The sequence below is a fragment of the Dactylosporangium salmoneum genome, from assembly GCF_039532525.1.
Lineage (GTDB): Bacteria > Actinomycetota > Actinomycetes > Mycobacteriales > Micromonosporaceae > Dactylosporangium > Dactylosporangium salmoneum.
On record NZ_BAAARV010000040.1, the window covers coordinates 1 to 56,811 of the forward strand.

The following is a 56,811-nucleotide window of genomic DNA, read 5'->3' on the forward strand; positions in this document are numbered from 1 at the left end:
ATCGACGCGGCGAGCATCCTCAAGCCGATGCTGGCCCGTGGTGAGCTGCAGACCATCGGCGCGACGACGAGTGAGGAGTACCGCAAGTATCTGGAGAAGGACGCGGCGTTGGAGCGCCGCTTCCAGCCGATCCAGGTGGGCGAGCCGTCCCTGGCCCACACGATTGAGATCTTGAAGGGGTTGCGGGACCGCTACGAGGCGCATCACCGGGTGACGATCACCGATGCTGCGCTGGTCGCGGCGGCGACGCTCGCCGACCGGTACATTTCTGACCGCTACCTGCCGGACAAGGCGATCGACCTGATCGATGAGGCCGGCGCGCGGATGCGGATCCGCCGTATGACCGCGCCGCCAGACCTGCGCGACTTCGACGAGCGGATCGCTCAGGTGCGCCGGGACAAGGAGTCCGCGATCGACGCGCAGGACTTCGAGCGGGCCGCGCAGCTGCGGGACAAGGAGAAGCAGCTGCTGGGGCAGAAGGCGCAGCGGGAGAAGGAGTGGAAGGCCGGCGACCTCGACGTCGTGTCCGAGGTCGACGACGAGCAGATCGCCGAGGTCCTCGCGAACTGGACCGGCATCCCGGTGTACAAGCTGACCGAGGAGGAGACGGCGCGCCTCCTGCGCATGGAGGACGAGCTGCACAAGCGCCTCGTCGGCCAGGAAGACGCGGTCAAGGCGGTCTCGAAGGCGATCCGGCGCACCCGGGCCGGCCTCAAGGACCCCAAGCGGCCGTCCGGCTCGTTCATCTTCGCCGGCCCGTCCGGCGTGGGCAAGACGGAGCTGTCCAAGGCCCTGGCCGAGTTCCTGTTCGGGTCCGAGGATGCGTTGATCCAGCTGGACATGTCGGAGTTCCACGACCGGTACACGGTGTCGCGGCTGGTTGGGGCGCCTCCGGGGTATGTCGGGTATGACGAGGGTGGTCAGCTGACGGAGAAGGTGCGTCGGCGGCCGTTCTCGGTGGTGCTGTTCGATGAGATCGAGAAGGCCCACCCGGATGTGTTCAACACGTTGTTGCAGATTCTGGAGGATGGTCGGCTGACCGATGGTCAGGGCCGCATCGTGGACTTCAAGAACACGGTGATCATCCTGACCACCAACCTGGGGACGCGTGATGTGGCCAAGGCCGTGTCTCTGGGCTTCCAGGCGTCGGAGGACAACGAGTCGAACTACGAGCGGATGAAGCAGAAGGTCAACGACGAGCTGAAGCAGCACTTCCGCCCGGAGTTCCTCAACCGCATCGACGACACGATCGTCTTCCACCAGCTCATGCAGGACCAGATCCTCGGCATCGTCGACCTGATGATCGCCCGGATCGAGACCCAGCTGCGCAACAAGGACATGGGCCTGGAGCTGACGGACAACGCCAAGAAGTTCCTGGCCAACAAGGGCTACGACCCGGTGCTGGGCGCACGGCCGCTGCGCCGCACGATCCAGCGCGAGATCGAGGACGCCCTGTCCGAGCGCATCCTGTTCAACGAGCTGCGCCCGGGTCAGATCGTCGTCATCGACTGCGAGGGCGACCCCGCCCAGTTCGAGAAGGCCAAACTCGTCTTCAACGGCGCCGACCACGCCGAGGTGGTGCTGGACTCCATGCCCGTCGGCATGTCGGCCGAGGAGAGCGGCGACTGACGTCCGTTCTTCCCAGCACCGAGAGGCCGGTCCCATTCGGACCGGCCTCTCGGGGTGGCGTCAGCGCGCCAGGGACTCCTGATCGGCCAGCACCACCAAATCGGCGGTCTCGGCCGTCAGCCGGATCGTGGACTCCTCGACCTGGACGCGGTAGGCGACCGGTGGACCCGGTGAGCCCCAGACCGCACCGACGACCGTGGCGATCCGGTTCTCGTGCGGACTCGCCAGCATCCGCACCCTGGTGCCGGGCGCGTGACCGTCGTCCGCGACCATCAGCAGCACGTCGAGGATCTGGCGCACCCCTTCAAACGGCGGATCGTCGACATAGGGCTCGCCGTCGGCGCTCTCGCGCGGCGCCCACATGCTGCGGTACAACGCGGAAAGGCGGGTCGCCTCCTGCCGCAGCTGCAGCTGTGGGCTGTTCTCGCTCAGCGCAAGGGCCCGCTCGATGGCGGGCCACAGCGTCGCAGGCTCCCGCTCCAGCAGCGCCCTAGCCTCGCGATCCAGCTCGGCGCAGGCCATGTCGAGCGCCGTCTCCTCGCCCATTTCGGCGATCCACGCGAGGTCGCCCGTCTCGGGAATCAGGCCCGGCGACTCCACGGCGATAGTCACGTACAGCATCGTCAGCAGCTCCTGACGGTACGTGCCGTGATAGAGCGGGCCGACCTTGGACCCGGGCCGGCCACGGGTGGGCGGGAACCGCTCTACCAGGTGCTGGGCCCGGCCGCCGGGCAGGACCGCGGCGCGGCGGGTGTCGGCCAGCCGCTCGTCCATCGAACGCCGTTCCCGCAGTTCGATCAGGCGCTGCCGATGTGCATCGTGACCCGTGGGGTAGATCGTCCGGCCGTACGTCGCGATCATCTCGCCGGGTCGCAGCCCCACCGCCTCCATCTGCCGGGCCGCGACCGAATAGGACACACCGGTCCGGGCGGCCTGGGCGCGGATGGCCCGCTTGCGGGCCTGGTCCTGCCGCGAGGTCCGTCGTGGATGCTGGCCAGCCATGAACGCCACTCTCCGGCGCGATCCCACGCCTCGCACCGAACAGACGGCGTGACGGCACGCCGAACACCGGGACCGACGGCGCTGAGTCGGAGACCCTTGACCCGCATCGGGTGGCCAGGCGTGGGCGGCCATCCATGGGCACGGGCAGGCGCACTGCCCGCACACATGGTATCTCGCACGGTTCGCTCGTGGGCGCCCACGCTAGCCACTGAGCGCCTGCGCGCCACCGGGGGCACCGACTGGCTCGTGCTGAGCCCGCCGCCGGGCCTGAGCCCGGACGCCGAACCGACCGGCCGCTACCTGCTCGCCGAACCGGTCGCCGACGCGCGGCGGTGGGCCCAGCCCCTCGCCCATGCGGACCTGGCCACCGCCGTGCTCGACGAACTGGACCACCCGACGGCCCGGCGCGCACACCTGGCGGTGTACGCGGCCTGACGGCTCCCGAGCCGGCCGGCGTCCGGGCACGCCGTCAGCGCGGCGGACTCGGCAGCGATGGCCGGCTCCAGGTCGGACAGGCCGCCCCCGAGCCGGCCGGCGTCTGGGAACGTCGTCAGCGCGCGGCGGACTCGGCAGCGATGGCCGGCTCCAGGTCGGACAGGCCGCCCCCGAGCCGGCCGGCGTCTGGGAACGTCGTCAGCGCGTGGCGGACTCGGCGGCGATGTCCGGTTCCGGGGCCACGGTCGCGGGCGAGCGGCGGAAGTTCGTCGCCACCAGGACGGTCAGGACCATGCCGGCCGCCGCGACCAGGACCGCGTCACGCAGGCCGGAGCTCGTCGCGGCGCGCAGCCGCGGGCCGGTGAGGCCCCCGGTGCCGGCGTTGGCCACGGCGACGAGGACGGCCAGGCCGACGGCCGAGCCGACCTGCTGGCCGGTGGACACGATGCCGGAGGCGATGCCCTGGTCGAACAGGGCGGTGCCGGTCGTCGCGGCGGCGAACATCGTGGTGAACACGACGCCCTGGGCGACGTTGAGCACCACCATCGACGGCAGCAGCGCCAGATAGGAGCCGCCCGCGCCGATGCCCAGGCCGAGGGCGACGGTGGCGGCGGCGCCCACCGTGAGGCTCACGACGAGGGTCGGACGGTTGCCGAAGCGGTAGGCGAGGCGTCCACCGGCCAGCGAGCCGGCCGCGCCCGCGGCCATCGGCACCACGTAGGCCAGGCCGGTCTGCAGCGCGGAGTAGCCCAGCACCCGCTGGAAGTGCACGGTGAGGAAGTACAGCAGCGTGCCGAACGTCGCCATGAACAGCAGCGTGAGGCTCACCCCGGTGCTGAGGTTGCGGTTGCGGAACAGCCGCAGCGGCATGAGCGGCGCGGCCGTGCGGGCCTCCACGGCGATGAAGACGGCCAGCAGGGCGACGCCGCCGGCCGCGGCGGCCAGCAGGGCCGGGGACGTCCAGCCGAGCACCGGGCCCTGCACGAGGGAGAAGACGACGAGGGTGACGCCGCCGGTGGCGGTGACGGCGCCGAGCACGTCGAAGCGGCCGGGGGCGCGCGGGCCGTCGGCCGGCAGCAGCAGCCGGGCGCCGGCGATGGCCAGGGCGGCGAGCGGGACGTTGACGTAGAAGACCGCCGACCAGCCGAACGCCTCGGTGAGCACGCCGCCGAGGAGCGAGCCGAGCACCATGCCGCCGGCGCCGGCGGCGGCCCAGACCGAGAAGGCGCGGTTGCGGTCGCGGCCCTCGTCGAAGGAGGTGACCACGAGCGCGAGGGTCGCCGGGAACAGCAGCGCGCCGCCGAGACCCTGCGCGGCCCGGGCGGCAACGAGCAGGCCGGCCGCGCCGGCCAGGCCGCCGGCGAGCGAGGCGACGGCGTAGAGCACCAGGCCGGCCACGAAGACCCGCCGCCGGCCCAGCAGGTCGGCCGCGCGCCCGCCGAGCAGCAGGAAGCCGCCGAACGCGACCGCGTAGGCGCTGACCACCCACTGCAGGTTCTGGGCGGAGAAGCCGAGGTCGGCGCCGATGCGCGGCAGCGCGACGTAGACGATGTTGTAGTCGATCGAGGTGATCAGCTGGGCGAGGCCGAGCAGGGCGAGCACGAGCCCGCCCCGTGGGCGTCGACCGGTGCCGGGTGCCGTCATGGGGCCCGCCTTCCGGGAGTTCAGTGTCCGCTGCCGGACGGGTTGTCGATGATGTACCGCCACCGCCCGTCGGCCCCCCGCCGCGCCACGTCGGTGGCGGTGCCGGCGACCCGGACCGGCGCGCCGCCGGGCCCGCCGGGGCCGTCGAGGTCGGTGACGTGGTCGGTGACGAGCAGCGCCACGCCGCCCGCCTGGTAGATGTGACGGACGCGGATCTCCATGTGCCGGACCCGGCCCATGAACCCGCCGATGGACTCGCGCAGCGCCGCCCCGGTGACCGTCTCGCCGGGCGCCACCGCGAGCACCGCGCCGGGTTCGAACAGCCGGGCCGCGGCCTCGGCGTCCCCGTCGTTGTAGGCCTCGGCCACGAGCCGGACCAGCTCGGCCGGATCGGCCGCGCCGCCCGTGCTGCTTCGGAAGGGGCGGGTGAGCACCTCGACGGCGTGCCCGTCGACGCTGTCGAAGTAGAAGCCGCGGCCGCTGCCCCAGCCGTTGATCTGGCCGGCGCCGTGGTGCAGGGGGCCGGCCCAGAAGGGCCGGCCCTGCTGCCGCAGCCTCGCGAGCACCGCGTCGAAGTCGGCGTCGGCCACCGCGAACGCGTAGTGCTGGGTGGTCACCTCGCCGGTCACCTGGACGAACTCCAGCAGTGCGCCGTCGTCCAGGCGCACCGCCGGGAACGGCCCGGACCACGACGGCTCGGGCAGCCCCAGCGTGCCGGCGAGGTCCCGCGCGGCCAGGCGGGCATCGCGGGCGTGCACGAAGGTGTGGTCGAGCCGCACGGTCACGGCGCCGCTGCCGGGGCGCCGCCGAGCAGTTCGGCGCGCCACTGGGCGTACTGCAGACCACCCGGCCCCGCCCAGAAGTCCCGCACCTCGGGCGGCAGCCCGCCGACGAACTTCTCCCGCTCGTGCGGCGTGGCGTCCTGCAGCCCGATGCCGAGGAACACCAGCGCCTTCTCCGGCGGGATGGAGGCGTGCCCGCGCCGCTCGAACTCGGCCCACTCCTCGGCGGTGATGTGCTCGCGGATGAGCGGCAGTACGTGCTGCTCCTCGTCGGCAAGGTGGGCGTCGGTGACGACGGACAGCCGGGCCGCCACCGCCGCCAGCCGGTCACGGTCGGCCCGTGACGCGCTCTCCCGCCACACCGGTGCGAGCGCGCCGGCCTCCTCCAGCAGGGCGTGCAGCTCGTCGTGCTGCTGTTGCATGCGGAGTACCGCGGCGGCGTCCGGCTCGGCCCGGCTCAGCAGCGGTGGCCACAGCAGCTCGTCCTCGCCCACGTGGTGCTCGTGCAGGGAGGCGGCCATGTCGGTCAGGTGCTCGGCGACCACCGCCGCCCGGGCGCGGTCACCGGGCTCGACGGCGGCGATGAGGTCCACGAGGAGGCGCAGCTCCCGGCGGTACACCTGATGCACCCACGCCATGCCCCAGGGGTCCAGCGGCTCCGTCATGGCAACCCCCTCACGCCGCCGGGGTGACGACGAGCTTGCCCAGCGTGTGCCGGCGCTCGAGCTCGGCGTAGGCCTCGGCCACCCGCTCGAGCGGGAACGCCCGGACCGGCACCTCGAGGCGCCCGCCGGCGACCAGACCGGCCAGCTCGGCCAGGACCTCGGGGCTGGACGCGTCGTTGCTGCCGCTGGCCTTCACCCCGTGCTGGGCGACGGCGGCGAAGTCGATCAGCGTGTTGACCCGGTCCGGCTGGACGCCCAGCCGCAGCGCCAGATCGACGTAGCCGGCGCCGAACGCGTCGACGAACGCGTCGACCTTGTCGCCGGCGGCCGCGCGGACGCGCTCCTCGACCCCCTCGCCGTAGGCGACCGGCACGACGCCGCGGCCGCGCAGCCACTCGTGGTGGTCCTCCCCGGCCAGGCCGATGACCGTGGCGCCGGCGATGCGGGCCAGCTGCACCGCGATCGAGCCGACCCCGCCGGCGGCATTGGCCACCACGACCGTGTCACCCTCGCCCGCCGCGACCGCGCGGATCGCGGCCCAGGCGGCGGCGCCGGCGGTGTAGAGCGCCCCGGCGACCTCCCACGGCACGCCGTCCGGGCGGGCGGTGAGGTTGGCCGCCGGCACCACGGCGTAGTCGGCCTGGGTGCCGCGCTCGTCGGTCCAGCCGATGACCTCGTCGCCGGGCGCGAACGCGGTGACGCCCGGGCCGGCCGCCTCGACGACGCCGGCGACGTCACGCCCCTGCTGGGAGGGGAAGCTGGTGGGGTACACCTGGTCGAGGAAACCCCCGCGGATGCCGCTCTCCACCGGGTTGAGCCCGGCCGCCCGGACCCGCACGAGGACGGTCCCCTCACCCGGGGCGGGTCGCTCGGCCTCCACCACCTGCAGGACCTCGGGCCCACCGAACTGCTCGAAACGCACGACGCGTGGCATGTTCACTCCTGAAAGCTCGCGCGGAAAAATCCGGACAAGACGACCGTCGCACCCCGGCCGTGCGGTGAGAATCGGACCGTTCTGCCTAGGACTGGCGACCCTGGCCTACGCGGGTGAGGAACCTGACGGAAGGCCCGGCCTGCGGTTGCGCCGGCCCCGTCGCCCGGCGAGGCTGCGGGTATGCGCGCCGCCTACCTCGAGCAGCTGGGACCGCCCGACGTCATCCGCTTCGGGGAGGTCGCCGATCCGGTGCCGGGCCCCGCCGACGTGCTGGTCGACGTGCTGGCCAGCACGGTCAACCCGGTGGACACGTTCGTGCGCTCGGGCGTGTTCCGCACCCCGCTGCCGATGCCGTTCGTGGTCGGCCGGGACCTCGTCGGCACCGTCGCGGCGGCCGGCCCGGGCGCGACCGGCTTCGCCCCCGGCGACCTCGTGTGGTGCAACAGCCTCGGCCACGCCGGGCGGCAGGGGGCGGCGGCGCAGCGGGCCGTGGTCGCCGCCGACCGGCTCTACCGGCTGCCGGCCGAGGTGGCACCGGAGGTCGCGGTCACCATGGTCCATCCGGCCGCCACCGCCTTCCTGGGACTGTTCACGCACGGCCGGCTGCGCGCCGGCGAGACGGTCGTCGTGGCCGGCGCCGGGGGGAACGTCGGCTCGGCCCTGGTGGTGCTCGCCGCCGAGGCCGGGGCCCGGGTGGTCGCCACGGCCTCGGCGGCCGACGCCGGGTACTGCGCGGGCCTGGGCGCCGCCGAGGTCCTCGACTACCGCGCGCCGGACCTGGCCGGCCGGCTGGCCCGGGCGTGCCCCGACGGCATCGGCCTCTACCTGGACACCTCCGGCCGCAACGACCTGGAGACCGTGGTGGAGCTGCTCGCCTTCCGGGGCCGGGTGGTGCTGCTGGCCGGCGCCGCGTCCCGGCCGGTGCTGCCCGCGGCCGCGCTGTACATGCACGACCGGACCGTCACCGGTTTCGTCATCTCGCACGCGAGCACCGCGGAGCTGGCCGAGGCGGCGGTCACGATCAACCGCTTGCTCGCGGCGGGCCGGCTGCGCCCCCGCGCGACCCTGGAGCTGCCACTGGCGCAAACGGCCGAGGCGCACCGGATGATCGAGCGGGGCGAGCTGCACGGCCGGCGCGCGGTGCTGCGGCCGTGAGCCGGGCTCACCCGGCCTCGCCGGACAGCGCATCGCGGAGCCGGAAGAGCCGCAGCGCCAGGTGTACGTCCAATGCCTGGACGGGCCGCTGCCAGTCCGGGCCGAGCAGTTCCTTCACCCGCTCGAGCCGGCGGGCCACGGTGTTCGGGTGCACGTGCAGCCGTTCGGCCGCGTTCGTCGGGCTGCCGTTCGCCGCGAAGTAGGCGTCCAGGGTCCGCACCAGGTCGGTGGGGCGGCGCCGGTCGTGGTCGAGGACCGGGCCGAGCACGCTGTCGACGAACTCGTCGACGCCGTGCCTGCCGGACAGCAGTACGCCGAGGAAGCCCAGTTCCCGCTCGGAGGCCCCGCGGCCGGTGAGCTCCAGCGCGGTCAGGGCCTCCAGGCAGCGCATCGCCTCGCGGTGCCCGCCGGCGACCGCGGTGACCCCGCAGACCGGCCCGGCCGCGCCGACGGTGACCGGCGCGCCGAGCCGGGCCGAGAGCTGCTCGGTGGCGCTGCGGGCGGCCGCACCCGGGTCGGTGCCGGGCGTGACGACGACGAGATGGCCGTCGCGCACTCCGCTGAGCCCGCCGGCCCGCCACGCGTGGGCGGCCCACGTCGCCCTGCGGGGTCCGCCGTTCGCCTCGAGCCTCGCCACCAGCACCACGTGCGGGCGGTCCAGGTCGACGCGCAGCCGGCGAGCGGCCCGTTCCAGCCGGCGCCGGGAGCGGGGCGGCATGCTCAGCAGGTCGTCGAGCAGGTCGTCGCGGGCGTGCTCCTCGGCCGCGGCCCCGGCGTGCTGGCGCAGCACGACCGCGGCGGCCTGCGCGACGAGGGGCAGCAGCTGCCGCTCGTCGGCGCCGAGCCCCCGCCCGGCCCGCACCAGCAGCGTGCCGAGGGGCCGGCCGCCGGCCGCCACGGGCACCGCGACCTCCGCGGCGCCCTCCGTGGCCACCGCCTCGGCGTCCGCCTCGGGCCCGCACCCGGCGCCCACGGTGCGGCCGTCGAGGTCGAGCAGCGCGACCGCGGCGCCAAGTCGGCGCCCGGCCTCGTCGGCGAAGTCCTGTGGATCGGCCGCGCTGACGGCCAGTTCGATCAGGTCCTGGTGGGCCGCCCCGAGCGCCTGGGCGCGCCCGAGTCGGGCGGCGGTGCGGGCGGTGGTGTTCTCCAGGCCGGACAGCCGCGCGGCCGTGCGCTCCAGCAGCCGCGCCTTCTCGATCGCCGCACCGGCCAGCTCGGCCAGCGACCCGAGCAGCGCGCACTCGGCGGCGGTGAACGCGCGGGCGCGGCGGTCGGCGATGTACAGCACGCCGTACGGCCGGCGCCCGAACCGGCCGGTGCCATGCCCGAGCCGGACCGCGATCACGGCGCGCAGCTCCTCGGCGGCCGGCAGCCCGGTGCCCGCCGCCGCATCGGCCGGGTCCGTGGCGTCGGCGGTCCAGCACGGGCCGGGGGCGCACAGGGCGCGGGCGGCCAGGCCCTCGTCGCGGGGCAGGCGCCGGCCCGGGGCCAGGCCGGAGGCCATGCCGTCGACGGCGCGGACCGTCAGCTCGCCGCGCTCGTCGTCGAGGACCGCGACGAAGGCGAGGGCCAGGCCGAGCAGGCGGCGGGCGTGGCGGGCGGCAACGGGTAACAGAGCCGCCACGTCGCCGCCGATGGCGAGGTCGCGGGCGGCGTCGACGAGTACGGCGAGCCCTCGGCTGTCGTCGTGGCCGAGCGGCCCGCCAGGTAGGGCGAGCGGCGGTCGCACAGGTACCTCCGATGGGAGTGCGGTGGTGGTGGCCCGGGGCGCGTCGTCGCGCCCGCCGGGCGCACGGGAAGCCACCGTGGGCAGGCGTATGGATGCACGTCACTGCATCCGCCATCGTGAGCTAACACCAGGTTCTGTAGCCACTCAAGTACGGTGAGTGTTACATCTCCTTATCGCCACAGGCCGCCGACCTGGGGCGGGCCGTGTTTCGTCACTGAGTAGGACCAACGATCCTTGGCTACCGGCGCCCGCGGCGGGCCATGATGGCGACATGAACCGACGCGAGCTCGCCGACTTCCTCCGCCGCTGCCGCGAGCGGCTGCAGCCGCACGACGTGGGGCTGACCGCGGGGGCCCGGCGGCGCACGCCCGGCCTGCGGCGCGAGGAGGTGGCGCAGCTCGCCGGCATGTCCGCCGACTACTACATGCGCCTGGAGCAGGCCCGCAGCCCGCAGCCGTCCACGCAGCTGCTGGCGCCGCTGGCCCGGGCCCTGCGGCTCAACGACGACGAGCGCGACCACCTGTACCTGCTGGCCGGGCACCGGCCGCCGACCGGGCGGCAGGCCGGCGAGCACGTGCGGCCCGGGCTGCTGTTCCTGCTCGACCGGCTCACCGACGCGCCGGCGCAGATCCTCAACGACATCGGCGACCTGCTGGCCCAGAACGCCCTCGCGGAGTCGCTCTTCGGCGGGGTGTGCTCGACCCAGCCGCAGAACCGCAACATCGTGTGGCGGTGGTTCACCGACCCCGGAGTGCGCGCGGCGTACCCGGCGGAGGACCGCGACCACTACAGCCGCCTGCACGTGGCCGACCTGCGCGCCGCGGTGGCCCGCCGCAGCGGCGACCCGGCCGCCCTCGACCTGGTGCGCCGGCTGCGCGCGGCCAGCCCCGAGTTCGCCGAGCTGTGGGAGCGCCACGAGGTCGGCGTGCGGCGCAACGGCAACATCCGGGTGATCCACCCGACGGTCGGGCTCATCGACCTGACGTGCGAGCAGCTGCTGTCGCCCAGCGAGGACCAGCACCTGCTGCTGTTCACGCCGGCGCCGGGCAGCCGCAACGCGGAGCAGCTGCAGCTGCTGCGCGTGGTCGGGCGCGAGCTGTTCCCGGGCCTGGCCGAGCAGGACGACACCCGCACGCGCTGACCGCCGCGCCCGGCCGCGGGCAACGGCACCGTGTGGGCAAAAACATACTTCTCCGATCGGAGTAGCAGATGACAGCCATCCCCCTGGTGGACCTCGAGCCCTGGTTCAGCGGCGACGCCGCCGATCGGGCCGCCTTGGCCGCCGAGATCGACCGGGCCCTGCAGGTGTCGGGCTTCCTGCTCGTGACCGGCCACGGCGTGCCGAGGGACCTGCGCGACCGCACCCGCGCCGCCGCCCGCCGCTTCTTCGCACTGACCGAGCCGCAGAAGCGCCCGTACGCGGTGCCGGTCGGCGGCCGCGGCTGGATCCCGCCCGGGGCCGAGGCCAACGGCTACCTCGAGGGCGTGGAGTCGCCGCCGGATCTCAAGGAGTCGTACTCCGTCGGCTCCTCGGTCGAGGCCGCCGACCCCGGCGCCGACCTCGGCTGGCACCCCGCCAACGTCTGGCCGGCCGCCGTGCCGGAGCTGGAGGCGAGCGCTCGGGAGTACATGGACCGCATCCGCGCGCTGTCCGACGACCTGCTGACCATCTTCGCCGCCGCGCTCGACCTGCCGGCGGATCACTTCACCCGGCACACGCGCTTCCCGAAGTACACCTTGAACATCAACCGCTATCCCCCGCTGTCCGAGGTCGGCGCGCCCGGCGACGGGCAGTTCCGCATCGGGCCGCACACCGACTTCGGCACGGTCACGGTCCTGGACCGCGAGCCCGGCGTCGGCGGGCTGCAGGTGTACACGCCGGAGGGCGAGTGGGAGGACGCGCCCTACGACCCGGCCGCGTTCACGGTGAACATCGGCGACCTGATGGCCCGCTGGACCGGGGACCGGTGGCGCTCGACCCGGCACCGGGTGCTGCCGCCGCAGGCCAGCGCGCCCGACGAGGACCTGGTGTCGCTGGTCTTCTTCTACGTCAGCGACCGCGACGCCCGCATCGCCTCCGTCGCGCCGCCGATCGGGCGGCGGGAGTACCCGGAGATCGCCGCGTCGCAGTACCTCTTCGAGAAGCTCCAGGCGATCAGCGTCGGCTGACCGGACGGAAGGAGGGCACCGCGTGGGCGGCGCCGCAGCACCGTATCTCGCCGTCGCGCTCGACGGCACCGGCTGGCACCCCGCCGCGTGGCGCCTGCCGGACGCCCGGCCCCGCGAACTGCTCGGCGCGGGCTACTGGATCGGCCTGGTCCGCGAGGCCGAGGCCGGTGGGCTCGACTTCGTCACCATCGAGGACTCGATGGGGCTGCAGACGTCGCGGTACGAAGGCCCGGACGGACGCGTCGACCAGGTCCGCGGCCGGCTCGACGCCGTGCTCGTCGCGGCCAGGGTCGCCCCGGCGACCCGCCGCATCGGCCTGGTGCCGACGGCGACGGTGACGCACACCGAGCCGTTGCACGTCGCGCGGTCCCTGGCCACCCTCGACCACCTCGCCGGGGGCCGCGGCGGCTGGCGGCCGCAGGCGTCGAACCGGGCCGACGAGGCGAAGCACTTCGGTCACCGGACCCTGCCGGTCTTCACCATCGCCCAGTTCGACGACCCGGACGTGGCGCCGGTCTTCGCCGCGCTGTTCGACGAGGCCGCCGAGTTCGTCGCGGCGGTACGCCACCATTGGCGGGCCGGCCCGCTGCCGCCGGTGCAGGACCAGCCACCCGTCATGGTCCTCGCCCACGCCACCGTCCCCTACCGGCTGGCCGCCCGCGCCGCCGACGTCGTGTGGGTGACCGCCTTCGACGCGGCCCGGGTCCGCGAGATCGTCGGCGAGGTGCGCGCCGAGCAGCGCGCGGCCGGCCGCGCGGGCGAGCCGCTGCACATCTACGGCGACCTCGTGGTGTTCCTCGACGCCGACCCGGCGGCGGCCAAGGCCCGCAAGGACCGCCTCGACGAGCTGGCCGGGGAGGTCTTCGCCACCGACACGCTCGTCTTCGCCGGCTCCCCGGCCGAGCTGGCCGATCTCATGGCCGACTGGCAGGAGGCCGGCGTGACCGGCTTCCGGCTACGGCCCGGGGCGCTGCCGCACGACCTGACCGCGGTGACCCGGCTGCTCACCGCGGAGCTGCGCCGCCGCGGCGCGCTGCGCGAGCCGGCCGGGCCGGACGGAAGCCTCCGCGTCCGGCTCGGCCTCGCCGCGGGAGCACCGCGATGAGCGCCCCGCTCGGCATCCGGCTGCCGTGGAGCACCGGCGCCGCCGCCTGGCTCGAGGACGCCCGGGCCGCCGAGGAGGCCGGCTTCGCCTTCGTCGCGGTCACCGGGGACCCCGACCCCTTCACCCTGCTCGCCGCGGCGGCCGGCGCCACCCGGCGCATCCGGCTGGTGGCCGCCGTGCCGAGCGATGTCGCCGAGCCGTACGAGCTGGCGCGCCGCCTGGCCAGCCTCGACCACCTCAGCGGGGGCCGGGCCGGCTGGCTGCTCTCAGGAGCCGGCACCGCCCGGGCCCGCAGCCTCGTCGCGGCGACCGGCACCCTGCTCGAGTCGTGGCGCGGCGACGAGATCGTCGCGTCGGGCGGCACGTTCGTCTCCCGGCCCGACCCCGGCCGGTTCCAGTACCGCGACCCGCAGTTCGACATCGCCGGCCTGTTCAGCACCCCACCCGGCCCGCAGCGCCACCCGGTGCTGCTCGGCCGGCTGCACGCCGTCGCGGTGACGGCCGCCGACGACCCGGCCGGCATCGCCGCCCGGCTCGGCGGGCCGGGCGACGGCGTCCTGCTCGACCCGGACGGCCCCGTCGCCGCGCAGGTGGCGCTGGGCGTGCCCGCGCTCCTGCCCTGACCCCGACTGGACGGAACCCGATGACCCCGACCCCCGACCGGGCCGACCGGCCCGCTCGCCTGCCGTCGCTGACCGGCTTACGGTTCCCGGCGGCGCTGCTCGTCTTCGTCTACCACGGCTCCCTGCAGCTGCCCAGCACGTCGCTGTTCACCGACCAGACCTTCGCCGCGCACTACGCGACCGCCGCGTCGCAGCTCGGCGCGCTCGGCGTCACGTTCTTCTTCGTCCTCAGCGGCTTCGTGCTGACCTGGTCGGCCCGCGAGCACGACAGCCCGGCCGCGTTCTGGCGCCGGCGGCTGGTGAAGATCTACCCGAACTACGTGGTCGCGTGGGTGCTGGCCATGCTGGTCTTCGCCGCCGCGTACACGCCGGCCGGGCAGGCGGTGCTCAACCTGTTCATGCTGCAGGTCTGGGTGCCGGACTTCTACGTCAACCTCGGCGTCAACCCGCCGAGCTGGTCGCTGGGCACGGAAGCGTTCTTCTACGCCACCTTCCCGCTGCTGCTGCCGCTGGTCAACCGGATCAGCGCCGAGCGGCTCAAGTACTGGATCGCCGGCACCGTCGCCGCGGTGATCGCCACCCCGCTGATCGCCTACGCCGCGTTCCCGGACACCCCGGCGGTGCCGGGCGGCTGGGACGCGTCGCAGTCGCAGTACTGGTTCGCCTATTTCCTGCCGCCGGTGCGCCTGCTCGACTTCGCCCTCGGCATCCTCGTGGCCCGGGCCGTGCTCCTCGGCCGCTGGCGCGACATCGGGCTGGGCTGGTCGGCGCTGCTGCTGGCGGTCTCGGTGCCGCTGGCCTCGTTCGTGCCGTACCTCTACGGCCAGCGCGCCGTCACCATCGTGCCGATCGCGCTGCTCGTCGCCGCGGCCGCGACCGCCGACGTGAAGGGCCGCTTCACGCCGTTTCGCAGCCGGCCGGCCCGCTGGCTCGGCGAGGCCTCCTTCGCCTTCTACCTGCTGCACTTCGTCGTCATCACCGGCGGCCGCACACTGCTGGGCCGCACGTTCTCCACCCCGGCCGCGATCGGGCTGCTCGCCGCGGAGCTGGCCGTGTCGCTCGCCGCCGCGGCCGCCCTCTACGCCTGGTTCGAACGGCCGATCACCCGCCGGTTCTCCGCGTCCCGGCGGCCCGCCGCGACCGTCCCCGCCCAGCGCCGGCCCGCCGAGGCGGCGCTGTCCGTCGAGCACTGAGGAGCACACGATGCCGCAACCCGTCCTGGTCTTCGGCGGCGGCGGCCGGGTCGGCCGCCATGTCGTCGAGGAGCTGCTCACCGCCGGCGTCCCGGTCCGCGCGACCGGCCGCGACCCCGACCGGCTCGACCTGCCCGCCGGAGTCGAGCGGGTCCGCGCCGACCTGACCGACCCGGCGACCCTGCCCGCCGCGCTGCGCGGCGTGCGCAAGGTCTTCCTCTACGCGGTACCGGACGGGGTGGACGCGTTCGTCGCCGCCGCGCAGGAGGCCGGCGTCGAGCACGTCGTGCTGCTGTCCTCCGACACGGTGCTCGACCGGATCCCGGCCCGCAAGGCGATCGCCGAGATGCACCGCGTGGTCGAGCGGGCGCTGGAGGACTCGGGCCTGGCCACCACGTTCCTGCGCCCGGACAACTTCGCCAGCAACGTGCTGCTGTGGGGGTGGGCCGACTCGATCCGCGCCGAGGGCGTGGTGCGCTTCCCGTACCCCGAGTCGCACAGCGACGCGATCCACGAGCGCGACATCGCGGCCGTCGCCGCCGTGGCGCTCACGCGGCCCGGCCACGAGGGCGAGCGGTACCTCATCACCGGCCCCGGATCGGTGACCCAGCGCCGCCAGGCGGAGCTCATCGCGGAGGCGACCGGGCGGCCCGTGCGGGTCGAGGAGCTCACCCCGGAGCAGGGGCGGGCCGCGCTGGCCCGGATCGTGCCCGAGTGGGTGATCGAGGCGACCATCGGCTACTGGGCGGCGACGGACGGGGTGCCGTACCAGGTGACGGACGTCGTCGAACGGGTCACCGGCCGCCCGGCGCTGAGCTTCGCCGCCTGGGCCCGCGACCACGCCGCCGACTTCCGCTGACCGACCGTCCCGCCGAGGCCGGGCCCGGGAACGGGCCCGGCCCTCCGGCATGTCCGGAGTCCGCCCTAAATACGACCTGACGAATATGAGTTCGAGGCTTTGACCGGGGCTTTCAGGGCCATTGACGATGATGACATGGCCGAACCCGTGAACCCGCCTCCGCTGCTGCAGTCGCGCGCCGAGATCCACGTCGACGCGACCCCGGCCGAGGTGTACGCCGTCATCAGTGACCTGCCGCGCAGCGGCGAATGGAGCGCCGAGTGCGTCGGCGGGCGCTGGATCGCCGGGACCCCCGCCACCGTCGGCGCGGTGTTCCAGGGCGACAACTTGCGCCGCGACGACGTCGTGGCCTGGGCGCCGGTGGTGCGCGGCCGGTGGAGCACCGAGGCCGAGGTCGTGGCCGCCGACCCCGGCCGCTCGTTCCGCTGGGCCATGCGCGACAGCGCCGGCAACGCCCAGGACAGCGTGTGGGCCTTCGACATCGAGCCCGACGGCGACGGCGCCCGGCTCGTCCACCACTTCCGCATGGGCCGCCCGACCGAGGGCATCCGCAAGATCGTTTCAGGGTTGGACGACGGCCGGCGCGCCCGGTTCTTCGCCGAGTGGGGCGAGAAGGTGCGCGGCGACCTCGCCGAGACCCTGCAGCGGATCAAGCCGGTCATCGAGAAGGACGCGTAGGGAGCCACGCCATGCTGCTGCAACGCATCGGCAACCGCGGCATCGGGCTCGGCACCCTGCTCGACCGCGCCGCCGCCCGCCACCCGGGCAACACCGTGGTCCTCGACCACACCCTCGCCATCGCCCCGCAGCTCGGCCGGCGCACCACCGTCGCGCGTCTCGCCGAGGCCGTCGCCGACGCCGCGTCGCGCCTGTGGGCGGCCGGGGTGCGCGCCGGCGACCGGGTCGTGGTGCACAAGTCCGACGGCTTCGACATCACCCTGCTCGCCATCGCCGTCGCCCGCATCGGCGCGGTACCGGTGCTGCTCTCCCCGAAGCTCGACGGCCCGAGCGTCGCCGCGCTCCTGCGCCGGGTGGACCGGCCCTACCTGCTCACCGATGCCGTCAAGCTCGAGCGCGACCTGCCCGGCGAGGTGTTCGAGCTGTCCGCCCGGGTGCTGCTGGCCGACGGCGCGCACCCCGGCGCCACCGCGCTGCGCGACCTCACCGGCGCGACCCCGGTGCCGCCGGTGCCCGCCGACCCCGGGGCACCGGCGCTGATCACCCATACGTCCGGCACGACCGGCACGCCGAAGCTGGCCGTCCACACCGGACGGACGCTGCAGGCCCGCTACCGGCCCCAGGCCGCCGTGGCCGCGCTGGTGCGCAAGCGGCGCCCGGTCGCCATCCACGTCTCGTTCGTCCACTCTCGACTGTTCACCGCGCTGGCCATCACGCTGCTGCGCGGCTTCCCGCTCGTGGTGCTGGCCGACGACGACCCGCGGCGGGTCGCGGAGCTCTTCGCCGAGGTCCGGCCGGGCGTGCTGGAGGCGCACCCGAACACGTTCCTGCGCTGGGAGGAGCTCGCCACCGACCCGCGCCGGCCGCTGGCCTCCGTGCGGTACTTCAGCAGCACCTTCGACGCGATCCACCCGCGCACCGTGCACCGTATGCTGCACGCCTCGGCCCACCGCTTCCCCGTCTTCGGCCAGCTCTACGGCCAGAGCGAGGTCGGCCCGATCGTGGCCCGGGCCTTCACCCGCCGCCGCTCGCCGCACACCGACGGGCGCTGTGTCGGCCGGCCCTTCCCGGGCATGACCGGCGTGCGGGTGGTCGGCCGCGACGGGCGGCGGGCGAGCGCGGACTCCCCCGGCTTCATCGAGGTCCGCACCGACGGCCGGGTCCTGACGTACCTCGGCGAGCAGACCCGCTACGACGGCCAGCGCACCGGCCGATGGTGGCGGATGGGCGACCTCGGCTACCGCACCCGGTGGGGCTGCCTGCACCTGCTCGACCGCGAGGTCGACGAGATCCCCGGCTTCGGCAGCACCCTGGCCGCCGAGGACCATCTCTTCACCCGCCTCGACGAGCTGGCCGAGGTCATCATCGTGCCCGGCGCCGAGGGCGCACCGGTGCCGGTGGTGTGCACCAAGCACGACGCGCCGCTGGACCCAGCCGCCTGGCGGGCCGCCGTCGCCGGCCTGCCACCGCTGGCCGACCCGGTGCAGTGGCGCCTGGCCGACCTGCCGCAGACGGCCACCACGAAGATCAAGCGCCTGGAGCTGGCCCGGCTGCTGGCGGCCCGGCCGTGACCGCCGAGGTCCTGGTCGCCGGGGGCGGCATCGGGGGCCTTGCCCTCGCCCTCGGCGCCGCCGCCAACGGCCACCGCGTCACCGTGCTGGAGCGCAGCGCCGAGTTCGCCGAGCTCGGCGCCGGCATCCAGCTGGCCCCCAACGGGCTGCACGCCCTGGACCGCCTCGGGCTCGGCGCGGCCACCCGGGCCATCGCCACCCCGATCGACGAGCTGCGCTTCATGGACGGCGTCACCGGGGAGCACGTGACGAGCATGCCGCTCGGGGCGCAGTACCAGGCGCGGTTCGGGCAGCCGTACGTCGTGGTGCACCGCGGCGAGCTCTACCGGCTGCTGCTGGACGCCTGCCGCGCCGCGCCGGGCGTCGAGCTGCGCCCCTCGAGCGCGGTCACCGGCTACGAGCAGGACCGGACCGGCGTCACCGCGCGGCTGGCCGGCGGCGGGCGAATCGCCGGCGCGCTGCTCGTCGGCGCCGACGGCATCCACTCCGCGGTGCGGGGGCAACTGGTCGGCGACGGGCCGCCGCGCATCAGCGGCATCACGGTGTACCGCGCCATCATCCCCATGGCCGAGGTGCCCGCCCCGCTGCGCGCCCGCGCGGTCACCTGGTGGGCCGGGCCCAAGTGCCACTTCGTGCACTACCCGATCGCCGGCGGCCGCTACCTCAACCTCGCCGCGAGCCGCGACGACGGGGCCACCGAGGCGTTCACCGGCCGGCCAGCCGCGCTCGAGGCGGTGCGCCGCGAGTTCGCCCCGCTGCCCGCCGCCGGGCACCTGCTGGAGCTCGGCCGCGACTGGCACGCCTGGGTGCTCGTGGACCGCGCGCCGGTCGACGCGTGGTGCGACGGGCGGGTGACGCTGCTCGGCGACGCCGCCCACCCGATGCTGCACTACGCGGCGCAGGGCGCCTGCCAGGCCTTCGAGGACGCCGTCGTGCTCGCCGGGCTGCTCGGCGACGGGGCGGACGGGCTGCTGCGGTACCAGGAGCTGCGCCGCGAGCGCACGGCGGCGATCCAGCACACCGCGCGGGACAGCATCCGCCTGTGGCACCCCGCCGGCGCGGCCGCGACCGCCCGCAACGCGGCCCTCGCCGCGATGTCGGCCACCGACCTGCACGACGCGGTGGCCTGGATGCACGCCGAGCGGATCGAGGCGACCCGATGACCAGGAGCCTGGAAATCTGCCTCGTCGGCGCCGGGCCGCGCGGCCTGTGCGTCCTGGAGCGCCTGTGCGCGCAGGAGCGGCACGCCCCCTCCCACGACGCGATCACCGTGCACCTGGTCGACCCGGGTGAACCGGGGCCGGGCGCGGTGTGGCGCACCGACCAGTCCCGGCTGCTGCTGACGAACACCGTGGCCGCCCAGATCACCGTCTACACCGACGACAGCGTGGCCATCGCGGGCCCGGTGGAGCCCGGCCCGAGCCTGCACGCCTGGGCCCGGGACCAGGCCGACGCCGAGGCCCGGCGGCTCGGCCCCGACGACTACCCGAGCCGCTCCCTGTACGGCCGGTACCTTGCCGACTGCTTCGCCCGGATCGCCGCCGCGGCACCCGGGCACGTCACGGTCCGGGTGTACCGCTCCCGCGCGGTCGCCATCGCCGACACCAGCGGCGTGCCCGGCGGCCCGCAGGGGGCACGCCTGGCCGACGGCACCCGCCTGCACCACCTCGACGCCGTCGTGCTCGCCCAGGGACACGTGCCGGCCGCGCTCCCGCCGGCCCAGGCGCGCACGGCGAGCCTCGCGCGGGTGCACGGGCTGACGTACCTGCCCCAGGCCAACCCGGCCGACATCGACCTGTCGGCGCTCCCGGCCGGAGCCGCGGTGCTCGTGCGCGGCCTCGGCCTGAACTTCTTCGACTACGTCGCGCTGCTCACCGAGGGCCGCGGCGGGCGGTTCGAGCGCGAGGGCGGCGCCCTGCGCTACCTGCCCAGCGGCCGCGAGCCGACCCTCTACGCCACCTCCCGGCGCGGGGTGCCGTCGCACGCGCGCGGCGAGAACCAGAAAGGCGCCTCCGGCCGGCACGTCCCGCGCGTGCTCACGCCGGCCGTCGTCGAGGACCTGCGGCGGCGCCGCGGCGGGCTGCGCTTCGCCCGCGACCTGTGGCCCCTCATCGCCGCCGAGGTCGAGACGGTGTACTACACCACGCTGCTGGGCGTCCAGGACCCCGACGCGTTCGTGGCCCGCTACCTCGACGATCCGCGGCGGCTGCTGGACGAGCACGGCGTCGACCCGGCCGCCCGATGGGACTGGGAGCGGCTGGCCCGCCCCGCCGGGAGGCGCCGCTTCGCCGGACGCGCCGAGTTCACCGCCTGGGTGCTGGAGCACCTGCGCGAGGACGTGCGGCAGGCCCGGCAGGGCAACGTCGGCGGCCCGCTCAAGGCGGCGCTGGACGCGCTGCGCGACCTGCGCAACGAGGTCCGCCTCGTCGTCGACCACGGCGGCCTGGACGGCGCCTCCTACCGCGACGAGCTCGCCGCCTGGTACACGCCGTTCAACGCCTTCCTGTCCATCGGCCCGCCGGCCCGGCGCATCGAGGAGCTCGTCGCCCTGGTCGAGGCCGGCGTGGTGGTGCTGACCGGCCCGGGCACCCAGATCCTGCTCGACTCCGCCGGCCCGGCGTTCGTGGCCGTCTCCTCCGCGGTGCCGGCCGCGCCGGTGCGGGCCACCGCCCTCGTGGAGGCCCGGCTGCACGACGTCGACCTGCGCCGTACGGGTGACCCGCTGCTGCGGCACATGCTCGACACGGACCAGTGCCGCCCGTACCGGATCCCGTGCGCCGGCGGCGGCCACTACGAGACCGGCGGCCTGGACGTGACCGAGCGGCCGTACCGGGTCGTGGACGCCCACGGCCAGGCCCACCCGCGCCGGTTCGCCTACGGCGTGCCGACCGAGTCGGTCCACTGGGTCACCGCCGCGGGCGTGCGCCCGGGCGTCGACTCGGTCACCATCGGCGACGCCGACGCGATCGCCGCCGCCGTGCGGGCACTGGGCCCTGCCCCGCTGCCCCGGCCCGCGCCGTCGTTCCTGGGGGTGGTCGTGTGAGCCGGCTGCTGAGCCTCGCCCCGCCGCCACGGCCCGTGCCGTCGTTGCTGGGGGTGGTCGTGCTCACGACGTCGCCGGAGCTTGCGGGGGCGGCGTCGTGAGCGGGCTGCTGAGTCCCGTCAGCGCGGGCACACCGGTCGAGGACCTTGTGCGGGACGAGGCGTGGCTGCAGGCGATGCTGGACGCCGAGGCGGCGCTGGCCCGCGCCCAGGCCCGCCTCGGCACGGTCCCGGCGCAGGCGGCCGCGGTCATCACCCGCGCCGCCCAGGCCCCGCTGTTCGACCCGCGGGCCCTGGCGCTGGCCGCCCGGCGCACCGCCAACCCGGTCGTCGGCCTGGTCGCCGCGCTCACCGCCCGGGTGGCCGAGGTCGACCGGCCCGCCGCCGAGTACGTCCACCGCGGCTCCACCAGCCAGGACATCCTCGACACGGCGGCGATGCTGGTCACCGCCAGGGCGGTGCGGGCCACCCGTACCGCCCTGGCCGCCACCGCGGACGCGCTGTTCGCGCACGCCGCCGAGCACCGCGACACGCCGATCGCCGGCCGGACCCTGGCCCTGCAGGCGGTGCCGACCACCTTCGGCCTGAAGGCGGCCGGCTGGCGCGCCCTGGTGCTCGACGCCGACGAGCGCCTGCGCCGCCTGCTCGACGGCGGCCTGCCGGTGTCGTTGGGCGGCGCCGCCGGCACCCTCGCCGGATACCTGGCCTACGCGGACGGGGCCCCGGCGTCCTATGTGGACGACCTGGCCGCGGCGTTCGCCGACGAGACCGGCCTGGCCCGCCCCGGGCTGCCCTGGCACGCCCTGCGCACCCCGATCGCCGACGCCGGCGCGGCCCTGGCGTTCACCACGGGCGCCCTGGGCAAGTTCGCCGTGGACGTGCTGACCCTGTCCCGCACCGAGATCGGCGAGGTGGCCGAGGCCGCCGGCGGCAGCTCCTCGGCCATGCCGCAGAAGCGCAACCCGGTCCTGGCCACCCTGGTCCGCACCGCCGCCCTGCAGGTCCCGCCGCTGGCCACGGCCCTGAGCCAGGCCCTGCTCAGCGAGGACGAGCGGGCCGCGGGCGGCTGGCACGCCGAGTGGCTGCTGCTGCGGGAGGCGCTGCGGCTCACCGGCGGCGCGGCCCACACCGCCGCCCAGCTCGCCGCCGGCCTGCGGCCACAGCCCCGGCGGATGCTGGACAACCTGGCCCGCACCGGCGGCCACGTGGTCGCCGAACGCCTCGCCGCGGTCCTCGCCCCGTTGCTGGGCAAGGCCGAGGCGCGGCGGGTGCTCGACGAGGCGACGGCGGCCGGGCGCCCGCTCGCCGACGCGCTGGCCGAGCACCCGCGGGTCAAGGACCTGCTGACGCCCGACGAGCTGGCCCGCCTGTGCGACCCGGCCGCCTACCTGGGCGCCGCCCCGCACCTGGTCGACGCGGCCCTGCGCCGCCGGCCGATCCTGTAATCATATCTGTTCAGTACACTTTCGACGACGGCGTTGACACGGCTCGCGGGAGGCTGTGCACTGGTGACATGGCCACCTCGCTGCGACTGTGGGGGCGCCACCACATCGACCTCGGCCGGGTGTGGTCGGCGTCCTGTCCCGCCTGAGGGAATCCTTCACCGGACAGTTCGCCCGCCCCCGATCGCGAGGAAGCCATGTCGAGCCAGCACGCCCGCAAGCGTCACTCCACTGTGGACCGGCGGCGGTACGACGCGCCGTTCGTCGTCGTCGCCGTCCGCGGCCCGGCCGGGACGGCCGACGCGCTCGCGCCACCGGTGACCTACCGGATCCGGCCCCGCGGGCCGCACTGAACGGCGGGGGCGATGCGGGCAGGACAGGGCCCGCATCGCCCCGCGCCCTGACGCGCGCAGCTTCGCCGGTGCCCCGACGGCGGGCTACACCGCCGGTCCGGCCGGGACGTCGCCGCGCAGCGTGATCCTGACGCGCGCAGCTTCGCCAGTGCCCCGACGGCGGGCTACACCACCGGACCGGCCGGGACGTCGCCGCGCAGCGTGATCCTGACGCGCGCAGCTTCGCCAGTGCCCCGACGGCGGGCTACACCACCGGACCGGCCGGGACGTCGCCGCGCAGCGTGATGCGGTGCATCACGCGGTGGGCGGTGCCGTAGTCGCGGTTGGCGTAGTGGGCGGTGCTGCGGTTGTCCCACATCGCCACGTCGCCGGGGCGCCAGCGGTGGCGCACGATGTGCTCCGGCTTCGTCAGGTGCGCGTACAGCAGGTCGAGGATGCCGCGGCTCTCCGCCTCCGACACGCCGACGACGTGTGACGTGAAGCCCGGGTTGACGAACAGGCCGCGGCGGCCGGTTTCCGGGTGGACGCGCACGACCGGGTGCTCGACCGGGTCCAAGCGCGTGACGACCTCGCCCTCCCAGACGCTGCCGCGGCCGCCGCGGCGCTGGGCCAGGTAGTAGCCGAACTCGCGGTTGCCGTCGTGCACCGCGCTCAGCTGGTCGGCCAGCCGCCGCACGGGCGCGGAGAGCGAGTCGTAGGCCAGCTGACTGTCGGCCCAGTTGGTGTCGCCGCCGGACGGGGGCAGCGTCACGGCGCGCAGGATCGAGCCCAGCGGCGGGCGCTTCATGAACGTCACGTCGGTGTGCCACACGTCCGCGAAGCCGTTGTCGGCGCTGTCCAGCGCGTAGATCTCCGGATGGGCCTCGTCGACGCCGCCGACGACCGGGTGCGAAGCGGTGAGCTCGCCGAGGCGGCGGCCCAGCAGGACCTGGCCGTCGTCGTCGAGCTGCTGGTCGCGGAAGAACAGCACCTTGTGCTCCACCAGCGCGGCGCGGATGTCCACGATGGTCTGGTCGGCGGCGCGGTCCAGGTCGACGCCGAACACCTCGGCGCCGAAGGAAGGCCCGAGCGGATCGAGTTTCATACCAGGCTCCTGACTCTCTCGGATTCGTCGGCGGCGGCGCGCACCGCGTGGCCGATCTCGGCCCGGTAGGCGGCGTAGCCGGGCAGCCCGCGCAGCTCGTCGGGCTCGATGCCGGTCCGGGGCAGGTCGATGTCCCGGTCGAGCGCGATGCGGCCGGGCCGGCTCGTCAGCACGACGACCCGGCTGCCCAGGTACACCGCCTCGTCGACGCTGTGCGTCACGAACACGCACGTGCGCCCGCTCTCGGCGCTCACCCGCCGCAGGTCCTCCTGGAGCCGCTCGCGGGTGAGCGCGTCCAGGGCCGCGAACGGCTCGTCGAGCAGCAGGAGCGGGTTCGGTACGGCAAGGGCGCGCGCGATCGCCACCCGCTGCTGCTGCCCGCCGGAGATCTCCCAGGTCCGGCGCCCGGCGACGTCGTGCAGCCCGACCCGGTCCAGCAGCTGCTCGACCCGCGCGGGCCGCTGCTCGCGCGGGACGCCGGCGTAGCGCAGGGCCAGGTCCACGTTGCCGCCGACGGTCTTCCACGGCAGCAGCCGCGGCGCCTGGAACACCAGCCCCGCACCGCGCCCGGGCACCGGCTCGGCACCGGCGACGCGAACCCGTCCGGCGCTCGGGCGCTCGAAGCCGGCGATCAACCGCAGCAGGGTGCTCTTGCCGCATCCGGAGGCTCCCACCAGTACCAGGAAGGCACCCTCGGCGACGGAAAGGTCCAGCGGGCCGAGGGCGCTCACCGCGGCGTAGCGGTGCTCCACCCCGTCGACCTGGACGGCCGGCGCGCCGGGCTCAGCCGGCGAGGACACCGGGCAATCCCTTGGTGTAGATCGCCTTCTCGATGGTGGCGGCGTCGGGCACCGCGTCGATCTTGTTCTGGGCCTTCAGGAACTGGGCGGCGGCAAGGAGGTTCCTGGCCAGGTCGCCGGTCTTGCCCTCGGTGCCGAGCCACTCGCTGCTGGACAGGTCGGCCGGCTTGAGGAACACGCCCTGGCTGAGCTGGTGCTTGGCGTCGGCGGCGGAGATGTTGAGCTCCTTGCCGACGGCGTCCGCGGCGGCGTCGGGCTGCCCGGCGATGATGTCGAGGGCCTTCGCCTCGGCCTTGCGCCAGGCGTCGACCGCGTCGGGATGGGCGGTGGCGAACGCGGTGGAGACCACGCCGAGGTCGAGCGTCGGCTTGCCCGCCGTGGCAAGCTCGCGGCTGGAGATGAGGACCTTGCCGGTCTTCTTCAGCTCGTCCAGCGACGGCAGCCAGGTGTAGGCGGCGTCGAGGTCGCCACGGGTCCAGGCGGCCTGGATGTCCTGCGGTTCGAGGTCGACGAGGGTCAGCTCGGACTCCTTCACGCCGGCCTTGTCCAGCGCGGCGAGGAGGCTGTAGTGCGCGGTCGAGGCGAACGGCGTGGCGACCTTGTGCCCGCGCAGGTCCGCGACGCTGTTGATGTTCGTGCCGTTGCGGGCGACCAGCGCCTCGTTGTCGCCGGCCACGTCGAGCACGAACGCGACCTGGTACGGGATGTTCAACGGCGCCGACAGCCCGCGCGCGACCGGGCTGGAGCCGATCGCCGCGATGTCGACGCTGCCGGCGACGAACGCGGTGTTGATGCTGGCGCCCGAGTCGAACTTCGTCCAGGTGATCTTGTAGTCGGGGAGCGCCTGCTCGAGGAGCCGCTGATGCTTGACGATCAGGTCGCCGCTGGGGAACGCCTGGTAGGCGATCCGGATCGTCTTCTGCGCGGTATCGGGGGATCCGCTCGCCGCGCCGTTGCCGCAGGCGGCGAGCAGCGCGGCGGAGGCGGTGAGAGCGGCGAGGAGTTTGAGGCGCACGGAGGTTCCTTCGGGTTAGTACTTGCCGCGCCACGGGATGAGGCGCTGTTCGATGACCCGGAGCACGGCGTCGATGGCGAGCCCGGAAAGGCCGATGGCGAAGAGGCCGAGCACGACGACATCGGTCTGCGAGTAGCGCTGCGCGTCGCGGACCATCCCGCCGATGCCGGGGACGCCGTTGATGGTCTCGGCGGCGACGACCGAGGAGTACGCGATGCCGACGGCGAGCCGGATCCCGGTGAAGATCTCGGGCAGGGCGCTGGGCAGCACGACGTCGCGAATCGCCGCCCAGCGGGAGGCGCCCAGCGCGCGGACCGCCTCGACGAGCGCCGTCGGCGCCGCGGAGACCGCCGACGCGGTGGCCACGGCGACGGGCGGCAGGGCGGCGATGGACAGCAGCCACAGCTTCGGCGTCTCGTCGATGCCGAACCAGATGATGAAGAGGCTGAAGTACGCCAGCGGCGGCAACGCCCGCACGAACGTCACCACCGGCTCCGTCACCACCCGGACCCAGCCGACGGCGCCCATCAGGACCCCGACCAGCAGGCCGCCGGTCACGCCGATCGCCGAGCCGATGAGGATGCGGCGCAGGCTCACGCCGAGGTGCTCGATGAGCAGGTGCCCGCTGTAGCCGCGCACGCCGTCGTGCGTCGTCGAGGTCTGCACGAGGCGGTGCCAGACCGCGCCGGGCGAGGGGATGAACGCCGGGTTGTGCATGACGGTCGCGGTGACCTGCCACAGCACGCCGAGCGCCAGCAGCGCGACCAGGCGGAGCCCCCACCTGCGACCCCACTCGCCCCGCCCGGCATTGCCCGGTCGCGCCGGCCGGACCGCGCTCTCGGCAACCACGTTCATCCCCTCACGACCCACCGAACTAGTCGCTGAATCCTATGGGATAAGTAGGTTTATCGGAAGGCCCGGCACCACACCGGACGTTGCGAACGACCCTTAGCGGGGACGGCCGAGGCCGGCGTCGCGGGCGCGGACGATGGCCTGGCTGCGCTGGGTCAGGTGCAGCTTGGTCAGGATCGCCGAGATGTTGTTGGCGATGGTCTTGGGTGACAGGTGCAGCCGCTGGCCGATCTCGGCGTTGGACAGCCCCGCCGCGAGCAGGTCGAGGATGTCGCGTTCGCGGGCGGTCAGCTCCGGGAACAGGTCGCCGTTGGTGGGCGGCGTGGCGAACCAGCTCCGCAGACGTGCGGCCAGCGCCGCCCCGAAGACCGGCTGGCCGGCCGCCGCCGCCCGGATCGCGGCGAGGATGTCGGCGCCGTCAGCGCCTTTGATCAGGTACCCGAGCGCCCCGGCCTGGACGGCGGCGAACACCGTGGCGTCGTCGTCGAACATCGTGAGCACGAGGACCGCCGCGGCCGGCACCTGGACATTGATCTGGGCGGTGGCGTCGATGCCGTGCAACTCGGGGAGCTGCAGGTCCATGATGATCACGTCGGGTTGCTGCTCGACGGACAGACGGACGGCGTGGCGGCCATCGCCGGCCTCGCCGGCGACCTCCATGTCGTCGGCGGTGTCGATGACCGACCGCAGCCCTTGCCGCACCAGCGGGTGGTCGTCGGCGATCAGCACACGGATCATGGCGTCTCCTGGAGCGGGAAGCTTGCGGTGACGGCGCCGCCGCCGGCGGCGGCGGGTCCGGCGTGGCAGGTGCCGCCGAGCTCGGCGGCGCGTTCCCGCATCGCGGTGATCCCGACTCCGGGCGGCCAGGGCCGGCCGGTGGGAGCACCGTCGTCGGTGACACGCAGCAGCAGCTGGTTGCCCGCGACGTGCAGGTGGACCCGGCAATGGTCGGCGCCGCTGTGCCGGACCACGTTGGTGATCGCTTCGATGGCGGTGCGGTAGGCGGCCACCTCCACCGCCGCCGGCAAGTGCGGCAGGTCGGCGATGTCGACGTCGATGCGCGGACGTGCGTCCGGGGCGAGCCGGGTGGCCTGCGATCGCAGCGCCCCGGCCAGGCCGAGGTCGTCCAGCACCGGGGGGCGCAGCCCGTGGACCACCTTGCGCAGGTCGCGCAAGGCCTGGGTGGTGGCCTGTCTGGCGTCGCGGATGTGGCGGCCGGCGCTGTCGGTGTCGGTGCTCAGCCGCGCGTGGGCGGCGTCGAGATTCAGCCCGATCGCGGTCAGGACCGGACCGAGCCCGTCGTGCAGCTCGCGGCGCAGCCGCCGGCGTTCCTCTTCCCTGGCGGCGACGATGTGCTGCCGCGAGGCCAGCAGCTCGCCGGTCAGTATCCGGGTGTGCAACGCCAGGCCCAGCTGGCCGGCGATGTCGGCGAGCAGCGCGTCGTCGCGGACGTCGAAGCCGTCCTCACCGCGGCGCGCGGAGGCGACCAGGTAGCCCTCCACTTGCCCGTCGTAGGTCAGCGGCCACCGCCGCATCGGCTCGACCGCCGCGCCGAAGGTGGCGATGGCGGTGCCGTCGGTCCGCTGGATGGCGACGTGCGGCAGCCGCAGCGCGGTGGCGGTGGCGTGACCGAACGAGGCCAGAGCGTCGCCGCCGGGCACCGTGTTCAGCCGCCGGCCGAGATCGCGCAGGGTCCGGTGCGGGTCCTGCCGGCCGCCGTAGAACAGCCGGTCGACCAGCCGCTGAGCGCGATCGCGCAGCGGTACGAACGAGACCGCGACGAGTGCGGCGGCGACCGGCACCCCGACCTGCCGGGACACGGCCATGACGGCCAGGGCCGACAGGCCGGCGAAGGCCAGGATCATCGCGACGGCCGTGGCCCCGTACACCAGGGAACGGCGCACGACGGTGTCGATCGCCCACAACCGGTAGCGCATCACCGGCATCACCAGCGTCAGCACGAACACGACCGCGTCCACGCTGTTGGTCACCGCCGGCAGGCGGCCGGTCACCGCGAGGGGGAACAGCAGCAGGGCTACCACCACGCCCGCGGCCCGCCACTTGAGCTGCTGCCGGAGTGTTCCCGATGCCCTCACGCACCGGACGACGACACCGATCCCGGCGACGAGCCCGAGCAGCACCACCACCGGCGCGAGCACCTGCAGCGCATCGGCGACCGCGCCGATCGCCGTCCCACCGGTCAGTGGATGCGTCAACCCACCCGCGTCGCCGGCGACGTCACGCAGGGTCGACCCGCTCAGCAGCCCGCCCAGGATCACCAGGACGGTCCCCGCGATGATCGTCTTTTCCAGGAGCCCCTCCCACCTGGTCGCGGGGCGGCCACCCGGGAACCGGATGTTGATCAGACCCTGGGCGGCGATCGGGGCGAACCCGAACGCGGTCGTCGTCAGCGCCCACCGCGCCGCGCTGCCGTTGCCGCCGTCGACGACCGCCGCGAAGGCCGGCGGCACCAGCACCGCCTGGACGGCCACGAGCAGCGCCGCGCCCGACAGCAGCCACCCGAACGGCAGGTCGGGGCGCCGGTCGACCAGCAGCGCACCGGCAACCCCATAGGCGACCATCGTGACGAGGGGCTCCAGCCAGACCGCGGGCACATGGTCGGGGTTCGGCAGCGGCCGGCCGGCGACCGGCCAGAAGATCAGGAACGCGACGCCGAGCAGGACAGCGACCAGGATGGCGGCGGCCCATCGGCTGCCGTCCCGGGGCGGCTGCATCGGTGACGTCTCGATACGACCAGTATCCGGCCGGCCCCAGAGGTGATCAACGGCCGCGTTTCCCGGCCTGGCGGGAACCGTTTCCCGCCCGGCCGGGAATGCGTCGCCGGAGGGCGGGACCGGCGGTGGTGTGTCCAGGAAGGCCACCCCTGGGCCGGTGATCGGCCCCCGGCCGAGGCTGAACCCACCAACGCGAGCCTACTCAGGGAGGTCGTCATGAGGACGATCCGCTACACCGCCGCCATCGCGACGATCATCATGTCGCTGCTCAACCTTCCCGTCGGCCTTGACCCCTCCGCCGCCCAACTACCCGCCGTCGTCGCGTGGCTGGTCAGCGTGCTGGGCCTCGTCGGCATCGTGGCCGCGATCGGGCTGCTCCGGTCCGCCCCGTGGGCCACCCCGGCGGTAATCACCGTCGGCGGGCTCAATCTCATCGGCGCGATCGTCGCCATGGCCAACAGCAGTGACGGCGCCGTCATCGGCCTCGTGCTCAGCATCGCCGGCACCGCCCTGTCGATCACCTACGCCGTCCGCCGTCCCAGAACCGCACAGGCCGCCTGACCCGGCCGCGTGCTGAACGGAGACTCGTCATGCACACCGACACCCAACCGGCCGGCACCACCGCCGCTGCCGGCAAGCCGCCCAAAGACGTCCGCGGCTTCTGGCGCGTCCTGCTCGCGGTCATCGCGCCGCTGCCGATGCTCGCCCAGGGGCTGTACTACATCCTGTGGCCCAGCGACAGCAACGCCACCTTTCCGCAGAGCGTGCAGGACACCACCGACCACCTCGGCCTGATCGGGGCCTTGCAGTGGATCGAGACCCCGTTTCTGGTCGGGCTGATCCCGGCCACCTTCGCCGTCGCGTGGGTGGCCCGCCGCGGCGCGCCCCGGCTGGCCACGATCGGCGCGCTGCTCGCGCTCGTCGGCGACCTGGCCGGATTCCCGCTGATCCCCAACGGAGACCGGCTGGCCTACCTGACCGCCGAGCAACACCTTGACGTGCCGGCGATGACCGCGCTGTCCGACGCGCAGGAGAACTACCTGCTGGGCCAGCTCGCCGGGCTGCTGTTCATCATCGGCATCACCGTCGGGTTGCTGCTGCTCGGCCTGGCCCTGTGGCGCAGCAAGGCGGCACCCGCGTGGATGGGCTGGGCGTTGGCGATCGGTGGCTTCACCCACCCGTTCGTGTCCGGCCTCGTCCCCGGCTACATCGCCCAAGGTCTCGGCCTCTGGGTCGCCGCCGCCGGATTCGCCGGCGCCTCCTACGCGCTGCTGCGCATGCGCGACGACGAGTTCGATCTGCCGCCGCAAACCCGGACCATCGCCTGAGGTGGCCTTGAGATCCCGGCCGGGTTCAGGGCTCGGACGAGCCACTCGGCCTGGCCGGGCCCCTTGCGGCCGGCACGAGGGACCACCAGGCCGCGGGATCGACCTCGACCTTGGGACGGATCGCACCGTGCGCAAGCGCCGCGTGCACCCCCACGACGCCGTTGACGATCTGGGTGACCCGCAGGTCGACCGTCTGGCTGCAGAGGTTCAGCGCTTCCTTGCGCTCGAAGCCGAACAGGTCCTGCACCAGCGCGGTCATGTCGCTCAGCGCGTCGTACACGGCCTCGTCGACGCTCTGCGCGAAGCCGAACGTGATCCACTCGTGCGCGGGCAGGTCGTCGCGCGCGACGGCGAGTTCGTCGGCGAGCACAACGGGGAGTTCCTACCGCAGAACCCCATCCAGCTCGACTCCTGGACCTGACGTGATCGGTGGCCACCCCGGCGTGCACCCGCACACGCCGACGTGGCCACCGAACGGCCTTCCCGGTTCTCCGTCAGCGCTGGACGCGGGCCCCGGCGCCGCGCATCAGCGCCTCCACCTCGGCAAGGCTGGCCATCGAGGTGTCGCCGGGAGTGGTCATCGCCAGCGCGCCGTGCGCGGCGCCGTACTCCACGGCCGTCGGCAGGTCGCCGTCGCGTTCCAGCAGGCCGTAGATCAGGCCCGACGCGAAGCTGTCACCGCCGCCGACCCGGTCGAGGATCTCCAGTCCGGGGCGGTGGGTCGCCTCGGCGAACGCGCCGCCGGCCCACGCCACGGCGCCCCAGTCGTTCACCGTCGCGCTGCGCACGCCTCGCAGGGTGGTCGCGACGACCTTGAAGTTGGGGTACTCCTGGACCACCGCCTCGATCATCGACTTGAAGTTGCCCGCGTCGAGCGATCCGCTGTGGATGTCGGTGTCCGGCACCGCGAAGCCGAGGCACGCGGTGAAGTCCTCCTCGTTGCCGATCATCACGTCGACGAGGCCCGCGAGACGGCGGTTCACCTCCCGCGCACGGTCCTGGCCGCCGACGGCCTTCCACAGGCTGGGCCGGTAGTTGAGGTCGTAGGACACGATCGTGCCGTGCCGGCGGGCGGCCGTCATCGCGGCCTCCACCGTCCGCGCCGCCGTCTCCGACAGGGCCGCGTAGATGCCGCCGGTGTGCAGCCACCGCACGCCCAGCGTGCCGAAGAGATGGTCCCAGTCGACGTCGTCCGGCTCGAGCCGGCTGGCCGCGGTGTGCCCGCGATCCGACGTGCCGACGGCACCGCGCACGCCGAAGCCGCGCTCGGTGAAGTTCAGCCCGTTGCGCACGCTGCGGCCGATTCCGTCGAAGGGCATCCAGCTGATGAGGCTCGTGTCGACGCCGCCCTGCAGGATGAGGTCCTCGAGCAACCGGCCGACCTCGTTGTCGGCGAACGCGGTGACGATCGCGGTCCGCAGCCCGAAGCAGCGCCGCAGGCCACGGGCGACGTTGTATTCGCCGCCACCCTCCCAGACACGGAACTGGCGGGCGGTGCGGACGCGGCCCTCGCCGGGGTCGAGCCGCAGCATGACCTCGCCGAGCGAGACCAGGTCGAACCGGCAGTCGTCCTTCGACCGCGGGGTCAGGCCGCTCATGCCGCACCCCCTGCCACCGCGAGCGCCTCCGCCGCGCGGGTGGTGATCTCGTCCCAGCGCTCGGCGGCGATGAGGTCGGCCGGGGCGATCGCGGTCGCGCCGACCGCGAGCACGGCCGGCAGGGCCAGGTACTCCGGCATGACGGCGGTGGTGACGCCGCCGGTCGGGATGAACCGCACATCGCGGTACGGCCCCGACAGCGCCTTGATCGTCTTCGCCCCGCCGAGCTGCTGCGCCGGGAAGAACTTGACGATGCCGAGGCCGGCGTCGACGGCCATCTGGATCTCGGTGGCGGTGGCGACGCCGGGGAACACTGGCACACCGGCGTCCTGGCAGGCGCGGACCACGGCCGGCGCGAAGCCGGGTGTCACGACGAACCGGGCACCGGCCGCGATCGCCGCATCCGCCTGCGCGGCGGTCAGCACCGTGCCGGCGCCGACGACGAGGTCGTCCCTGACCGCGAGCGACCTGATGGCGTCGAGCCCGGCATCGGTCCGCAGCGTCACCTCGGCGACGGCGAGGCCACCCTTGACCAGGGAAGTACCGAGCGCATCCGCGTGCCGGGCGTCTTCGATGACCACGACCGGCAGCACCCTGCCGATCCGGAGTTGTTCACCCATATGAACGGTAATCACGTACATGACCATACTGGAGGCGCCAAGCGGTTCGCTACAGTTGCGCCGTGCCCACTGCGCAAGAGGACTTCCAGCCCGTCAAGTCGGCCGGACGCACGCTCGACCTGCTCGAGCTGCTCGCCGACCAGCCCCGAGCCTGGACACTGGTCGACCTCGCCCGCGCGCTCGACATCCCGAAGAGCAGCCTGCACGGCCTCCTGCGCACGCTGACCAGCCGCGGCTGGGTGCGCACCGACGACACCGGCACCCGCTTCCGCCTCGGCATGCGCGCGCTCCAGGTCGGCGCCGCCTTCCTCGACGGGGACGACACCGTCGGCCTGCTCGGCGGCGTCCTGGACGAACTGGCGCGACGGTTCGGCGAGGCCGTCCACCTCGGGCGCCTCGACGGCGACCAGGTCGTGTACCTCGCCAAGCGCGAGTCGACCCACCGCCTGCGCCTCTACAGCGCGATCGGCCGCCGCCTGCCGGCCCACGCCACCGCGCTGGGCAAGGCGCTGCTCGCCGAGCACCCGGACCAGGCGGCCGACCGGATGCTGACCTGGCCCCTCCAGCGGCTCACCCCGCACACCGTCACGGACCGCCGCGCCTTCCACGCTGACCTGGCCGCCGTGCGAGCGGCCGGATACGCCGTGGACCGGGAGGAGAACGCCGAGGGCATCATGTGCTTCGCGATGGCCGTGCCGCTGGCGACGCCGGCGGTCGACGCGGTGAGCGTCTCCGTGCCGGTGACCCGGCTCCGGCCGGACATCGAGACGTCGATCGTCGCGGCGCTGCGGGAAACGGTCGGCGGCCTCGGCCAGGCCCGCAGCATGCTGACCGCCTGACGGCGGTCACCGTCACGATGCGTCGACCGGGCGGTGTACGGCACCGTCGCGCATGACGAAGTCGACCCCGCCGGTGGCGTCGATGTCGTCGAACGGGTTGCCGGCCAGGGCGACCAGGTCCGCGGTGGCGCCGGGCTCGATCCGGCCGAGGTCGGACCGCCGCAGCAGGTCGGCGGCGGTGCTGGTCGCGGCGCGCAACGCCCGCAGCGGGGTGATGCCGGAGTGCACCATCGCGGCGAACTCTTTCCAGTTCTGGTCGTGCGGGAACATGCCGGCGTCGGTGCCGAACGCGATGCGCACCTCGCTGGCGGCCACGTTGCGGGCGCTGTCGCGGAGCCGGTCGGCGTAGCGGCGGAACTTCTCGCGCTCGGCGGGGTCCTTGCCGAGCCAGTAGTCCTCGTCGTCGAGGTGGTCCAGCGCGTCGAGGACCATGTACTGGGTGGGCACGAGGAACACCCCGCGCCGCTGCATCAGCGACAGGGTCTCGGCCGAGGCGAGGTTGCCGTGCTCGATGGAGCGCGCACCGGCCCGCACGGCGCGGGCGATGCCGTCGTCGCCGTAGGCGTGCGGGGTACACGGGACGCCCAGATCGGCGGCGGCGGCCACCAGGGCGTCCATCTCCTGCTGGGTGTAGGTGGCCTGCCCGGGGTCGTCGGCGGGCGTGCCGAACCCGCCGGTGGCACCGAACTTGATCCAGTCCGCGCCGGCCCGGATCTCCTCGCGCACTGCGCGGGTGACGGCGCTGGGGCCGTCGGCGAGCACGCCGATCTCGCGGCCGTACTCGGGCGCGAGCAGCGTGGAGATGTCGCCGTGGGCGCCGCGGGCCGAGATCAGGTGCGGGGCCACGAGCATGCGCGGCCCGGTGATCAGGCCGTCGGCGATCGCGTCGCGCAGGTAGACCGTGAGCGGTTCGGCCGCGAAGGTGGCCAGGTCCCGCACGGTGGTGAACCCACGGTCCAGCAGATCCCGCAGCACCGGCAGGGCCCGCAGGGCCAGCACCGTTGCCGGGCCCGCCACGAACGCGGTGAGCAGGGCGGACGGCTCCACCGTGGTGTGGATGTGGCAGTCGATGAACCCTGGCAGCAGCATGCGGTCGCCGAGGTCGATCACCCGCATGCCGTCGCGCCCGACCCGGTCGCCGACCGCGGCGATGCGCCCGCCGCGCACCGCGACCTCGGTGTGGGCGCACGGCGCGTCGGCCAGCCCGTCCCAGCTCCGCTCGGCGACGAGGACCGTACCGGTCGAGGTGTCCCCGGTCATTGGGCCCCTCCCGTGCTTCCCGCGCTTCCCCAGCACTTCCCGGTTCCTCGCTGGGTATGCGGGCCGTGTGACGTTCGAACCGCCCGTGCTGCTCGCCCTGGATCTGGCCGGCACCTTCGCCTTCGGGCTCAACGGCGCGCTGACGGCGGTCCGCGCGGCGCGGCTCGACGTGGTCGGCGTCGTCGCGCTCGGCATGATCACCGCGCTGGGCGGTGGCATCATCCGCGACGTCCTCATCGGCGCCGTACCACCCGCCACCCTGCGCGACTGGCGCTTCTTCACCCTCGCCGCCGCCGGTGGGCTGATCGCCTTCGCGCTCAGCAGGAGGCTGCACCGGCTGGAGACACCCATCTTGGTGCTCGACGCGATCGGGTTGAGCGTGTTCGCGGTCATCGGCGCGAGCAAGGCACTGGCCTTCGGGCTCGGCACCGGCCCCGCGATCCTGCTGGGCATGATCACCGGGGTCGGCGGGGGCACGATCCGTGACACCCTCGTCCGGCGGATCCCGTCGGTGCTGCACAGCGACCTGTACGCCATTCCCGCCCTCGTCGGAGCCGCGATCACCGTCGCCGCCGTCCGGGTGGGCATCTACGGCGTGCCGGCCGCGCTGGCAGCGGCGGCGGTCTGCTTCCTGATCCGCATGCTCGGCGTGCGGTACGACCTCAACGCGCCCCGGCCACCCGGCGCCTCCGGTGACCGGGGCTCACCCGGCGACGACACCTAGGCCGGCCGGCGCACGGGAAGGTGGCACAACGCCTGCCCGACATGCGCGACCGGTCCCACGGTGTCATCGCGCGAGCAGGGACCGCAGCAACCCGATGACCTCCTCCGGCGCCTCCTCGGCCATGAAGTGCCCGGCGGTCGTCGTGCGGTGCTCCAGGTCGGCGGCCCAGGGACGCCACAAGGCGGCGGCGTCGTAGCCGAGGGCGGCTCCCCAGTCCTGCTGCACGACGCTGACCGGCATGCCGATCCGGTGCCCGGCGGCCCGGTCGGCCCGGTCGTGCTCGGCGTCGATGCCGGCCGAGGCGCGGAAGTCGGCGACGATGGACGGCACCGCCTCCCGGGAGGCACGCAGATACTCGGTCCGCACGTCTGCGGGGATGGCCTGCGGGTCACGGGCCCAGACATCGAGGAAGTGGCCGAAGAAGGCGTCGGCGCTCGCGCTGATCAGCTGCTCGGGCAGTCCGGGCGGCTGGGCCATGAGGTACAGATGGAACGCGACCGCGGCCGTGGACCCGTGCAGGATGTCCCACATGTCGAGGGTCGGCAGCACGTCGAGCACGGCCAGATGGGTGATCGTGCCGGGATGGTCGAGTCCGGCGCGGATGGCGACGAGCGCACCGCGATCGTGGCCGGCCAGGGCGAAGCGCTCGTGGCCGAGTCCGGCGGCGAGGGCCACGATGTCGGCGGCCATGGTGCGCTTCGAGTACGTGTCGGCGTCGCGCTCCGCGGGCTTGTCGCTCGCCCCGTAGCCGCGCAGGTCCGGGCAGATCACGGTGTGGTCGACGCTCAGCTCGGCGGCGACGTGCCGCCACATCAGGTGGGTCTGGGGGAAGCCGTGCAGCAGCACCAGCGGGCTGCCGGTGCCGCCCACCGCCACGTTCAGCGCCACGCCGTCAGCGACGGCGACGCGCCGATAGTCGAAACCGGGAATGACAGAGCCCACGATTCGTCCCTTTCTCGTCGGTGAACCAGCCCAGCGTGCCGGTCGCCGATGAGCAACCGATGAGCGCGATACGTTGGTCGGATGCGGGTCGTGTTCGGTGTGCTCGGGCCCGTCGTGGCGTGGGACGACGCCGGCACCCCGATCGACGTGAAGGGGCCGAGGCATCGCGCGGTGCTCGCGCGGCTGGTCGTCGCGCGCGGCCAGGTCGTTCCGGTCGGCCGCCTCGTCGACGACCTGTGGCGGGAACCTCCTCCCGGCGCGGTGAGCGCGGTCCGCACGTTCGTGGCGGCGCTGCGGCGCGCGCTCGAACCGCAGCGCCCGGCGCGTGAACCCGCCCGGCTGCTGGTCACCGCGGGCCCCGGCTACGCGCTTCGGGCCGCGCCGGACACCGTTGACGCCTGGCGGTTCGACACCGCGGTCACCGCCGCGTCCGGCGCGCCGCCACCCAGGGCGGCCGAGCTTCTCGACGCCGCCCTGAGCTGGTGGCGAGGCCCCGCGTACGCCGGCTTCGAGGACGAGCCGTGGGCCGGCGCCGAGCGGTCCCGGCTCGAACAGCTCCGACTGAACGCGCTGGAGCAGCACGCCGAGGCGCGGCTGGCGCTGGGGCGCGCCGCCGACGTGGTGCCGGATCTCGACGCCCACGTGGCCGAGCACCCTTGGCGGGAAGAGGCGTGGCGGCTGCTGGCGCTGGCGCTGTACCGCACGGGACGTCAAGGGGACGCGCTCGCGGTACTGCGCCGGGCTCGCGGCCTGCTGCTCGATCAGCTCGGGCTCGATCCGAGCCCGCGGCTGGGTCGCCTGGAGGTCGACATCCTCCAGCAGTCCGATCGGATCGGCGGGGGCGCCGGCTCGCCGGGGCCGGAACAAATCTGGGCCGACGCCGCGGCGGCATACGACCGCGCCGTGGCGGCCGGCTCCCGGGCCCGGCTGGAGTCGACGGTCGGCCTGCTGCGAAGCCTCGCGGTGACCGGGCCGAGCGGGCTGGAGGCGGCACGCTCCCAGCGACTCGCGGCCATCGCCGCGGCCGAGCAGCTGGGCGACGCCGAGCTCACCGCCCGGGTGATCGGCGGCTACGACGTCCCGGCCATCTGGACCCGCTCGGACGATCCGGCGCAGGCCGCGCAGGTCGTGGCGGCGGCCGAGCGGGCCCAGGCCGCCCTGCTCCCCGGCGCGTCGGCCGCCACCCGGGCTCGCCTGCTGGCCACGATCGCGGTGGAGTCGCGTGGCAGCCGTGCCGCGCGCGGGCTCGAGGCTGCCCGGGAAGCGGAACGGATCGCCCGCCGCCTGGGCGACCCGGCCCTGCTGGCCTTCGCCCTCAACGGCGTGTTCATGCAGACCTTCCACCGCGCCGGCCTCGCTCCCGACCGCGACGAGATCGGTGCCGAACTCATCACCCTCTGCGCCCGCAACGGCCTGGTGACATTCGAGATCCTCGGTCACCTCATCCGGCTGCAGGCCCGCAGCGCCCTTGCCGACTTCGCCGCCGCCGACGAACACGCCGCCGCCGCGGACCGGCTCGCCGAGCGGCACGAAACCCCGCTGGTCGGCGTGTTCACGCGGTGGTACCGAGCGCTGCGCCTGGCCGCGACCGGGTCCTCGGCGCAGGCCGCGGAGGCCGCCTACCGGGACGCGGCGGCACGGCTTGCCGGCGCCGGCATGCCCGGGGTCGACCGGGGGCTTCTCCCGCTGGCGCTGCTGTGCCTGCGGGTGTGGCACGGCGAGCCGGCCCACTTCGACGACGACACCGACTGGGGGCCGTACGAGCCGTGGGCGCGCCCGCTGGTCCTGCTCGCCCGCGACCGCCCGGCCGACGCCGCCGCGGCCCTGCGCCGCACCCCGCAGCCGCCCCGCGACCTGCTGTTCGAGGCGCTGTGGTGCCTCACCGCCCAGGCCGCGGTCGCGCTGGGCGACCGCACGATGATGGAACGGGCCCGGACCGAACTGACGCCCGCGGCCGACGAGCTGGCCGGGGCCGGCAGCGGCATGCTCACTGCCGGACCCGTTGCGGATCATCTCGGCCACCTGGCAGCGGCTCTCGACGAATAGCCTCGAAGCGGTGGAAGACGGCGGTCAACGCGGCCAGGGCCGCGGCGAAGGCGGGCAGCCACAGGAGCCGGGCGAGGGGCCACGTGCCGTCCGGCGGGTCGAGCAGGCCCCGCGGACGGCCGGCGGGCAGGGCGGCGAACGTCACCAGCAGCAGCGCCGTCTGGTGCCACAGGAACACCGTCATCGCGGCCAGGTTGAGCAGCGCCACCGGGGCCCACGCCGCCGGGCGGCGCAGCACCCCGGCCAGCCACGGACGCACCAGCAGGTACAACCCCAGCTGGGCGGATGCCAGCGCCATCGCGAACAGGGAGGGCGGGTCGAGGTTGGAGAACCGGTCGCCCGGCACGCCGACCGCCGACGCCGGGTAGCCGAACCAGAGCACCAGCGCGGCCCCGCCGGTCACACCGGCGGCGAGCAGTGGCAGGCCGGCCCCACGGGGCAGGCGCCCCTGCGCGAGGGCCATGCCCAGCAGGTACGGCACCGACCAACCCACCGGCACCATGACGAGGACCCACCACGCCGGTACATCGGACCCGCGCAGCGCATCGGTGAGCGCCACGAGCGCCAGGGGCGGTGCCGCGGCCCACGGACCGGCCCGCGCGACGAGCGGGCGCAGCACCGGCGTCAGCGCCGACAGCGCCAGGTACGCGAGCAGGAACCACAGCGGGTGCGTCACGAGCGACCCGACGACGTGCCGCGTGGATTGCGGCGCGCCGACGGCCGCGAGCACGGCGAAGGCGGAGACCCACACCGCGGCGAAGGCGAGCACCGGGCGGAGCAGCCGGCGGGCGCGCGTGCGCCCGCGGCTGCGCATCGCCGCGTACCCGGCGGCGAAGAAGAACGGGCCGAGGGTCTGCAGCAGCCAGCTGGCCGGCGCGAGGTACGGCGCCGAGGACAGCGGACTCTCGCCGTGCAGCCGCGACGGGTCGGACGGGTCGCTGACCACGGCCGAGACCAGCCAGTGCCCGGCGACGACCCCGGCGGTCGACACCGCCCGCAGCGCGTCGACGGTGCGGTCGCGGCCGGCCGGCGTGCGCCGCTCGACGCGCGCCGCGAGCCCGGCGGTCACGGCCGGACCTCCGGCCGGTCGTCGCCGAACACGGCGATCCGGGTGAGGCTCTCCTGGGCGTCGGTGCCGAGCGCGAGGTAGTGGTCGTGGTCGGCGACGCCGTCGGCGGCGAAGCGGCGCGCGCCGAACGCCGGGTCCGCGGGTTGCCGGCCGTGCCCGAGCCCGGACAGCCGCACGCCGGGCACGAACCGCATGACGTCGTGCGGGGACAGCGCCGCCCACACGCGGGCGGTGGTGCCGAGCTCCGCCGCGGTGGCGACGCCCATGCCGGGACTGCCGAACGCGGCGATGTCGGTGACCGCCGCGGGCAGCCGGCGGGCGGCCAGGCCGATGACGGTGGAGCCGTAGCTGTACCCCAGCAGCGCCATCGTCGCGTCCGGGCGGACGGCGGCCAGCCCGGCCACGAGGCGGACCAGCGCCTCGGCCCCGGCCCGCGCCAGGTCCTCCCGCGCCGCCGGGAGGTCGATGCCGTCGGGCGCGTCGTACCCGAGCCACACCACGACGGCGAAGCCGTTCGCGGCAGTCCCGTACCGCCGGGCCTCCTCCAGGATGCCGAGGCCCTGCAGCGCCGGCGAGCGCAGCGCCCGGCCGCCGACGCCCCGCCAGAAGTTCCCGGCCCGGTTGCCGGCGCCGGGGACCAGCACGGCGATCCGCCGCGCGGCCGTCAGGTCGCCGAAGACCTGCGCGACGCGGCCCTGCCCGCGCGGGTCGAACAGCAGGAAGTCGCCTTCCCGCCCGGCATACGGCTCGCCCGCCGCCCGCATCGCCTGGCGGTTCGCCTCGTACCGCAGGCCGACCGGCGCCCCGTCGAGATTCCCGACGACGCCCGGATACGCGGCGGCCAGTTCCCGCCGGCCGTCCGGCCCGAGCCCGTCGAGGAACCACCGGACGTCCGCCGGATCGGCGGTCATCGGGTCGGGCAGGTGCCGGGCGTCGGCCCGCCACGCCTCGATCCCCGGCGGCGGCACGACCTCCGCAGCGCCGGGCGCCGCCAGCACCGTCCCGGCCGCCGGGGCGAGCGCCACCGCGACGGCCGCCAGCCCGCTCAGCAACCGGCGGGGCATGTCATCTCCCTCGTCATGCCATCACGGTCCCGGAGCCGGGCGCCGCGGACATCCGGCCGGCGACCACAACCGCGCGGGCGGCATTAGCCCACGGGCGTAGTTCCACGGACCGACGAAACCGCCCCTGACCGGCGGCTACCATCGGCGCCATGGCACCCCGTCCCGCCACCCCGAGGCGACGCCCCGTGCTGGCGTGGACGGGGTTCGTGCTCTCGCCGCTGCTGTTCGCCGCCTGGGTCTTCGCCGGCGACCCGCTGCACATGCCGTTCTACGTCATGCCGGTGGTTGCCATGGCGCTGCTCGCCGGCGTGCTGTGGCGACGGCCGTTCGCGGCGCTGGCGATGCTGCTGGTGTTTGTGGCGCTGTTCGAGCTCGTCGTGGGGACCCAGTTGCGCGCGACGAACATCCACGCCGACATGCGGCTCATCCAGATGGTGGCGGTCGACATCGCCGTCGCCTTCGTCGCGGCCACGAGCCGCCGGTGGGTCTCGGTCGTCACGGCCGCCGGGGTACTGGTGGTGCAGGCCGGCGGGGTCGTCGCGTTCCAGATCCGGCCGGCGGACATGCAGGGCTGGGCGTTGCAGTACGTCCTCGCCATGCTTGCCGCGTGGTTCATCGGCAACAGCGTCCGGCAGCGCCGCGAGTTCGCGCAGGCCCGGATCGCCGAGTCCGCGCGGGCCGCGGTACAGCAGGAGCGGCTGCGGATCGCGCGGGAGTTGCACGACATGGTCGCGCACAGCATCGGCGTCATCGCGATGCAGGCCGGCATGGGGCGGCGGGTCATCGACAAGCGGCCGGACGAGGCGCGCCAAGCCCTCGCCGTCATCGAGGACACCGGCCGGGAGACGCTCGCGTCGCTGCGGCGCATGCTCGGCACGCTGCGGCGGGCCGAGCCGGAGCCGGGCGCCGCCTCACTCGACCCGGCGCCGGGCCTCGCCGACCTCGACCGGCTGGCGGCACGCTCCCGCGACGCGGGACTGCACGTGGAGGTCCGCGGCGGCGTGGACGAGCGGCCGTTGCCGCCGGACGTCGACCTCTCGGCGTACCGCATCATCCAGGAGGCCGTCACGAACGTGGCGCGGCACGCGGGCACCCCCCGCTGCGACGTCCTCGTCGAGCGACACCCCGAAGCACTCGTGATCGAGGTCGTCGACGACGGCCGCGGCGGCGAGCCGGCCGGCGGCGGCTACGGCATCCCCGGCATGCGCGAGCGCGTCGCGCTGCTCGGCGGCGACTTCGCGGCCGGCCCGCGGCCGGAGGGCGGCTTCCGGGTGACGGCCCGCATCCCGATCCCGGCGGACGCGCCATGACGACCGCGCCGGCGGTGCGGGTGCTGCTCGTCGACGACCAGCCGCTGATCCGCAGCGCGCTGCGGGTGCTCATCGCCGACGCCGACGACCTGGAGGTCGTGGGCGAGGCGGGCTCCGGCGGGGACGCGGTGCGGCTGGCCGGCGAGACCCGGCCCGACGTGGTCGTCATGGACATCCGGATGCCCGGCATGGACGGCATCGAGGCGACCCGGCGGATCACCGCCGCCCCGGACCCGCCGCGGGTGCTCGTCCTGACGACGTTCGACGACGACGAGTACGTCCACGGGGCGCTGCGGGCCGGGGCGAGCGGCTTCGTCGTGAAGGACATGGCGCTCGACGACATCCTCGCCGCCATCCGGGTCGTCGCCGACGGCGACGCGCTCATCGCGCCGCGGGTCACCCGGCTGCTCATCGAGCGGTTCCTCGCGCCGGTGGAGCCCGCGGCGCGGGCGCGCCGGCCGCTGCCGGCCGTCACCGACCGCGAGCGCGAGGTCCTCACGCTGATCGGCCGCGGCAGGTCGAACGGCGAGATCGCCGCCGACCTGCACATCACGGTCGCGACCGTGAAGGCCCACGTCGCCCGCCTGCTGACCAAGCTCGACGCCCGCGACCGCGTCCAGCTGGTCATCATCGCCTACGAGTCGGGCCTCGTCGGGTAAGACGCGATGCCGCGGGCGACCTCAGTTCACCACCGTAGATAGATCGACTTGGACACGGTGTAGAAATCCAGCTGGCGACCAGGCCGTACCGGCTGGCGTTGACGCACGCTATGGCCTCCTCGAGGCCCGAGACCTCCACGACCGCGACCACCGGGCCGAAGCGTGTGACGCGGCCGCCGGGCGAGGTGCCCGGCGGCCGCGCCGCGTGGGTCAGCGGGCGGACCACACCTGGTTGCCGCCGTGGTTGCAGGTCCAGATCTCCAGCGGCGTGCCGTTGGCCGTGCCGTTCGCGGTCGCGTCGAGGCACTTGCCCGAGCCGACCCCGACCACGGTGCCGTCGGCGTTGACGTTCCACTGCTGGTTCGTCTGGCCGTTGCAGTCCCAGATCTGCACCTTGGCCCCGTCGGCGGTGCTCGCGCCGGCGACGTCGAGGCATTTTGTCCCGCCGTACAGCAGCAGCTGCTTCGACGAGCTCGGCGTGAACAGCTGGTTGGCCCCGCCGTTGCAGTCCCACAGCGCCAGCTGGGTGCCGCTGGTCTGCGACAGCCCGGGCACGTCCGCGCAGCGGCCCGACTGCTGTCCTTGCAGTGCGAAGGTCTCGCGGGTACCGCAGGTCGTCATCCCCGCCGCGTACGGGCACACGGCGGAGGCGAAACCGCCGCGGGTGGCGACGGGGACGCTGAGCGTGTCGGCGCTCGTGACGACCCGGGTCTCGCGCACCAGCCCGCCGCCGGAGGAGTCGCGGACCGTCTCGAGGAACCACTGCCCGCCGCCGAGGAACGACAGCGGCGCCGTGAACGTCTTCGCGGACAGCGCCGAGATGCCGCCGACGAACCAGCGGCCGCCGGCCCGCCGCGCGAAGTACGCCTCCTGGCCGGGCCGGCCGCCGAGCAGCCGGGACTCGTCCCAGGCGGTCGGCAGCTGGTCGAGGATGCGCAGCGCCTCGGGGTGGGCGCCGTAGCTCTCCGGGTTGTCGGCCAGGTGCTGCCAGCCGGACTCGAAGACGACCGAGGTGCCGAGCTCGTGGCCGTCGGTGGTGTCCCGGTTGGCGAGGCTGAACACCACCGGCGTGAAGTCCATGCTGGCGATGGCGTTGCGGGTGAACGGCAGGATCGTGTTGAAGTCGGCCCGCAGGTACTGTTCGGCCCCGAACACCGCCTCGGCCGTCATCACGTGCGGCCACGTGCGCTGCAGCCCGCGCGGGGTGGCGGCGCCGTGGAAGTTCACCATCAGCTTGAGCTCGGCGGTGCGGGCCAGGATGGCGTCGTACCACTGCAGCGTCGGCTGGGTGTCCTCGTAGATGAAGTCGACCTTGACCCCGGCCACGCCCCAGCCCTTGATGAGCGGCAGCCAGTTCTCCCGCTGCTGCGCGGTCTTGAGGTCGGCGGAGTTGAACCAGAGGATCACCCCGACGCCCTTGGCCTTGGCGTAGGCGACGACGTCGGGCACCCAGCTCGAGGACCAGCCCTCGTCGATGAGGACGTAGCCCCAGCCGTTGCGGGCGGCGAAGTCGATGTACTGCCGCTGCCGGTTCTGGTCGGACGGGCTCGAATGTTCGGTCAGCCACGACCAGGCGACGGTGGCCGGCTTCACCCAGGACGTGTCGGCCACCTTCGACGGCGCCGCGAGGTCGTCGACGATCGTCGACGTGGTCACGCTCGCGAGGTCGCCGACGGCCGCGGTCCGCCACGGCGTGCTCAGCGGCAACGTGGTGGTGACGCCGCCGGCCAGGGCGACGCTGTACGTCCCGGAGCCCGCCGGATGCGTCAGGTACGCGGCCGCGTAGCGACCGTCGAGGTTGGTCTCGGCGACGAGCGCGAACCGGCCGCCGACCTCGAACAGTGCCGGCACCCGGTAGTTGTTGCCGGTCGGCGCGCCGCCAGCGGTGGACTGGAACCAGCGGCCCTGGTCCTCGGCCTGCGGCGGCACCAGCCACGCGTTCGACGCGGCCGGCACGGTCCACGACGACGCCTCGCGGCTGACCGTCACCGAGCCGCTGCCCGGCAGCACGTACCGGTAGGCGGCGCCGGTGTCGGAGGCGCGGACCACCACGTCGAGGCGGGCGCCGCCGGCGCCGGTGAACGACAGCGTCGTCTCCGTGTAGGCGGAGTTGTGGCCGCGCTGCTTGCCGGTCGTCATGGTGTACGACTCGGTGACCGTCCGGTCGGTGCGGGCGGTGAACGTCAGGTTCCGGGTCAGGTCCGCGGCGGTGGTGACGACGCCGATCGGCGAGGGCGACAGCACCGTCTGCCCCGCGTTGGACACCGCGAACGTCAGGCTTCCGTTGTCGAGGCTGACCTGCGCGGCCGTCGGCGAGTTCGCCGAGGGCCCGGCGACCGTCCACGTGGTGGCGGCCGACGCGGCCCGCGCGGTGGCCAGCACGACGGCGGCGGGCAGCAGCAGCGCCGCCGCGGCCAGCGATACACCTCTTCTCATGACCGCGCCCACTTCTGGTTGTCGCCGCCGTTGCAGGTCCAGATCTCCAGCAGCGTGCCGTTGGCCGTGCCGTTCGCGGTCGCGTCGAGGCACTTGCCCGAGCCGACCCCGACCACCGTGCCGTCGGCGTTGACGTTCCACTGCTGGTTCGTCCCGCCGTTGCAGTCCCAGATCTGCACCTTCGCCCCGTCGGCGGTGCTCGCGCCGGCGACGTCGAGGCACTTGGTGCCGTACACCTGCAGCTGCTTGGACGCGGTCTGCGTGAACGTCTGGTTGGCCCCGCCGTTGCAGTCCCACAGCGCGAGCTGCGTGCCGTTGGTCTGGGACAGGGCGGGCACGTCGGCGCAGCGGCCCGAGCCGATGCCGCGCAGGACGCTGAGCACCGGGCCCGAGTTGGCGGTGACGCTCAGGTTGTCGAACTGGTCGGTCTGGTAGCCCACGACGCCGACGCCGGCCTGGCCGCTGCCGTAGGTGAAGTCGTTCGCCGTGCCGACGACCGTGGCGTCGACGGTCGCGGTGATCTGGCCGCCGGAGAAGCCGAGCTTCAGGTTGTGCCACGTGTTGAGGCCGAGCGCGGCGCGGGTGCCGGACGCCAGGGTCGTGTCGGTGTTCGTGTTGCTGTGCCGGACGATCGACCACGCGCCGGTGTCGGACACCCGCAGCTGGTACGCCGCCTGCCGGTTCTGCGGCCGGTTCTGCACGTTGGCCCGGCCCAGCAGCGTGACGGTGCCGGCCTGCTGCATGTTCACGTCCAGGCTGACGGTGTAGTTCGTCCACGACGGATCGCCGATGAGGGTGAACGCGTCCGAGTCGTCCTGCCAGTTGATGGGCCGCTGCGGGGCGACCTGCTGCAGGCAGGTGCCGGACCGGCCGGCGGCGCAGGCGCGGGTCTCGAACGAGCCCTGCATGTCCTCGGTGTACTTCGGCTGCTTGCGCTGGGCGTAGCCGTCGAAGTTGTCGGAGTACGGCAGCGCGAGCCCGTTCCCGGCGGGGCTCGCCGCGTTGCCCTTGGCCTGCCCGCTGGTCGTGGACAGGGTGTAGATGCGGTTGGGCTGCAGGGTCAGGCTGTAGGCGCCGCCGGACGGGTTGACGTCGGCCTGCCGCACGAACCAGTCGTTCGGGTTCGACGAGCCCATGTCGGTCGCCCAGACGTGCACGGTGCCGGTGCTCAGCCCGCCGGAGACGGTGACGTTGATCGTCTGCGTCGCGGTGGTGCCGCTGGTCTCGTACACCGTGGTGTAGTCGGTGTTGTTCGGCGACTTGAGCGACACGTAGCTGCCGTTGGCGCGGTTGCCGCCCAGGTAGCCGCTGGCGGAGGAGTTCAGGTACTTCCAGCCCGGCTGGGTGAACTGCGCGTAGTGCGCGTTCGCCCACAGGTTCTTGCCGACCCGGTACGCGCCCGACCACGGCGAGCCCGCGTCCATCAGCCCGACCGTCGAGTAGGGCAGGTTCGGCGTGATCGCGGCGATCAGCGGCCAGTTCATGTAGCCGGAGATCTCCGCGTCGAGGTAGCCGCGGTTGACCGTGCGGATGTAGGGCACCACCCCGGCCATGTCGTCCTGCGACCCGAACTCCGACGCCCACAACGGCTTGCCGCTGGATCGGGCGTTGGATGTGGTACTGCACGAGTCCGCCTGCGACAGGTAGCCGCACACGTAGTGGTTGCCCAGCACCCCGACGGCGTTCTTCAGCGCCGGGTCCGCGCCGAACTCGTCGGCCATGCCCCAGCCGCTGTCGTCACCGACGATCTGCACCGAGGAGAACCCGGCGTTGTTCAGGCCCGTCCGCAGGTTCTTGTACCAGCCGCTGTCGTGGCCGCGCTCGTTCCAGCCGCCGATGTAGTTCACGTTGATGCCGTGGCCCTTGGCGCAGTTCAGCCACGCGACGTCGTAGTCGATCATGTCCTGCGACCAGAAGTTGCCGCCGCCGATCCAGCCGGGCGCGGCCCACGGCAGCGCGACGATGCGGATGTTCGGGTTGCGCGCGAGGGCCTGCTCGCCGAGCCAGAACTCGTAGCCGACGTTGCAGTTGATGTCCCCGCGCACGTGCTCGTGGCTGGGCTCGGACCCGTCGGTGGAGTTGGCGTCGCCGCCGATCTCCAGCTTCAGCAGCTGCACCGCGGCGCCGTAGTTCGGCTTGAACAGGTAGTCGAGGATCTGGGAGCGCTGCGGCTCCGGGTAGTCGACGAGCAGGCGGGAGTTGCCACCGCCGCCGCTGATCGCGCCGACGCCGTCGAACGTGCGCCCGACGATGCCGCCGTTGACGTTGATCGTGGTGGTGGCCGCGGCGGCCGGCGCGGCGCTCACCGCGACGACGCCCGTGGCCAGCAGGCCCGTCGCCGCGAGGGCGACGAGTCCGCGACGTGCTCGGTGCATGGAGGTCTCCTTGACTGTTTGGCGGAACAGGTGGGAGCAGACGCGAACGCGTGAGGGCCGCGCTCGGCAACAGCACGGGCCAAGGACGACTACGCGGGGCGTTTTCAGCATGCGTTCATGATCGAATATGTGTGATAACAATGCCGTTGTCACGGCAGCCTGGTGGGCGTGTGCGGTGCTACCCGCCCCGGGACGCACCGGATGTGACAGCCATGCGTCGGGATCCTGCGGGGCGGCGTTGCCTAATGTCAATATCTGATTGAACAGTTCGGCGTAATCTGCCAGGACCACACGCCGTTCAACGCTCGAAGGTGATCGATCACTCCACTGGCGTCCGGCCCGACGGCCCGGCGAGGGCGACCGGCGGGACGTGTTTGCACAGCACAGCACCACCGAAGGTCCACCGGCGGGCCGAGCGTCAGCTACACCGCAACCGCTTCGTGATATTGCTGGGGATTGACAATCTTGATAATCAGCGCTTTCGTTGCGTTGAGTTTCGTTGGGTGATGTTGATTTTCCATTCCCCTCGGAGGTATCCATGACGCATCCGCTCAGCCGCCGTTCCGCGCTCAAGGGCCTGTTCGGGGCCGCCGCCGCGGGCACCCTGCTCGCGGCGTGCGGCGACGACGCGACGAGCCAGCCCGGGACCGGTGGCGACAACGGCACCGGGCCGGTGACGTTCGGCTCCAACTACTCCGACGCCGCGCCGAAGACCGCGTTCGCCGCCCTGATGCAGCAGGCGACCGGCAGCACGACCGTCCCCGTCACCGTGAACACGACCGACCACAACACGTTCCAGAACAACATCAGCAACTACCTGCAGGGCACGCCGGACTCCCTGGCCACCTGGTTCGCCGGCTACCGGCTGCAGTTCTTCGCCGCCCAGGGCCTGCTGACCCCGATCGACGACGTCTGGGAGAAGATCGGCGGCAACTTCAACGACGCCGCCAAGAACCTCTCGAAGGGCCTCGACGGCCACTACTACCTGGTCCCGCTGTACAACTACCCGTGGGTCGTCTTCTACAACAAGAGCGTCTTCGCGGCCAAGGGCTACCAGGTGCCCACGACCTGGGACGCGTTCACCGCGCTGGCGAAGAAGATGCAGACCGACGGCCTCGTCCCGCTCGCGTTCGCCGACAAGGACGGCTGGCCGGCCCTCGGGACGTTCGACATTCTCAACCTGCGGATCAACGGGTACGAGTACCACATCAAGCTCATGAAGCACGAGGTGCCGTGGACCGACGCCGGCGTGAAGGCCGTCTTCGACCAGTGGCGCGAGCTCGCGCAGTACCAGCAGAAGGGCGCCAACGGCCGCACCTGGCAGGACGCCGCCAAGGCGCTGGAGAACAAGCAGGCCGGGATGATGTTCCAGGGCTCCAACCAGGTCGCCGCCAACTACGACGCCGCCAACCTCGGCGACCTCGACTTCTTCGTGTTCCCCGCCGTCAACCCCACCTACGGCACCGACTACATGGACGCCCCGACCGACGGGTTCATCCTGCCCAAGAAGGGCAAGAACGCCGCGTCGGCGAAGAAGATCCTGCAGTACATCGGGACCGCCGACGCCGAGTCGAAGTTCCTCGAGACCGACCACTGGGACGTGGGCCTGGCCAACGGGCTCGTCGCGCCGACGTACAACGACATCCAGAAGAAGTCGGTGGCCGAGATCGCCAAGTGCAAGAACGTCTCACAGTTCATGGACCGCGACACGGTGCCCGACATGGCCAGCACGATGATCAAGCTCATCCAGCAGTTCATCGACAGCCCGACCCCGGACACCATCGCCACCATCCAGAAGAGCGCCGAAGACCAGGCCAAGACGATCTTCAGCTGATGACCCTGACGACGCCCCGCACGACCGCACCGGCGCCGGCGCACACGCCCCGGCGTCGGAGGCGCCTGCGCTCCCTGACCCGCCGCGACGCCGCCGTCGCGGCGGCGATGCTCGGCGTGCCGCTCCTGCTCGACGCCGCGTTCATCTGGTTCCCCGCCCTGGCCTCGGTGCTGCTGTCGTTCACCAAGTGGACCGGCGTCGGGCCGGTGAAGCTGCAGCCCTGCTCCGACTTCCCGTCCGCGCCCGGCATTGCACAGCCGGGCTGCCTCATCGGGACGAAGAACTACGCGCAGGCGTTCACCAACTACCCCGACTTCTGGCCCGCCGTGCGCCACAACGCCATCTGGCTCGGCGTGTTCATCGTGTTCGCCACGCCGCTGGGCATGCTCTTCGCCGTCGTGCTCGACCGCGGCATCCGGGGCAGCCGGCTGTACCAGAGCGTGTTGTTCCTGCCCGTGATGCTGTCGCTGGCCCTCATCGGCATCATCTGGGAGCTCGTCTACTCGCCGAACTTCGGGCTCATCAACACCCTGACGGGCCACAACCACAACGACAACCTCATCGACTGGCTCGGCGACCCGAGCCTCAACCTGTGGGCGCTGCTGGTCGAGGCGAGCTGGCGGCAGGCGCCCTACGTGATGGTGCTGTACCTCGCCGGCCTCAAGGCCGTCGACCCGGCGCTGCGCGAGGCCGCGGTCGTCGACGGCGCCAACGGCTGGCAGACGTTCTGGCGGGTCGTGTTCCCGGCGATGCGCCCGATCAACATCGTCGTGCTCGTCGTCACCGTCATCGAGTCGCTGCGCGCCTTCGACCTCGTCTACATCACCAGCAACGGCAACCCGCTGCGCGGCCTGGAGCTGCTGTCGGTCGCGGTGACCCAGAACATCGTCGGCGAGACGCAGCGCATCGGCTTCGGCTCGACCCTCGGCGTCGTGCTGCTCGTCATCTCCCTCATCCCCATCTCCCTGTTCCTGTGGCAGGCCTTCCGACGGGAGGAGCAGCGGTGAAGGTGCAGACCCGCGTCCTGCGACGCCGGGCCGCCGCCCGGACCGCGTCCACCGCATTCATGCTCGTCATGACCGTGCTGTGGGTGGTCCCGATCCTGTTCGCGCTGTACGTCGCGCTACGGCCGATCAGCGAGACCAACCGGTACGGGTACGTCTCCCTCCCCCACCGGCTGACGCTGGACAACTTCGCCGACGCGTGGACCCAGTCGGACATGTGGCGCTTCTTCCTCAACTCGGTCTACGTCACGGCGCCCGCGGTGCTCATCACCCTGTTCCTGGCCTCGACCGCGGCCTACGTGCTGTCCCGGCTCAGCTTCCGCTTCAACGTGCCGCTGCTCATCCTGTTCACCGCCGGCAACCTCCTGCCGCAGCAGGTCATCATCACGCCGCTGTACCGCATCTACCTCGCGATCCACCTGCCCACGTGGATGAGCGGCAGCGGCCTGATGTACAACTCCTACGCCGGCCTCATCGTCATCAACGTCTCCTTCCAGCTCGGCTTCTGCGTCTTCGTGCTGAGCAACTACATGAAGACGCTGCCGGCCGGCATCGACGAGGCCGCCCTCATCGACGGCGCCTCGCTGTGGACCCGGTTCTGGCGGCTCACCCTGCCGCTGTGCCGGCCGGCCCTCGCGGCCCTCGCCACGCTGCTGACCACCTGGATCTACAACGACTTCTTCTGGGCCATCACGCTCATCTCCACCGGCGACCGCCGGCCCATCACCTCCGCCCTGGCCAACCTCCAGGGCCAGTTCGTGGCCAACCAGAACCTCATCGCCGCCGCCGCCCTCATCGCCGCGACGCCGACGCTGGTCGTCTACGTGCTGCTGCAGAAGCAGTTCATCGCCGGCCTGTCCCTGGGCTCGTCGAAGGGCTGACCCGGACTCCTCCCCCGCCAAGGAGCGTCATGAGAGGACTCGCGCTCGCCGCGGCCCTCACCCTGGCCGCACCGCTGCTCGCCGCCACGCTGACCCATCCGGCCGCCGCCCTCGCCTCGACCACGGCGCGGCCGCCACCCCGCCGTCCGGCGGCCCGTCCGGCGCGCCGCGATACTGAACGCTTGACGTTCACGTACGGCAGGGTATTCTGACGAAAACCGTTCAGCAATGAAAGATGGCCACGATGAGCGCTTCCGCAGCGGTCCCGGGCCGGCCCCGCGATCCGCAGGTCGACCGCCGGATCATTCAGGCCGCCCTGGACGTCTTCGGCGACGGCGGCTGGGCCGGCTTCGCCATGGAGACCGTCGCGCGCCGCGCCGGGGTGGGCAAGGCGTCGCTGTACCTGCGGTGGAGTACCAAAGAAGCGCTCCTGACCGACGCGCTGGCGGCCGGACTGGTGCGGGTCAGCGACGTCGACACCGGCACCTTGCGCGGCGACATGGTCGAACTGGCCACCCAGATGCTCGAGCTGTACGCCGGGCCGTCGAGCCGCACCGCGCTGCGCCTGAACCTGGAGGCGGGCACGATTCCCGGCGTCGCCGAGCACTACGAGGCGATGCGGGCGGCGCAGGTCGTCGCGGCCCGCGCGATCGTGCACCGCGGCATCGAGCGGGGCGAGGTGCCGGCCACCGTGTCGGTGACCCTGCTGCTGGACACCCTCGTGGGCGGGGCGATGATGCACGCGTTGAGCACCCCGCCGGGCAAGCGGGCGATCCTCACCGCGGACACCGCGAGCCACGCCCGGCGGCTGGTGGAGTTCCTCATGCACGCCGTCACCGCGCCCGTCGGCAGCGGCGCGTGATCGTCACCGGCTCCGCCCAGCACGAGGCCTGGCAGCGGCGGGTCCTGCCGCCGGTCGAGCGGGTCCGACCCGACGTGTGGTCGATCCCGGTGCCGATTCCGGACAGCCCGCTGCGGTACACCCTCAGCTATGCCTTCCTCGACGACACGGGTGTCGTCCTCGTCGACCCCGGCTGGGACACCGGCGACGGACGGGCGGCCCTCACGGCCGGCCTGCGGACCGCGGGCACGGACCTCGGCGACGTCGCCGGCGTCGTCGTCACCCACGTGCACCCCGACCATCACGGGCTCAGCGGATGGGTGCGCGAGCGCAGCGGCGCCTGGATCGGCATGCACCCGGCCGAGGCGCGGACCCTGCCCAGCCGGGTGTGGCGCGAGCGCGGAGCGGACACCGACCGCGCCTGGCTGCTGGGGCACGGCGCGCCCGAGGCCGAGGCGGCGGCGCTCACGGTCGACCCGCGGCAGATCCCCGAGATGCTCGGCATGGTCGAGCCGGACCGCGCCATCGAGGACGGGGACCTGCTGCCGCTCGCGCGGCACGAGGTCCGGGCCGTCTGGACGCCCGGCCACACCCCGGGGCATCTGTGCCTGCACGAGGCCGGGGCGGGCATCCTGCTGACCGGCGATCACCTGCTGCCCCGGATCAGCCCCAACATCGGTGTACACGCCGGCAACGACGGCGACCCGCTCAGCGCGTACCTGGCGTCGCTGGAGCAAACAGGCAAGTTCGGCGCGGACGAGGCGCTGCCGGCGCACGAGTACCGCTTCCGCGGCATCGACGACCGCGCCGCCGACCTGATCCGCCATCACGACGAGCGCGGCCGGGAGATCCTGGCCATCCTGCACCGGCTCGGGCCGGCGACCGCGTGGGACATCGCCGCCGGCCTGACATGGTCACGGGGCTGGGCCGCCCTGCGCGGCATGATGCGCCGCATGGCGCTCGCCGAGACCCTCGCGCACCTCCGGTACCTCGTCACCACCGGCGCCGTGCGCCCCGCCGAGGGCGCGCCGATCCGCTGGCGGGTCTGAGCCCTGTGCCAGGCGGTCACCGAGCGGCGGCCTGTCCGCCGCTCTCGTCGTGGTGGCTGCCGTGGGATGGGAGATGCGCGATCAGCACCGGGCAGTGCGCACGGTGGAGCAGGCGCAGACCTACCGAGCCGAGCAGCAGGCCGGCGAACCCGCCGTGTCCGCGGCTGCCGACGACCACCAACTGCGCTCGTTGCGAACGCTCGACGAGCACATCGGCGGCATCGCCGGCGACGCCGTGGCACTCCCACCGCACGTCCGGGCAGCGCTTGCTCGCCCCGGCCACCTGCTCGACCGCCTGCTCGGCCAACGCGCGCTGGACCTCGGCCGTGTCGTACACCAACGGCGAGGCACCGACCGGCACCGGCGCCAGCGGCGTCTCGATGGCCCGGACCGCCACGACGCCGCAGCCGCGCTGCCGGGCCTCGTCGAACGCGAAGGCCAGTGCCCGGTCCGAGGATTCGGAGCCGTCGACGCCGACGAGGACGTCGCCGGTCGGGTCGCTCCGTCCTCGGACGACCACCACGGGGCACCTCGCGTGGACGGCGACCTGCTGACTGACCGAGCCGAGCACGGCCCCCGTGGCGGCGTGCCGGCCCCGGGTCCCCAGGACCAGCAGCGCCGCATCGCCTCCGGCCTTCAGCAGCACCTCGGCAGGATGTCCCGGCACCGCCACCGCCCGCACGTCAACCTCAGGATGCGCGACGGACGCCTCCCGCGCGATGTCCGCGACGAGCATGTCGGCGAACCGCCGCGCGGTTTCGGCGAGCTCACCCGCCGGGGCGAACGCGGTCAGCGGCGTTCTCCAGTAGTACGCGAGCAGCACCCGCAGCGGCGCACCTCGCCGGGCCGCCTCCGCCGCGGCCCATCGCACGGCCTGCAACGACGGCTCCCCGCCGTCGGCGCCGACCACAACCATCCCGTCGTCCACGTCAACCTCCGCTCGACGGCTCGCAGGCCCACGCTCTCCACTTCGACGACAACCACACCCGGACGCGACCGATTCGCCCGCCGAGAATGACCGGCCGTTCGCGCCGGCCTTGGGCGAGAATGGCGTGTAAGGGTCCGACGAGCCGGCACCTGCGGTGCTTCACCGCGGGCACGGATCAGGTACACCATCGTCGTCCTCGCCGCCGGCGCCTACGAACGGACCGACGCGGCGCAGGCCGGCACCCGGGCCGACATCGGGCAGCCCCAGCGCGGCGGGCCGGATGCGGTTCCGGGTCCGGAGGGAGGCACCTGTCATGCGTACCGACACCGCGGTGGTCGTCGGCGTCGACGGCTCGCCGAACGGTCTCGCGGCCGTCGAGTGGGCCGCCGCCGACGCGTCGCGCCGGCAACGCCCGCTTCGCATCGTGCACGCGTTCGCGTGGCCCGCGATGTTCCCGCCGGTGCCGCCGCACCTGTACGAGGAAGCCAAGCGCGAGTCCACCGAGCGGGTGCTCGGCGCGGCGGTCTCCCGGGCCCGTGACGTCGCGCCGGACCTCGACATCGGCACGGAGGTGCCCGCCGAGCAGGCGGCCGCCGCGCTCATTGCGGCCTCCGGGCACGCCACCGCCGTCGTCGTGGGCAACCGCGGCCTCGGCGGCTTCAGCGGCCTGCTCGCCGGTTCCGTTGGCGTCGAGCTCGCCGCCCACGCCGCCTGTCCGGTCGTCATCGTGCGCCACACCGTCCGGCTGCCCGGCCCGGAGACCGACCGCGTCCTCGTCGGGGTCGACGGATCCCACGACGCTGAGCGCGCCCTGCAGTTCGCGTTCGAGCAGGCGTCGTTCCGCCGCGCCGGGCTCACCGCCGTGCTCGCGTACCGGTGGCCGGAGTCCACCGGACCGGGCGACATCGTGCCGCTGGTCTACGACGAGGACAGCCTGCGCGACGACGAGCGCCGTGCGCTGGCCGAGTCGATGGCCGGATGGGCGGAGAAGTACCCCGACGTGGGCCTACGCACCGTCGTCGTCCACGGCCGCCCGGCGGCCGTACTCACCGACCTGTCCGCCGGCGCGGAACTACTGGTCGTCGGCTCCCGCGGTCGTGGCGGCTTCGCCGGGCTGCTGCTGGGCTCCGTCAGCCAGGCCGTCATCCGTCACGCCGCCTGTCCGGTGGCCATCGTCCGATAGCAGGCGCTGCTGCCGGGTCCTACCTGCCGGGCCGCCGGCGCACCATTTCGGCGATCCAGACGGGCGCGAACGGCGAGGTGCAGTTCGGCGGGGTCGGATAGTCCTTGAGTACCTCGAGGCGCTCGCCGATGTCGATGGCACGGGCGCGGTGCCCGGCGTGCTCGATGCCGATCTGAGCCAGGCAGTGGTTCATCGCCCACTGCAGGCGATCGGGGGCGTCGCGCATCTCCGCCTCGATGACGTCCAGCAGTCCCGTGAGGTCGAGGCCCTCGGGCTGCTTGGCCACGCGTTCGGTGGTCAGCGCCCAGCCCGCGCTCGCGACCACCGGATCCGCATCGGCGGACCAGGCCAGGCGCAGCTCTTCGGAGTGCGGGCTCTTCTTCACCACGTTGCGCACGAGCCAGTCGTGCACCTTGGGAGTGCGCGCCTCGCGCAGCATCGCATCCAACTCGTCACGCTCGAACGCCTTCGGGCGGCAGATCAGGATCGCCAGCAGCCTCGCCGCGGTGTCACTCGTCGCCCAGAGCTGGCGCGCGAGCTCCTGCTGGGTCTTGAGCCGCTTCGCGAGCGCGCGCAGCACGCCGAGGTGCACACCGTGGTCGTCGCCGTGCTTCTCGTTCACCTGACGCGCTCTCGGGTCGTCGAGGGCGGCCAGCTCGGCCATCACCTCGGCCACCGTCGTGTCAGTCACCGCAACGTCCCGTCTGGCACGTAGGCCCGGCCGGTCTGCTTGACATCGGCGTGGACCAGTTCACCCGGGGTGGCGCGTTCGCAGCGATGAGGGCTGTACGCGGGTGTGCCGTAGGGCACAAATTATCACAGCGCTCCCGCGGTGCGGTCGGGGCGCAGCGAAAGACCTACGAGGCGGTTTCCCTTCGCCAGCATTGCCTGGATCAGGTCGTGGGGATCGCGGTCGACCTCTCCGGGTCGTTCAGCCTCTCAGCTCAACTGTCATCCAGCTGGGCTCTCCCGCACGTCTCGTAGGCCTATCGCCCAAGCTACGCCGCGGGCGTGACCGCGCGGGGTGAGTGATCGGGGCATCGTGACAGCACGCCCCGGCCGGCGGGCTCGCACCGACCGCACGCTTGACGCTGATGGAGCAAGCTCAACCGAGGAGGCCGCCATGAGCACCCGTCCGGAACCGCCGGTGGTGGTGGGCGTCGATGGTACCGACTCCGGATATTCGGCGGTCCGCCTCGCCGCGACCGAGGCGACATTGCGCGACCGGCCGCTCGTCCTGGTCTCCACCCGCCAGCCGCAGCCCGACGAGGTGGGGCCGCCCGAGACCACAACGCGGTGGCTGGCGGCGGCAGCCTCCGTCGCGG

General features: G+C 73.6%; 53 protein-coding genes (1 of these 53 only partly in view). 30 read left to right on the top strand and 23 right to left on the bottom strand.

All coding sequences use genetic code 11. The features are described from left to right. The coding region (locus tag ABD352_RS25115) for an ATP-dependent Clp protease ATP-binding subunit (RefSeq protein ID WP_344614925.1) at positions 1-1,629 on the top strand (1,629 nt) is incomplete at its 5' end. Positions 1,630-1,689: 60 nt separating this feature from the next. Here ABD352_RS25115 and ABD352_RS25120 read toward each other — a convergent pair. After that, positions 1,690-2,490 carry a hypothetical protein gene (locus tag ABD352_RS25120; RefSeq protein ID WP_344614926.1) on the bottom strand — a complete coding sequence of 267 codons (801 nt, stop codon included), beginning with the start codon at positions 2,488-2,490 and terminating at the stop codon, positions 1,690-1,692. Between the two features lie 306 nt (positions 2,491-2,796). Here ABD352_RS25120 and ABD352_RS25125 point away from each other — a divergent pair, with 306 nt between their 5' ends. After that, positions 2,797-3,066: an NAD(P)-dependent oxidoreductase gene (locus tag ABD352_RS25125; protein ID WP_344614927.1), complete on the top strand. Its 270-nt coding sequence runs from the start codon at positions 2,797-2,799 to the stop codon at positions 3,064-3,066. A gap of 198 nt (positions 3,067-3,264) precedes the next feature. Here the strand turns inward: ABD352_RS25125 and ABD352_RS25130 are convergent, their stop codons facing one another. From ABD352_RS25130 to ABD352_RS25145, 4 genes are read right to left on the bottom strand one after another with little or no spacing between them, the layout of a single operon-like run. Next, complete coding sequence (locus ABD352_RS25130; RefSeq protein WP_344614928.1) at positions 3,265-4,710, bottom strand: MFS transporter; 1,446 nt, start codon at positions 4,708-4,710, stop codon at positions 3,265-3,267. Positions 4,711-4,730: 20 nt separating this feature from the next. Continuing rightward, entirely contained in the window at positions 4,731-5,495 is a 765-nt protein-coding gene (locus ABD352_RS25135; RefSeq protein WP_344614929.1) for a DUF4440 domain-containing protein, read from the bottom strand. Continuing rightward, entirely contained in the window at positions 5,492-6,157 is a 666-nt protein-coding gene (locus tag ABD352_RS25140; RefSeq protein WP_344614930.1) for a hemerythrin domain-containing protein, read from the bottom strand. The genes ABD352_RS25135 and ABD352_RS25140 overlap by 4 nt, the downstream gene beginning before the upstream one ends. 10 nt (positions 6,158-6,167) lie before the next feature. Beyond that, positions 6,168-7,091, bottom strand: a complete 924-nt coding sequence (locus tag ABD352_RS25145; protein ID WP_344614931.1) for an NADP-dependent oxidoreductase — start codon at positions 7,089-7,091, stop codon at positions 6,168-6,170. Between the two features lie 180 nt (positions 7,092-7,271). Between ABD352_RS25145 and ABD352_RS25150 the strand changes: the two genes are divergently transcribed. Beyond that, positions 7,272-8,246, top strand: a complete 975-nt coding sequence (locus ABD352_RS25150; protein ID WP_344614932.1) for an NADPH:quinone reductase — start codon at positions 7,272-7,274, stop codon at positions 8,244-8,246. A 7-nt stretch (positions 8,247-8,253) separates the two neighbouring features. Here the strand turns inward: ABD352_RS25150 and ABD352_RS25155 are convergent, their stop codons facing one another. After that, positions 8,254-9,975, bottom strand: a complete 1,722-nt coding sequence (locus tag ABD352_RS25155) for a helix-turn-helix domain-containing protein (protein WP_344614933.1) — start codon at positions 9,973-9,975, stop codon at positions 8,254-8,256. Positions 9,976-10,246: 271 nt separating this feature from the next. Here ABD352_RS25155 and ABD352_RS25160 point away from each other — a divergent pair, with 271 nt between their 5' ends. From ABD352_RS25160 to ABD352_RS25215, 12 genes are all read left to right on the top strand, one after another. After that, a complete protein-coding gene (locus tag ABD352_RS25160; RefSeq protein WP_344614934.1) occupies positions 10,247-11,116 on the top strand; it encodes a helix-turn-helix transcriptional regulator in 870 nt (289 codons plus the stop codon). A 68-nt stretch (positions 11,117-11,184) separates the two neighbouring features. Beyond that, a complete protein-coding gene (locus ABD352_RS25165; RefSeq protein WP_344614935.1) occupies positions 11,185-12,144 on the top strand; it encodes an isopenicillin N synthase family dioxygenase in 960 nt (319 codons plus the stop codon). Positions 12,145-12,166: 22 nt separating this feature from the next. After that, a complete protein-coding gene (locus ABD352_RS25170; protein ID WP_344614936.1) occupies positions 12,167-13,249 on the top strand; it encodes an LLM class flavin-dependent oxidoreductase in 1,083 nt (360 codons plus the stop codon). After that, on the top strand, positions 13,246-13,872 hold the full coding sequence (locus ABD352_RS25175) for an LLM class flavin-dependent oxidoreductase (RefSeq protein ID WP_344614937.1): 627 nt from the start codon (positions 13,246-13,248) through the stop codon (positions 13,870-13,872). Before ABD352_RS25170 ends, ABD352_RS25175 begins: the two co-directional genes overlap by 4 nt. 20 nt (positions 13,873-13,892) lie before the next feature. Next, complete coding sequence (locus ABD352_RS25180; RefSeq protein WP_344614938.1) at positions 13,893-15,065, top strand: acyltransferase family protein; 1,173 nt, start codon at positions 13,893-13,895, stop codon at positions 15,063-15,065. 10 nt (positions 15,066-15,075) lie between these two features. Then, a complete protein-coding gene (locus ABD352_RS25185) occupies positions 15,076-15,924 on the top strand; it encodes an NAD(P)H-binding protein (RefSeq protein ID WP_344614939.1) in 849 nt (282 codons plus the stop codon). A 135-nt stretch (positions 15,925-16,059) separates the two neighbouring features. Then, positions 16,060-16,602: an SRPBCC family protein gene (locus ABD352_RS25190; protein ID WP_344614940.1), complete on the top strand. Its 543-nt coding sequence runs from the start codon at positions 16,060-16,062 to the stop codon at positions 16,600-16,602. A gap of 11 nt (positions 16,603-16,613) precedes the next feature. Continuing rightward, positions 16,614-18,173: a class I adenylate-forming enzyme family protein gene (locus ABD352_RS25195; RefSeq protein ID WP_344614941.1), complete on the top strand. Its 1,560-nt coding sequence runs from the start codon at positions 16,614-16,616 to the stop codon at positions 18,171-18,173. After that, positions 18,170-19,336, top strand: coding sequence for an FAD-dependent monooxygenase (locus ABD352_RS25200; protein ID WP_344614942.1), 1,167 nt, complete (start codon positions 18,170-18,172; stop codon positions 19,334-19,336). The genes ABD352_RS25195 and ABD352_RS25200 overlap by 4 nt, the downstream gene beginning before the upstream one ends. After that, positions 19,333-21,216, top strand: a complete 1,884-nt coding sequence (locus ABD352_RS25205) for an FAD/NAD(P)-binding protein (protein WP_344614943.1) — start codon at positions 19,333-19,335, stop codon at positions 21,214-21,216. The genes ABD352_RS25200 and ABD352_RS25205 overlap by 4 nt, the downstream gene beginning before the upstream one ends. A 97-nt stretch (positions 21,217-21,313) precedes the next feature. Further along, positions 21,314-22,660 carry a nitrosuccinate lyase gene (locus tag ABD352_RS25210; RefSeq protein WP_344614944.1) on the top strand — a complete coding sequence of 449 codons (1,347 nt, stop codon included), beginning with the start codon at positions 21,314-21,316 and terminating at the stop codon, positions 22,658-22,660. Between the two features lie 194 nt (positions 22,661-22,854). Continuing rightward, positions 22,855-23,010, top strand: coding sequence for a hypothetical protein (locus tag ABD352_RS25215; protein WP_344614945.1), 156 nt, complete (start codon positions 22,855-22,857; stop codon positions 23,008-23,010). Between the two features lie 244 nt (positions 23,011-23,254). On the opposite strand, the gene ABD352_RS25220 is transcribed toward ABD352_RS25215, so the two are convergent. From ABD352_RS25220 to ABD352_RS25245, 6 genes are all read right to left on the bottom strand, one after another. Continuing rightward, positions 23,255-24,094 carry a TauD/TfdA dioxygenase family protein gene (locus ABD352_RS25220; protein ID WP_344614946.1) on the bottom strand — a complete coding sequence of 280 codons (840 nt, stop codon included), beginning with the start codon at positions 24,092-24,094 and terminating at the stop codon, positions 23,255-23,257. Continuing rightward, positions 24,091-24,894 (bottom strand): ABC transporter ATP-binding protein, encoded by an 804-nt coding sequence (locus ABD352_RS25225; RefSeq protein ID WP_344614947.1) that lies wholly within the window; start codon positions 24,892-24,894, stop codon positions 24,091-24,093. Before ABD352_RS25225 ends, ABD352_RS25220 begins: the two co-directional genes overlap by 4 nt. After that, positions 24,878-25,909, bottom strand: a complete 1,032-nt coding sequence (locus ABD352_RS25230; RefSeq protein ID WP_344614948.1) for a taurine ABC transporter substrate-binding protein — start codon at positions 25,907-25,909, stop codon at positions 24,878-24,880. The genes ABD352_RS25225 and ABD352_RS25230 overlap by 17 nt, the downstream gene beginning before the upstream one ends. A gap of 15 nt (positions 25,910-25,924) precedes the next feature. Further along, entirely contained in the window at positions 25,925-26,764 is an 840-nt protein-coding gene (locus ABD352_RS25235; RefSeq protein WP_344614949.1) for an ABC transporter permease, read from the bottom strand. Between the two features lie 93 nt (positions 26,765-26,857). Further along, positions 26,858-27,499, bottom strand: coding sequence for a response regulator (locus tag ABD352_RS25240; protein ID WP_344614950.1), 642 nt, complete (start codon positions 27,497-27,499; stop codon positions 26,858-26,860). Further along, positions 27,496-29,496: a sensor histidine kinase gene (locus ABD352_RS25245; RefSeq protein ID WP_344614951.1), complete on the bottom strand. Its 2,001-nt coding sequence runs from the start codon at positions 29,494-29,496 to the stop codon at positions 27,496-27,498. The genes ABD352_RS25240 and ABD352_RS25245 overlap by 4 nt, the downstream gene beginning before the upstream one ends. Before the next feature lie 216 nt (positions 29,497-29,712). On the opposite strand from ABD352_RS25245, the gene ABD352_RS25250 reads away from it, so the two are divergent. After that, positions 29,713-30,057: a hypothetical protein gene (locus ABD352_RS25250; RefSeq protein ID WP_344614952.1), complete on the top strand. Its 345-nt coding sequence runs from the start codon at positions 29,713-29,715 to the stop codon at positions 30,055-30,057. 29 nt (positions 30,058-30,086) lie between these two features. Then, positions 30,087-30,824 carry a hypothetical protein gene (locus ABD352_RS25255; protein WP_344614953.1) on the top strand — a complete coding sequence of 246 codons (738 nt, stop codon included), beginning with the start codon at positions 30,087-30,089 and terminating at the stop codon, positions 30,822-30,824. Positions 30,825-30,849: 25 nt separating this feature from the next. Here the strand turns inward: ABD352_RS25255 and ABD352_RS25260 are convergent, their stop codons facing one another. The 3 genes from ABD352_RS25260 to eda all read right to left on the bottom strand — a co-directional run bounded on the left by ABD352_RS25260 (position 30,850) and on the right by eda (position 33,057). Beyond that, positions 30,850-31,194: an acetamidase/formamidase family protein gene (locus ABD352_RS25260; protein ID WP_344614954.1), complete on the bottom strand. Its 345-nt coding sequence runs from the start codon at positions 31,192-31,194 to the stop codon at positions 30,850-30,852. 124 nt (positions 31,195-31,318) lie between these two features. After that, positions 31,319-32,422, bottom strand: a complete 1,104-nt coding sequence (locus ABD352_RS25265; protein WP_344614955.1) for a sugar kinase — start codon at positions 32,420-32,422, stop codon at positions 31,319-31,321. Next, positions 32,419-33,057 (bottom strand): bifunctional 4-hydroxy-2-oxoglutarate aldolase/2-dehydro-3-deoxy-phosphogluconate aldolase, encoded by a 639-nt coding sequence (eda, locus tag ABD352_RS25270; protein WP_344614956.1) that lies wholly within the window; start codon positions 33,055-33,057, stop codon positions 32,419-32,421. Before eda ends, ABD352_RS25265 begins: the two co-directional genes overlap by 4 nt. A 47-nt stretch (positions 33,058-33,104) precedes the next feature. Here eda and ABD352_RS25275 point away from each other — a divergent pair, with 47 nt between their 5' ends. Further along, a complete protein-coding gene (locus ABD352_RS25275) occupies positions 33,105-33,881 on the top strand; it encodes an IclR family transcriptional regulator (protein WP_344614957.1) in 777 nt (258 codons plus the stop codon). Between the two features lie 12 nt (positions 33,882-33,893). On the opposite strand, the gene ABD352_RS25280 is transcribed toward ABD352_RS25275, so the two are convergent. Beyond that, positions 33,894-35,141, bottom strand: a complete 1,248-nt coding sequence (locus ABD352_RS25280; protein ID WP_344614958.1) for a metal-dependent hydrolase family protein — start codon at positions 35,139-35,141, stop codon at positions 33,894-33,896. A gap of 67 nt (positions 35,142-35,208) precedes the next feature. Here ABD352_RS25280 and ABD352_RS25285 point away from each other — a divergent pair, with 67 nt between their 5' ends. Beyond that, positions 35,209-35,865 carry a trimeric intracellular cation channel family protein gene (locus tag ABD352_RS25285; RefSeq protein ID WP_344614959.1) on the top strand — a complete coding sequence of 219 codons (657 nt, stop codon included), beginning with the start codon at positions 35,209-35,211 and terminating at the stop codon, positions 35,863-35,865. A gap of 63 nt (positions 35,866-35,928) precedes the next feature. On the opposite strand, the gene ABD352_RS25290 is transcribed toward ABD352_RS25285, so the two are convergent. Further along, the gene (locus tag ABD352_RS25290; RefSeq protein ID WP_344614960.1) at positions 35,929-36,807 is read right to left on the bottom strand and encodes an alpha/beta fold hydrolase; all 879 of its coding nucleotides are present in this window, start codon (positions 36,805-36,807) and stop codon (positions 35,929-35,931) included. 81 nt (positions 36,808-36,888) lie between these two features. Between ABD352_RS25290 and ABD352_RS25295 the strand changes: the two genes are divergently transcribed. Continuing rightward, on the top strand, positions 36,889-38,853 hold the full coding sequence (locus tag ABD352_RS25295; RefSeq protein WP_344614961.1) for an AfsR/SARP family transcriptional regulator: 1,965 nt from the start codon (positions 36,889-36,891) through the stop codon (positions 38,851-38,853). On the opposite strand, the gene ABD352_RS25300 is transcribed toward ABD352_RS25295, so the two are convergent. Both ABD352_RS25300 and ABD352_RS25305 read right to left on the bottom strand, forming a co-directional pair. Beyond that, the gene (locus tag ABD352_RS25300) at positions 38,795-39,922 is read right to left on the bottom strand and encodes an acyltransferase family protein (RefSeq protein WP_344614962.1); all 1,128 of its coding nucleotides are present in this window, start codon (positions 39,920-39,922) and stop codon (positions 38,795-38,797) included. The genes ABD352_RS25295 and ABD352_RS25300 overlap by 59 nt on opposite strands. Next, a complete protein-coding gene (locus tag ABD352_RS25305) occupies positions 39,919-40,986 on the bottom strand; it encodes an alpha/beta hydrolase (protein WP_344614963.1) in 1,068 nt (355 codons plus the stop codon). Before ABD352_RS25305 ends, ABD352_RS25300 begins: the two co-directional genes overlap by 4 nt. A gap of 149 nt (positions 40,987-41,135) precedes the next feature. Here ABD352_RS25305 and ABD352_RS25310 point away from each other — a divergent pair, with 149 nt between their 5' ends. Next, positions 41,136-42,296 (top strand): sensor histidine kinase, encoded by a 1,161-nt coding sequence (locus ABD352_RS25310; RefSeq protein WP_344614964.1) that lies wholly within the window; start codon positions 41,136-41,138, stop codon positions 42,294-42,296. After that, positions 42,293-42,955: a response regulator gene (locus ABD352_RS25315; RefSeq protein WP_344614965.1), complete on the top strand. Its 663-nt coding sequence runs from the start codon at positions 42,293-42,295 to the stop codon at positions 42,953-42,955. Before ABD352_RS25310 ends, ABD352_RS25315 begins: the two co-directional genes overlap by 4 nt. Before the next feature lie 210 nt (positions 42,956-43,165). Here ABD352_RS25315 and ABD352_RS25320 read toward each other — a convergent pair whose 3' ends face one another. Next, positions 43,166-45,391 carry a glycoside hydrolase family 97 N-terminal domain-containing protein gene (locus ABD352_RS25320; protein ID WP_344614966.1) on the bottom strand — a complete coding sequence of 742 codons (2,226 nt, stop codon included), beginning with the start codon at positions 45,389-45,391 and terminating at the stop codon, positions 43,166-43,168. Next, positions 45,388-47,766, bottom strand: coding sequence for a ricin-type beta-trefoil lectin domain protein (locus ABD352_RS25325; protein WP_344614967.1), 2,379 nt, complete (start codon positions 47,764-47,766; stop codon positions 45,388-45,390). Before ABD352_RS25325 ends, ABD352_RS25320 begins: the two co-directional genes overlap by 4 nt. Before the next feature lie 538 nt (positions 47,767-48,304). Between ABD352_RS25325 and ABD352_RS25330 the strand changes: the two genes are divergently transcribed. Genes ABD352_RS25330 through ABD352_RS25355 form a run of 6 tightly spaced genes read left to right on the top strand, consistent with a single transcriptional unit; the run spans position 48,305 to position 53,375 of the window. Beyond that, positions 48,305-49,600 (top strand): ABC transporter substrate-binding protein, encoded by a 1,296-nt coding sequence (locus ABD352_RS25330; RefSeq protein ID WP_344614968.1) that lies wholly within the window; start codon positions 48,305-48,307, stop codon positions 49,598-49,600. Next, positions 49,600-50,607, top strand: coding sequence for a carbohydrate ABC transporter permease (locus ABD352_RS25335; protein ID WP_344614969.1), 1,008 nt, complete (start codon positions 49,600-49,602; stop codon positions 50,605-50,607). The genes ABD352_RS25330 and ABD352_RS25335 overlap by 1 nt, the downstream gene beginning before the upstream one ends. Further along, the gene (locus ABD352_RS25340) at positions 50,604-51,485 is read left to right on the top strand and encodes a carbohydrate ABC transporter permease (protein WP_344614970.1); all 882 of its coding nucleotides are present in this window, start codon (positions 50,604-50,606) and stop codon (positions 51,483-51,485) included. The genes ABD352_RS25335 and ABD352_RS25340 overlap by 4 nt, the downstream gene beginning before the upstream one ends. Positions 51,486-51,514: 29 nt before the next feature. Beyond that, a complete protein-coding gene (locus ABD352_RS25345; protein WP_344614971.1) occupies positions 51,515-51,697 on the top strand; it encodes a hypothetical protein in 183 nt (60 codons plus the stop codon). 32 nt (positions 51,698-51,729) lie between these two features. Beyond that, positions 51,730-52,347, top strand: a complete 618-nt coding sequence (locus ABD352_RS25350) for a TetR/AcrR family transcriptional regulator (protein WP_344614972.1) — start codon at positions 51,730-51,732, stop codon at positions 52,345-52,347. Beyond that, entirely contained in the window at positions 52,344-53,375 is a 1,032-nt protein-coding gene (locus ABD352_RS25355; RefSeq protein WP_344614973.1) for an MBL fold metallo-hydrolase, read from the top strand. Before ABD352_RS25350 ends, ABD352_RS25355 begins: the two co-directional genes overlap by 4 nt. A gap of 16 nt (positions 53,376-53,391) precedes the next feature. On the opposite strand, the gene ABD352_RS25360 is transcribed toward ABD352_RS25355, so the two are convergent. Further along, on the bottom strand, positions 53,392-54,303 hold the full coding sequence (locus ABD352_RS25360; RefSeq protein WP_344614974.1) for a universal stress protein: 912 nt from the start codon (positions 54,301-54,303) through the stop codon (positions 53,392-53,394). 313 nt (positions 54,304-54,616) lie between these two features. Between ABD352_RS25360 and ABD352_RS25365 the strand changes: the two genes are divergently transcribed. Next, positions 54,617-55,486 carry a universal stress protein gene (locus ABD352_RS25365; RefSeq protein ID WP_344614975.1) on the top strand — a complete coding sequence of 290 codons (870 nt, stop codon included), beginning with the start codon at positions 54,617-54,619 and terminating at the stop codon, positions 55,484-55,486. A 19-nt stretch (positions 55,487-55,505) separates the two neighbouring features. Here ABD352_RS25365 and ABD352_RS25370 read toward each other — a convergent pair whose 3' ends face one another. Then, the gene (locus ABD352_RS25370; RefSeq protein WP_344615055.1) at positions 55,506-56,150 is read right to left on the bottom strand and encodes a DNA alkylation repair protein; all 645 of its coding nucleotides are present in this window, start codon (positions 56,148-56,150) and stop codon (positions 55,506-55,508) included. Between the two features lie 459 nt (positions 56,151-56,609). Between ABD352_RS25370 and ABD352_RS25375 the strand changes: the two genes are divergently transcribed. Beyond that, on the top strand, positions 56,610-56,811 hold the 5' end (the start) of the coding sequence (locus ABD352_RS25375) for a universal stress protein (protein WP_344614976.1). It continues 617 nt past the right edge of the window; only the first 202 of its 819 coding nucleotides appear in the window; it begins with the start codon at positions 56,610-56,612; its stop codon lies off the right edge, out of view.

Coding starts and splice junctions, on each gene's coding strand:
- ABD352_RS25120 (WP_344614926.1), bottom strand. CDS start 2,490: ATGATCGCGACGTACGGCCGGACGATCTACCCCACGGGTCACGATGCA.
- ABD352_RS25125 (WP_344614927.1), top strand. CDS start 2,797: ATGGTATCTCGCACGGTTCGCTCGTGGGCGCCCACGCTAGCCACTGAG.
- ABD352_RS25130 (WP_344614928.1), bottom strand. CDS start 4,710: ATGACGGCACCCGGCACCGGTCGACGCCCACGGGGCGGGCTCGTGCTC.
- ABD352_RS25140 (WP_344614930.1), bottom strand. CDS start 6,157: ATGACGGAGCCGCTGGACCCCTGGGGCATGGCGTGGGTGCATCAGGTG.
- ABD352_RS25145 (WP_344614931.1), bottom strand. CDS start 7,091: ATGCCACGCGTCGTGCGTTTCGAGCAGTTCGGTGGGCCCGAGGTCCTG.
- ABD352_RS25150 (WP_344614932.1), top strand. CDS start 7,272: ATGCGCGCCGCCTACCTCGAGCAGCTGGGACCGCCCGACGTCATCCGC.
- ABD352_RS25160 (WP_344614934.1), top strand. CDS start 10,247: ATGAACCGACGCGAGCTCGCCGACTTCCTCCGCCGCTGCCGCGAGCGG.
- ABD352_RS25165 (WP_344614935.1), top strand. CDS start 11,185: ATGACAGCCATCCCCCTGGTGGACCTCGAGCCCTGGTTCAGCGGCGAC.
- ABD352_RS25175 (WP_344614937.1), top strand. CDS start 13,246: ATGAGCGCCCCGCTCGGCATCCGGCTGCCGTGGAGCACCGGCGCCGCC.
- ABD352_RS25180 (WP_344614938.1), top strand. CDS start 13,893: ATGACCCCGACCCCCGACCGGGCCGACCGGCCCGCTCGCCTGCCGTCG.
- ABD352_RS25185 (WP_344614939.1), top strand. CDS start 15,076: ATGCCGCAACCCGTCCTGGTCTTCGGCGGCGGCGGCCGGGTCGGCCGC.
- ABD352_RS25190 (WP_344614940.1), top strand. CDS start 16,060: ATGGCCGAACCCGTGAACCCGCCTCCGCTGCTGCAGTCGCGCGCCGAG.
- ABD352_RS25195 (WP_344614941.1), top strand. CDS start 16,614: ATGCTGCTGCAACGCATCGGCAACCGCGGCATCGGGCTCGGCACCCTG.
- ABD352_RS25205 (WP_344614943.1), top strand. CDS start 19,333: ATGACCAGGAGCCTGGAAATCTGCCTCGTCGGCGCCGGGCCGCGCGGC.
- ABD352_RS25215 (WP_344614945.1), top strand. CDS start 22,855: ATGTCGAGCCAGCACGCCCGCAAGCGTCACTCCACTGTGGACCGGCGG.
- ABD352_RS25220 (WP_344614946.1), bottom strand. CDS start 24,094: ATGAAACTCGATCCGCTCGGGCCTTCCTTCGGCGCCGAGGTGTTCGGC.
- ABD352_RS25235 (WP_344614949.1), bottom strand. CDS start 26,764: ATGAACGTGGTTGCCGAGAGCGCGGTCCGGCCGGCGCGACCGGGCAAT.
- ABD352_RS25240 (WP_344614950.1), bottom strand. CDS start 27,499: ATGATCCGTGTGCTGATCGCCGACGACCACCCGCTGGTGCGGCAAGGG.
- ABD352_RS25245 (WP_344614951.1), bottom strand. CDS start 29,496: ATGCAGCCGCCCCGGGACGGCAGCCGATGGGCCGCCGCCATCCTGGTC.
- ABD352_RS25250 (WP_344614952.1), top strand. CDS start 29,713: ATGAGGACGATCCGCTACACCGCCGCCATCGCGACGATCATCATGTCG.
- ABD352_RS25255 (WP_344614953.1), top strand. CDS start 30,087: ATGCACACCGACACCCAACCGGCCGGCACCACCGCCGCTGCCGGCAAG.
- ABD352_RS25265 (WP_344614955.1), bottom strand. CDS start 32,422: ATGAGCGGCCTGACCCCGCGGTCGAAGGACGACTGCCGGTTCGACCTG.
- ABD352_RS25280 (WP_344614958.1), bottom strand. CDS start 35,141: ATGACCGGGGACACCTCGACCGGTACGGTCCTCGTCGCCGAGCGGAGC.
- ABD352_RS25295 (WP_344614961.1), top strand. CDS start 36,889: ATGCGGGTCGTGTTCGGTGTGCTCGGGCCCGTCGTGGCGTGGGACGAC.
- ABD352_RS25305 (WP_344614963.1), bottom strand. CDS start 40,986: ATGCCCCGCCGGTTGCTGAGCGGGCTGGCGGCCGTCGCGGTGGCGCTC.
- ABD352_RS25310 (WP_344614964.1), top strand. CDS start 41,136: ATGGCACCCCGTCCCGCCACCCCGAGGCGACGCCCCGTGCTGGCGTGG.
- ABD352_RS25315 (WP_344614965.1), top strand. CDS start 42,293: ATGACGACCGCGCCGGCGGTGCGGGTGCTGCTCGTCGACGACCAGCCG.
- ABD352_RS25320 (WP_344614966.1), bottom strand. CDS start 45,391: ATGAGAAGAGGTGTATCGCTGGCCGCGGCGGCGCTGCTGCTGCCCGCC.
- ABD352_RS25325 (WP_344614967.1), bottom strand. CDS start 47,766: ATGCACCGAGCACGTCGCGGACTCGTCGCCCTCGCGGCGACGGGCCTG.
- ABD352_RS25330 (WP_344614968.1), top strand. CDS start 48,305: ATGACGCATCCGCTCAGCCGCCGTTCCGCGCTCAAGGGCCTGTTCGGG.
- ABD352_RS25335 (WP_344614969.1), top strand. CDS start 49,600: ATGACCCTGACGACGCCCCGCACGACCGCACCGGCGCCGGCGCACACG.
- ABD352_RS25345 (WP_344614971.1), top strand. CDS start 51,515: ATGAGAGGACTCGCGCTCGCCGCGGCCCTCACCCTGGCCGCACCGCTG.
- ABD352_RS25350 (WP_344614972.1), top strand. CDS start 51,730: ATGAGCGCTTCCGCAGCGGTCCCGGGCCGGCCCCGCGATCCGCAGGTC.
- ABD352_RS25365 (WP_344614975.1), top strand. CDS start 54,617: ATGCGTACCGACACCGCGGTGGTCGTCGGCGTCGACGGCTCGCCGAAC.
- ABD352_RS25370 (WP_344615055.1), bottom strand. CDS start 56,150: ATGGCCGAGCTGGCCGCCCTCGACGACCCGAGAGCGCGTCAGGTGAAC.